This window comes from Paraburkholderia sp. JPY419, assembly GCF_050435705.1.
GTDB lineage: Bacteria > Pseudomonadota > Gammaproteobacteria > Burkholderiales > Burkholderiaceae > Paraburkholderia > Paraburkholderia youngii.
This window is the reverse complement of sequence record NZ_JBNDKV010000004.1, coordinates 1153433-1209280: the sequence shown is the minus strand read 5'-3', so window position 1 is coordinate 1209280 and position 55848 is coordinate 1153433. Positions and strand designations below refer to the sequence as shown.

Below are 55848 nucleotides of genomic sequence, written 5' to 3'. Positions count from 1 at the left end.
CGAGCGCTTCCCGTGCGACGCCGTGTTCGGCCTGCACAATCATCCTGGCGCGGAGCCGGGCACGCTGCTGTTCCGCAAGGGGCCGTTCATGTCGGCGGGGGACAAGGCGACCATCACGATCGAAGGCGTCGGCGGCCATGCGGCGCGTCCGCATCTGACCGTCGATCCGGTCGTGGTCGCCGCGAGCATCGTGATGGCGCTGCAGACGATCGTCGCGCGCAACGTCGATCCGTCGCAGCCGGCCGTGGTGACGGTGGGCTCGATGCACGCGGGCACAGCGAACAACGTGATTTCGAGCAGCGCGCGGCTCGAACTGAGCGTGCGCTCATTCAGCCCCGAGGTGCGTGAGTTGCTGAAGAAGCGCATCACCGAGCTGGCCGAGTCGCAGGCGGCGAGCTATGGCGGCAAGGCGCACGTCGAGTACGTCGAAGGTTATCCGGTCGTCATCAATACGGACGCCGAAACGGAGTTTGCGGCGCAGGTCGCGCGCGAGCTGGTCGGCGACGACAAGGTAGTCGAGCAGACCGACATCCTGATGGGCAGCGAGGACTTCGCGTTCATGCTGCAGAAGCGGCCGGGCACGTTTCTGCGCATCGGCAACGGCGTCGGCGAGGACGGCTGCATGGTGCACAACCCGCACTACGACTTCAACGACCGCAGTCTGCCGATCGGCGCGGCGTTCTGGGCGCGGCTGGTGGAGCGCTATCTCGCGCAGTGAGCGACAGGAGCAAATGCCGGGGTCCGCAGCAAACGCGCGCGTTCCCAGCTAGCTGCGTGCGTCAGCCGCGCCGCGCGACCATCTCCGAGACCGTCTGCGCGGCTTGCTGCAGCGGTTGCAGAAACGCCTTCACCATCTGTTTCGCCGAATTGCGCTGCGCGTTGCCGCTGATGTTCATCGCGGCGATCACACGGCCCTGGCGATTGCGAATCGGCGCGGACAGCGAAATCAAACCGCCTTCGAGTTCCTGATCGACGATCGCCCACCCCTGGCGACGCACCTGCTCGATGACCTTCTTCAGTTCTTCCTTGTCGGTGACGGTGCGCGGCGTGTGCGCGTAGAGCGGCGACGAGTTCAGCGTCGCGTCGAGCGTTTCCTCGTCGAGCGAGGCGAGCAGCACGCGGCCCATCGACGTGCAGTACGCAGGCAGGCGGCTGCCGATCGACAGATTGATCGTCATGATCTTGTGAGTCGGCACGCGCAGCACGTAGACGATCTCGGTGCGATCGAGCACCGCCGCCGAGCAGCTTTCGTGCACCTGCGCCGACAGGCTTTCCATCACCGGTTCGGCGAGGTTCCAGAACGGCATCGAGGTCAGGTACGCGAAGCCGAGGTCGAGAATCTTCGGCGTCAGACGAAACAGGCGTCCCTCGGCTTCCACGTAGCCCAGCGTTTGCAGCGTCAGCAGAATCCGGCGCGCGCCGGCGCGCGTGAGGCCGGTCGCCGCGGCGACGTCGGTGAGCGTCTGTTCGGGGCGCGTCGCGTCGAATGCGCGGATGACCGCGAGGCCGCGCGCGAACGACTGCACGTACGAGTCACCCGGTTTCTCCGGGGCCGGTTCGACGTTGGCGGGTGCGACGGAAGACGGCGGCAGGGCTTTGCTCATGGACCTTGATCGTGGTTGCAAAAGAGTGCGCGCACAAGGCAAGCGACGCGCCTTCGTTTCGGTGCGGCGCCCGCGTTTTGCGTTGCGGCGCAAAGGCGAGACGATAGCTTAAGCCTTCTATTTCGCCAAATAGCGCCGATTTTGCGCAAAAAATCCAGGGTTTGCGTGGATGCGATTCGCGTCTCAAAATTTGTATGATGACCCGATAACCTGTCCAGTTCGCGGCACCCGACCCGACCGACCCCACCCATCCGCATGTTCGACAAGATTCCCTCGCGCGCTTTGAGCGACACCGTCGCGCAGCAACTGCTGAAGCAGATCGACAAGGGCACTTTTGCGCGCGGCGCCAAGCTGCCGACCGAAGCCGTGCTCGCGGAACAGTTCGGCGTGAGCCGCACGGTGATTCGCGAGGCGTTGTCGCGGCTAAAGAACGAGGGGGTGGTCGAACCGCGCCAGGGCAGTGGCGTGTTCGTCGCCGGGCACGGCACGATCCGCCCGCTGCGGATCGACTACGCGGAAGCCGTCGAGCCGGGCTCGGTCGTGCAGATCCTCGCGCTGCGCCGCGCGATCGAGGCGGAGGTCGCGTCCGAAGCCGCGATGCGTCGCAGCGATGCCGACATGGCCGCGATCGACGCCGCGCTCGCTCAGATCGAGCGCGCGGTCGCCAATGGCGAAGACGGCGTCACCGAAGACGTCGCGTTTCATCGCGCGATCGCGGCGGCGACGGGCAATCCGTATTTCCTGAAGACGCTGACGTTCCTCAATCAGTATCTCGAAGCGGGCACGGTCGTCACGCGCCGCAACGAGGCGCTGCGCGAGGACTTCTCGCGGCAGGTGCGCGAGGAGCACGCGGCGATCGCCGCGGCGATTCGCGCCGGCGATCCGATGGCGGCCCGCAATGCCGCGCAGACGCATCTGTACAACGCGGCGCGGCGGCTTGCCGAGGCGGGCATCGCCTGACGCGCGGAAGGCGCGCGGCGATCCCGCTGCGCGCGAACGCACCAATGCAGCACCAATCCATAGAGGTCACGCATGTCGAGAAATGTCGGTGTCATCGGTCTGGGAGCGATGGGGCTTGGCGTCGCGCGTTCGCTATTGCGCGCGGGCTTCAAGGTCCACGCGTGCGACTTGCGGCGCGACGTGTTGCAGGCGTTCGTCGCTGAAGGCGGCGTCGGCTGTGCGACGCCCGCGGAGCTCGGCGCGCAGTGCGAGGTCGTGATTACGCTGGTCGTCAATGCCGCGCAAACCGAGGCCGTGCTGTTCGGTGAGCACGGCGCGCTCACGGCGATGAAGCCGGGCGGCGTCGTGATCGCGAGTGCCACGGTCGCGCCGGAATTTGCCAGCGATCTCGGCAAGCGCGTCGAGGCGGCCGGTCTGCAGATGCTCGACGCGCCGGTGTCGGGCGGCGCGGCGCGCGCCGCGTCGGGCCAGATGACGATGATGACGTCCGGTCCCGCAGCCGCTTACGCCGCATGCGAGGACGTGCTCGCCGCGATCGCCGGCAACGTGTATCGGCTCGGCGCCGCGCATGGCGCGGGTTCGAAGGTGAAGATCATCAACCAGCTGCTGGCCGGCGTGCATATCGCGGTGGCCGCCGAGGCAATGGCGCTCGGCCTGCGCGAAGGCGTCGATCCGGACGCGCTGTACGACGTGATAACGCACAGTGCGGGCAATTCGTGGATGTTCGAGAACCGCGTGCCGCATATTCTCGCGGGCGACTACACGCCGCTGTCGGCGGTCGATATCTTCGTGAAGGACCTGGGCCTCGTGCTCGATACCGCGCGTCGCACGAAGTTTCCGTTGCCGCTGTCGGCGGCCGCGCATCAGATGTTCATGATGGCGTCGACGGCGGGCCACGGCGGAGAGGACGACTCGGCGGTCGTGAAGATTTTTCCCGGCATCGAATTGCCGGCAAAGCGATAAGCGAGGACAGTGCTCATGACGGCTCGAACGAAACCCGCGCTGCTCGGCTGCATCGCCGACGACTTCACCGGCGCCACCGATCTCGCCAACATGCTCGTGCGCGGCGGCATGCGCACGGTGCAGACGATCGGCGTGCCCACCTCCAACGAAGCGCCGGGCGCCGATGCGCCGGGCGCCGATGCGCCGGGCGCCGATGCGCCGGGCGCCGCTGCGCTCGACGCCGATGCGCTCGTCGTCGCGCTGAAGTCGCGCACGATCCCCGCCGCAGACGCGGTCGCGCAATCGCTCGCCGCGCTCGCCTGGCTGCGCGCGCAGGGGTGCCGGCAATTCTTCTTCAAGTACTGCTCGACCTTCGATTCGACCGATGCGGGCAACATCGGCCCGGTGACCGATGCGTTGCTGAACGCGCTGTCCGCCGAGTTCGCCGAGCGCGCATCGTTCACGATCGCGTGTCCCGCGTTTCCCGAGAACGGCCGCACGATTTTCCGCGGCCATCTGTTCGTCGGCGATGCGCTGCTCGATGAGTCGGGCATGGAGAACCATCCGCTGACGCCGATGCGCGACGCGAATCTCGTGCGCGTGCTGCAGCGGCAAACGCGGTCGAAGGTCGGGCTCGTGCGTTACGACCGGGTCGCGCAAGGCGACACGGCCGTGCGCGCCGCATTCGAAGCGCTGCGCGCCGACGGCGTGCGCATCGCGATTGCCGATGCGGTGTCCGACGCCGATCTGCACACGCTCGGCGCGGCCTGCGCGGACCTCGCGCTGATCACCGGCGGCTCCGGCGTCGCGCTCGGCTTGCCGGCCAACTTCCGGCGCGCGGGTCTGCTCGGCGAGCAAACCCATGCCGCGCAATTGCCGCGGGTAGAAGGTTTGTCGGCGGTGCTCGCGGGCAGTGCGTCGAAAGCGACCAACGCGCAGGTCGCCGCCTGGTGCGCGACGCGGCCCGCGTTCCGCATCGATCCGCTCGCGGCGGCGCGCGGCGAGGACGTCGTCGCCGAAGCGCTCGAGTTCGCGCAACAGCGCTTCGTGCACGCCGAGCCGGTGCTGATCTATGCGACTGCCTCGCCCGACGAAGTGCAGGCGGTGCAGCGCGAACTCGGCGTCAACGAGGCCGGGCATCTGGTCGAAAAGACGTTGGCATCGATCGCGCGCGGCCTGCGCGAGCGCGGCGTGCGCAAGTTCGTCGTCGCGGGCGGGGAGACCTCGGGCGCGGTCGTGCAAGCGCTCGACGTGCGCATGCTGCGCATCGGCGCGCAGATCGATCCGGGCGTGCCGGCCACCGCGACGACCGAAGTGGAACCGCTCGCACTCGCGCTGAAGTCCGGCAATTTCGGCGCTACGGACTTCTTCGACAAGGCGCTGCGTCATCTCGACGGAGCCGCGCAATGAGCGGCGCACCGGCACTTCAGGTCTCCGCCGAAGCGCGCGTGCGCGAGGAAATCTGCGCGGTCGGCGCGAGTCTATATCAGCGCGGCTATACGGTCGGCAGCGCTGGCAACATCAGCGCGCGGCTCGACGATGGCTGGCTCATCACACCGACCGACGCCTGTCTCGGCCGCCTCGATCCCGCCGATATCGCGAAGGTCGACGCAAACGGCCACGCGATGTCGGGCGGCAAGCCGTCGAAAACCCTCGCGCTGCATCGCGGTATCTATGCGCGCAACGGCGAGGCGCGCGGCATCATCCATACCCATTCGACGCATCTGGTCGCATTGACGCTTGCGGGCGTATGGAGCGAAGCGGACGTGTTGCCGCCGATCACGCCGTACTACGTGATGAAAGTGGGCCACGTACCGTTGATTCGCAATCAACGCCCGGGTGATCCGCAAGTGGCCGCGCGGATCGCCGCGCTGGCCGACCGCGTACGGGCGGTGCTGCTCGAACGTCTGGGGCCGGTGGTGTGGGAGCGCTCGGTCGCGCACGCGTCGTATGCGCTCGAAGAACTCGAGGAAACCGCGCGCTTGTGGCTGATGACGAATCCGCGGCCCGCGCCGCTCGACGCCGCCGCGATCGAAGAACTCCGTGCCGCGTTCGGCGCGCGCTGGTAGCAGCGCGCATTGCCGATGTACGCCACGCACCGTATCGCACTGTCTTGAAGGAGCTGTCGCCATGCCTCGCTTCGCCGCCAATCTGTCGATGATGTACAACGAGCACGCGTTCCTCGATCGCTTCGCCGCCGCCGCGCGCGACGGTTTCAACGCGGTCGAATACCTGTTTCCCTACGAATTCCGCGCGGCCGAGCTGAAGTCGCGGCTCGACGCGCACGGCCTTACGCAGGCGCTGTTCAATGCGCCCCCGGGCGACTGGAGCGGCGGCGAGCGCGGTCTTGCGTCGCTGCCGGGGCGCGAGGACGAGTTCCGCCGCAGCATCGATACGGCACTCGAGTACGCGCGCGTGCTCGGGAATCGCAAGCTGCATGTGATGGCGGGGCTGATCGCCGGCGATCAGGCGGGCGAAACGCAGCGCAAAACACAACGCGACGTGTATCTGAACAACCTCGCCTATGCGGCGCGGGCCGCGCAAGCGGAACAGATCACGGTCGTCATCGAACCGATCAATACGCGCGACATGCCCGGCTATTTCCTCAATCGACAGGACGACGCGCAAGCGATCTGCGCCGAAGTCGGCGCGCCGAATCTGAAGGTGCAGTTCGATTGCTATCACTGCCAGATCGTCGAGGGCGATCTCGCGATGAAGCTCAAGCGCGATATGGCCGGCATCGGTCACATCCAGGTTGCGGGTGTGCCCGAGCGGCACGAGCCCGACATCGGCGAGCTGAACTACCCGTATCTGTTCGATCTGATCGATGCGCTCGGCTACGACGGCTACATCGGCTGCGAATACCGGCCGCGCGCGGGAACCTCGGCGGGGCTTGGCTGGTTGAAGCCTTATCTCGACGCCCGGCGCTGACTCTCTCCGACAACCACTGACGGACCCGTAACCATGAAAGTACTGATCACCGGCGGCGCCGGTTTTCTCGGCCAGCGTCTCGCGCGCGAACTGCTCGCACGCGGCGAGTTGAAAGATGCGCACGGCACACCGCGAGCGATTACCGGGCTGGTGCTGCTCGACGTCGTGCGCGCTCATGATTTCGGCGATGCGCGCGTGCGTGCCGATGTCGGCGATATCGCGGAGCGCAGCGTGCTCGAACGCGTGATCGACGATCAGACCTCGGCGATCTTTCATCTCGCTGCGATCGTCAGCGGGCAGGCCGAGGCGGACTTCGATCTCGGCATGCGCATCAATCTCGATGCGTCGCGGCTGCTGCTCGAAGTCTGCCGCCAGCGCGGGCACCAGCCGCGCGTCGTGTTCACCAGTTCGGTCGCGGTCTACGGTGGCGATCTGCCCACGGTCGTACAGGACGACACCGCGCTGAATCCCCAATCGTCGTATGGCGCGCAGAAGGCAATCGCCGAGCTGCTGCTCAACGATTATTCGCGGCGCGGCTTCGTCGACGGCCGCGTGCTGCGGCTGCCGACCATCAGCGTGCGGCCGGGGCGGCCGAATGCGGCGGCGTCGTCGTTCGCGAGCGGCATCATTCGCGAGCCGTTGAATGGCGAGGAGGCCGTGTGCCCGGTCGCCGGTTCGACGCGGCTGTGGCTGCTGTCGCCGCGCAAGGCGATCGACAGCCTGATTGCCGGCCTCGAACTCGATGGCGCCGCGCTTGGCAAGCAGCGCGTGCTGAATCTGCCGGGCCTGTCGGTCAGCGTCGACGAAATGATCGCGGCACTGCGCGAGGTCGCGGGCGACGCGGTCGCGAGCCGCATCGTGCGGCAGCCGGACGAGCGCATCGAGAAGATCGTCGGCAGCTGGCCCGGCGCGTGGGATACGTCGCGCGCCGAACGGCTCGGGCTTGTCGCCGAGCACAACTTCGCGGATGTGATTCGCGGCTACATCGCCGATGAAGGAATCGAAGTTCGCTGAAGATCACCCCTCCGCGTATTCCCTGGTGTCGTTTGGCACGGCTGCGGCCGTGCTTGACACGCTTTCGCGCCGGCGCCTATCATCGAGCCTGTTTTGTTCGATATATGACCTTGTGTTCGTATATAGAACACGAGCGCGGGCATGGAAGACGCAGAAACCGTATCGGTCGTCACTCCCAAGCCCATCGTTCACGATCCTGCGCTAAGCTGCTTTGACGTATCGGCCGCCACGCCGCTGCAGTTTGCAGCTTCCCGCGCGGGCCGTTGGCCCCCGGGCCGATGCCTCGGCGCAACGAACCGCCGTCATCGGTGCAAGGCCGGCCGCGGCGCGGCGCAGCGCACGCAGCATCTCAACTGGAGACATCCCATGACCGAAGCATTCCTGTGCGACGCGATTCGCACCCCCATTGGCCGCTATGCGGGTTCGCTGTCATCGGTGCGCGCCGACGACCTGGGCGCGGTGCCGCTCAAGGCGCTGATGGAGCGCAACCAGAACGTCGACTGGACCGTGATCGACGACGTGATCTACGGCTGCGCGAACCAGGCCGGTGAGGACAACCGTAACGTCGCGCGCATGTCGCTGCTGCTCGCGGGTCTGCCGAAGGACGTGCCGGGCTCGACGGTCAACCGTCTGTGCGGCTCGGGCATGGATGCGATCGGCATCGCCGCGCGCGCGATCAAGTCGGGCGAAGCCGCGCTGATGATCGCCGGCGGCGTCGAAAGCATGAGCCGCGCGCCGTTCGTGATGCCCAAGGCAACTAGCGCGTTCTCGCGTCAGAACGAGGTCTACGACACGACGATCGGCTGGCGTTTCGTGAACCCGCTGATGAAGAAGCTGTACGGCGTCGACTCGATGCCGGAGACCGGCGAAAACGTCGCGACCGACTACAACATCAGCCGCGCCGACCAGGACGCGTTCGCGCTGCGCAGCCAGCAGAAGGCCGCGCGCGCGCAACGCGATGGCACGCTCGCGCAGGAAATCGTCGGCGTGACGATCGCGCAGAAGAAGGGCGATCCGATCACGGTCACGCAGGACGAGCATCCGCGCGAAACGAGCCTCGAAACGCTCGCGAAGCTGAAGGGCGTCGTGCGTCCTGATGGCACGGTCACGGCCGGTAACGCATCGGGCGTGAACGACGGCGCGGCTGCGTTGCTGCTCGCCAACGAAGAAACCGCGAAGCGCTTCGGCCTGACGCCGCGCGCCCGCGTGCTCGGCGTGGCGACGGCGGGCGTGGAGCCGCGCGTAATGGGCATCGGCCCGGCGCCGGCCACGCAGAAGCTGCTCGCGCGTCTGGGCATGAAGATCGACCAGTTCGATGTGATCGAGCTGAACGAAGCGTTCGCCTCGCAAGGCATCGCCGTGCTGCGCGCGCTGGGCGTCGCCGACGACGATCCCCGCGTGAACCCGAACGGCGGCGCGATCGCGCTCGGCCACCCGCTCGGCATGAGCGGCGCGCGTCTGGTGACGACCGCGACGTATCAGCTGCAACGCACGCAGGGCCGCTTCGCGCTGTGCACGATGTGTATCGGCGTCGGCCAGGGTATTGCGATCGCGATCGAGCGCGTGTGATGCACGTGTAGCGCGACGAACATCGCAAGCGGTTTGCGACCGTTCATGTAACAGCCCCATCGTTCCTGCGATGGGGCTGTTTGCTTTTGCGCGCGGCCTCGCGCGTACAATCGTTCGCGTCGTATCGTTTGCAGTAGTTGTCCTGAGGATGTGGAGTTCATGGCGGCGGGCACGAACACTGCGTAGCGCGAAGTCATACGCGGCGCTCATCACGACCGTCACGCCGGATCGAAACCCCTGTTGAGGAGAACGCGAATGAAGACAACGACGATAGGCGCAGCGTTGATGCTGGCGGCCGCGGCCACACCCCAGCCGGCGCGCGCGCAGGACGACATGGCGAGCGCGGCCCAGGCGGCGCTCAGCGCGGCGCAGCCGGTGCATATGGCGGCGGAGATCGTCGGCATCGATGCCGGCAACCGCGCGCTGACGCTGAAGGGCTCGGGCGGCAACGTCGCGATCGTGCTCGTCAGTCAGCAGGTCGCTGGTTTCGATCAACTGAAGATCGGCGATCGCGTCGACGTGCTCTACAAGAATGCGCTGCTCACAAAGGCGGAAAAGGTCAGCGGCGCGGGCAAGGGGATTCGCGAGCGAGCCGACAAGCAGAGCTATGCGCCGGCCTCAGGCGGTTACGAGTCGGCGCGCCAGACCGAGGTGCTCGCGACCGTACTGAAGATCGATCACAAACAGCGCCTCGTGACGCTGCGCGGCGCCTATCAGACACAGACGTTCCAGGCCGCGCCCAACGTCGACCTGAGCGACGTGAAGGTCGGCGATACCTTGCATGCGGTGTTCGTGTCGGCCGCCGCCGTGCAGGTGACGCCAGTGGGCCAGTGAGCGGCCGGGATCGCGGCCAATTCCTGCGGCCGGGAATGTTTCGCAAACTATGTCGAAAAATGTCGCGCCGCCCGACGAACGCCCGCAAAGCTTTGCCTGGCGGGCCTAAGTCGCGGTGAAACAGCGCGACATATCTTCCCTGATGATTTCCACGGTGTGTCCTTCTATAGTCCGTTCGTCGCCACGCGGCAATGACGCAAGTGGCCCGAATCCAGCAAGGACATACCGTGAAAAATCGTTTATTCGCAGGTCCCGACAAGGTCTGCGCCAGCATCGCGCGAGGCGTGCTGCGCAAGGCGGTGTTCGGCGCCGCCGCCACCGTGTTCGCGCTTGGCAGCGCATCGGCGTTCGCGTGGTCGGGTCATGGCACCGCGTACACGTCGCGCGGCGTCTATAACGGCGCGCACTACGGCTCGTGCGGCGGCGGTAGCTGCTCGCATGCGGGTACCGTGGCTGGCCCCTATGGCGGCTTCGCGAGCAACACCGGCACGGTCACGCGCACGGCGCCCGGCCAGTTCTCGAACTCGGGTACCGCAACGGGCCGTTATGGCAACACGGTGCAGCACTCGGGCGACACCAACTGCGCAGGCGGTACCTGCTCGCATACCGGCACGATGACTGGCCCCGACGGCAAAACGGCGACGACGTCCGGCGACGTGACGCGCACCGCGCCGGGCCAGTATTCGTCGTCGGGCTCGATCACCGGGTCGAACGGCAATACGGTCAATCATTCGGCGTCGGCCAATTGCGCGGGTTCGACTTGCGCGCGCTCGGGCACGGTGACGGGGCCGGACAACAACAGCGTCTACCACTCCGGCACCGCGACGCGGGTCGCGCCCGGCGTCGTGACGACATCGACGAGCGTGACCGGCACGCAGGGTCACACGGTGACGTCGAGCGGTACGGTGGTCACAGGCGGCGTGGTGGTCGCAGGTGGGACCACGACGACGACCGGCACGACCGTGGTCGTCGCGCCGAAGCCGGTGGTGGTCGCGCCGCCGCCTCCGCCGGTCGTCGTGCCGCCGCCGGTCGTGTACGTACCGCCGAAGCCCGTCGTGGTGACGCCGCCGCCGGCCTATGTTCCGCCGGCCCCGGTGGTGTACGTGCCGCCGCCGGCCGTCTACGTCGCGCCGCGTCCCGTGTACGTCGCGCCGAGGCCTGCGGTGTGGGTGCCGGGCCATTGGGTCGGGCGCGTATGGGTGCCGGCGCATTGGGCTTGACGATGGGCGCGCTCCGCATAACGGCTGCCCTTGCGACGACCGTCGTGGCGACGTTGTTGGCAATCCACGCAGTCATCGACACCAGCGAGGCCAACGACGACCATCGCGCGAATCCCGCCGCCAGCGTGACGAGAGACTGTTCCGCGCGCTACGCCGCGTTGCTCGATCTGGCCGAACTCGCGCGGCGTGACGGCAAATCGTCCGAGGTGGTCGTGCGTGGATTGAGACAGCAGAACGGCGCGATGAGCGAGTGCCTACCCGCAGGCTGGGTCAGACCTGCACCGCGATTACATTGAACGCGGCCGCGTCAGATCGCATTCCAGAAAAATCGCGCCGGGGATCGGATTGAACACGTAAGCGTCGATCGGCTCGAAACCCAGCGATGCATAGAGCCCGAGTGCCGCTTGCATAGTGGGCAGAGTGTCGAGACGCATGCGGCGATAGCCCGCTTCTTTCGCGGCCGCCAGGATACGCGTGGCGAGTTGCCGCCCCACATGCAGACCGCGTCCCGCCGGACGCACATACAGGCGCTTCATTTCGCAGATCGTGTCGTCGATTGGACGCATCGCGACACAGCCGACGATATCGCCAGGATCGTCGCCCGTGCCGTTGCTCGCGAGCAGCACGCGGCCGCGGGGCGCCGCGAATTTGCCCGGCAGGCTGGCGAGTTCGTCGTCGAATTGCTGGAAGCAGAGATCGAAGCCGAGACTCTCCGCGTACTCGCGGAAGACGGTCCGTACAGCCTCGATCTGCTCGGGGAAGCGGGCAGTATACAGATGGATCATGCGATGGGTCGGGTCATTGAACATGGAGCGGAAATCGGATCTCGAACGTGGTCCCCACGCCCTCGCGCGACGCAAACTCGATCTGTCCATCGAGCATGCGGCATAGCTCCTTGACGATCGCGAGCCCAAGACCCGCGCCCGGGATTTCCTCGCCGGCCGCGCGCTCGAACTCGTCGAACACGCGCTCGGCATCGGCGGGCGCAATGCCGACGCCGGTGTCGGACACGCGAATCGTCCAGTGTTCGGTGCCATGCATCGCGAAGCGGAATTCGACTTGCCCCGACTTCGTGTACTTGATCGCGTTGGACAACAGATTGACCGCGATCTGCTTGAGCTTCAGCCGATTCGACGTGACGACCGGCAGCGCCGCGTCGAACTCGCTGCGCAGCGCGAGTCCTTTCGCGTCGATCGACGGCTGCGTGGAAGCGATGAGTTCGTCGAATAGTTCACGCAAATCGACGTCTTCGAACCCGAGCGTCGCCGTGTCGCCGAGTACGACCGAGTACTCGACCATCTGGTCGACCAGTTGCTTCATGTCGGCGGCCTGGCGGTTCGCGAGTGTCAGCGCGGCATCGGCTTGCGACGGCGCTCGCTCGATCAGTTGCAGCGCGACCGAAAACGCGTTGAGGAAATTGCGCAGATCGTGCGCAACGCTGCGCGTGATCTGCATGCGTGAATCATACAGATCGCCGACCAGCCGTTGCTTGAGCGTCAATTCGTCATTCGCGCGTTCAAGCCGGCTTGTGTATTCGTCGATCTTGCGATCGCGCTCGCCGACCACTTCCTTGATCGACGCATACCTGACCACGCTGAACGCTTCGGCGAGCAGATGCCGCGCGCGGCTCTCGTGACGGCGCGTGCACGTCCGGTCGCGTTCGACGAAGTCTTCGAGCGCTTCGACGAGCACCTGCTGAAAGAGGTCCAGTTCGCGCACCAGCTCTTCGATCCGGTAGCCTTGCTGCCAACGGACATAGCCGTGCTTCTTCGCGTCGCGCTCGATCGATGTTTCGGCGCATTCGAGATCTTGCGCATCGAGCGCCATGCACAACTGGTCGAGGATTTCCGGCAAATGGTCGGCCAGCTGTTGATACGTGAGCTTGTCCGCTTCGACGAGATCGGCGTCCATGGCGACGGCATCCATCCATTGCCGCGTCAGACGGCCCCGTTCCGCACGGATGAAGTTGGCGAAGTTGCGCAGCGGGCTCACGCGTCTGTCGGTCATGATGGATACCGGAATGGAGTTTCTACAACATACAAACACGCGAACAGTCCGAACGCCTCCGTTTGGCGCGGGCACCGCAGGCCTGTTTGCGCCGGCAATCGGCCAGGCATCCGATGCGCGCCGGCAACCCGGGTCATTATCCGCGCAATTGCCGCGTGTGGAACACCTCTTGCGAGACTCTCATCAGACAAGAAGCAAGTTTCGTCAGCAAACCATGATGTATTCGATATTGCTGGTGGACGACGAACCGGAAATTCTAGCCGCATGGCGGCTGATTCTGGAAAGCGAAGGGTATGAGGTGAGTTGCGCGAGCAACGGCGCCGAAGCGCTCGCTTGTGTCGTCGCTCACGTTCCCGACCTGATCGTTACGGACTGGATCATGCCGATCATGGACGGCGCGGAGTTGTGCCGCCGTTTGAAATCGATGCCGCTATCCGTCAACGTACCGATTCTGGTCCATACCGCGGTGCCGCCGTCGGACAGCGAAGCGCAGTACTGCAGCGCATGTTTGCTGAAGCCGATCGGCGCGGATCTCTTTCTGACCACGATCGCGCAACTCTGCGCGCCACGGCGTTGATACGGCACGATCACAATCGTGTGATCAAATCAACCGCGTGCTGGGTCGGCCTTCAGGAAATCGACGAACGCGCGCAGCGGCGCGGGCACATGACGATGGCCCGGATAGTACAGGAAGGGCCCTGAAAACCGCTGCCACCACGGTTCGAGAATCGCTTCGAGCGCGCCGCTGTTCAGATGCGGGCGCAGCATGTCTTCGAACAGGTGAATGATGCCGAGACCCGCGACCGCGCCGCTGACCGCGAGGTCGATCGCGGCGCCAGGCCGCACCAGCAGCGGTCCGGTCGGATTCAATTGCAGCAGCTCGCCATCGCGCTCGAAGTACCAGGTCGGCATCGCGCCGCTCGCGAACTGGCCGCGCAGACAGGCATGCGCGAGCAGTTCGCCGGGATGCTCCGGACGGCCGTGCGCGTCGAGATACGCAGGCGACGCGGCGGTCGCGAAGCGCTGCACGCGTGCGCCGATCGGCACCGCGATCATGTCCTGTTCGAGGCGCTCGTCGTAGCGAATGCCCGCATCGCAACCGATCGACAGCACATCGACGAAACCATCCTCCACGACGACCTCGACGCGAATGTCCGGGTACTGCTTCAAAAAGCGCGCGAGCACGTCGGGCAGCACGATGCGCGCGACGCTCGACGGCACGTTGAGCTTCAGCGTGCCGGTCGGCTTGTCGCGAAAGCCGTTCAGCACATCGAGCGCCGCTTCCATTTCGCCGAACAGCGGCGTCAGCTTCTCGATCAGACGCAGCCCGGCTTCGGTCGGCGCGACGCTGCGCGTCGTGCGGTTCAACAGGCGCAGCCCGAGTTTCGTTTCCAGACGCCGCACCGCGACGCTCAGACTCGACGCCGACACGCCGCTCACACGCGCCGCGTCGCGAAAGCCGCCCGCGCGGCAAACCGACACGAAGGCGGCCAGATCATTCAGTTCCATGACGATTGATTGTGCAGAATTTTGAACAACCCGTACAAGTTAGACCCGTTTATTCAACAACGCAATTCCGGCGATACTGCCGCTCATCACTTCACCAGGAGATCGTGATGCGGAATTTCAGTTCCATCGAGACTTTCGTGCTAGCCGGCCGTGCGGTGCGGCGCATGGGCTATGGCGCGATGCAGCTGGCCGGCCCCGGCGTGTTCGGGCCGCCGAAAGACCGCGCCGCGGCGCTCGCGGTGCTGCGCGAGGCGGTCGCGTCGGGCGTCGACCACATCGATACCAGCGATTTTTACGGGCCGCACGTGACCAACCAGGTGATCCGCGAGGCGCTGCACCCGTACCCGCGCGATCTGACGATCGTCACGAAGGTCGGCGCGGTGCGCGATAGCGCCGGTGCCTGGCTGCCGGCGCAGGAGCCCGCCGATCTCGAGCGCGCGGTGCACGACAATCTTCGCAACCTCGGGCTCGATGCGCTCGACGTGGTCAACATGCGCGTGATGGGCAACGTGCACGAGCCGAGCGAGGGCTCGATCGAAAAGCAGGTCACGGCGCTCGCCGAACTGCAGCAGCGCGGGCTCCTGCGTCATATCGGCCTGAGCAACGTGACGGCCGCGCAGATTGCCGAAGCGCAGCGCATCACGAAGGTCGTGTGCGTGCAGAACCATTACAACCTCGTGCATCGCGACGACGATGCATTGATCGATGCGCTCGCGGAGCAGGGCATTGCCTACGTGCCGTTTTTTCCGCTGGGTGGCTTTACGCCGATTCAATCGTCGGAGCTGTCGGAGCTTGCGCGCAAGCTCGAGGCGACACCGATGCAGGTCGCGCTTGCCTGGCTACTGCATCGGGCGCCTAACATTCTGCTGATTCCGGGCACGTCTTCGGTGGCACATCTGCGCGAAAACCTGCAGTCGGCGCAATTGAAGCTCAGCGACGAGGTGCTCGATCAACTGGATGCGATCGGCGCTGAAAAGGGCTGACTACACCGACGCCGCAATAAACTCGCGCAACCATTGATGCGCGGGATCGCGATGCACACGCTCATGCCAGAGCATCGCCATCTCGTAGCCCGGCACCTCGACCGGCGGCTCGACCATCCGCAACGTGTCCGAGCCGCGCACGAGACGCGCGGGCAGCATCCCCACGAGATCGGTGCTCGCGAGCACCGACTGCATGAACAGAAAGTGCGGCACCGACAGCACGACCTTGCGCGTGAGCCCCAGCTTTGCGAGTGTCTCGTCGGTGACGCCGAAAAAGCCGCCGCCATCGGGCGACACGATCACGTGTTCGAGCTTGCAGAACTGCGCCAGAGTGGGCCGGCGCTTCAGCTTCGGATGACCCGCGCGGCCGACCAGCACGTAGCGCTCGGCAAACAGCACGCGACGGCGCAAACCTTCGGGCGCGCCTTCGCTGGTATGAAAGCCGATATCGATGTCGCCCTGTTCGGCCTGGCGAGCGAGCCGCGGCGGCACCGCCTCGACGATCGCGAGACGCGTGCCGGGTGCCGCCGCGCGCAAGCCCGCCAGCATCGGCAGGATGATCGTCGACTCCGCGTAGTCCGTTGCGGCGATGCGCCAGGTTTGCGTCGCCGCGGCCGGATCGAACGGGCTGGTTGGCGCGACCGCGCGCTGCAGTGTTTCGAGCGCTTCGCGTAGCGGCTCGCGCAGTGCCTGCGCTTTCGCGGTGGGCCGCATGCCGCGCGGTCCGGGCAATAGCAGCGGATCGCCGAATACGTCGCGCAGTTTCGCCAGCTGCACGCTGACTGACGGCTGCGAGAAGTTCAGCCGTTCGGCGGCGCGAGTCACGTTGTGCTCTTCGAGCAGCACATCGAGCGTGACCAGCAGGTTCAGGTCGAGTCTTCTGAGATTAACCACGGCAATACCTGACATATTCGGAATTCATTTCCAATATACCTCGGCGATGACTATCGTGACTGTTTTCAGCCACGAAGGTCTCGTCATGAACGTTCTTATCATCTATGCGCATCCCGAACCGAAATCGTTGAACGGTTCGCTGAAGGACTTCGCAGTCCGCCATCTCGAGCGGGCCGGCCATACGGTGCAGGTGTCCGATCTGTACGCGATGAACTGGAAAGCGTCGCTCGATGCACACGACACCATCGAGCGTTATAGCGCCGAACGCTTCTTCGCGTCGCTCGAATCGAAGCATGCGTTCGAAAACGGCTTGCAGAGCGAGGACATCGCGCGCGAGCAGGACAAGCTGAAGTGGGCCGATGCGGTGATCCTGCAGTTTCCGCTGTGGTGGTTCTCGATGCCGGCGATCATGAAGGGCTGGGTGGAGCGCGTCTATGCGTACGGTCTCGCGTACGGCGTCGGCGAACATTCCGATGCGCGCTGGGGCGAGCGTTACGGCGAGGGCCGTTTCGCGGGCAAGCGCGCGATGCTGGTCGTCACGACGGGCGGGTGGGAGTCGCACTACAGCGCGCGCGGCATCAACGGTCCGATCGACGACGTGCTGTTCCCGATCCAGCACGGCGTGCTGTATTACCCGGGCTTCGACGTATTGCCGCCGTTCGTCGTCTATCGCACGAGCCGTGTCGACGACGCGAAGTATGCCGAGGTCAGCGCGGCGCTCGGGCGACGGCTCGACACGCTGTGGACGACCGCGCCGATCGCGTTCCGGCCGCAGAACGGCGGTCCGTATGAGATTCCGGCGCTCACATTGCGGGACGATGTGGCGCCGGGGCAGGTTGGGTTTGCCGCGCACGTCGAAGATGTCGGCGCGGCGAGCGCAACGCAAGCGAACGAAGCGGCTGAAGCCTGACTGGATCGTATGTTTCGCTGAAATTTGGTTGTAAGTCGCCATTGCTAGAGTCGTCGGCGTACACAGGCCGAAGCATGCCAGGACGGCTTTATTCTGGATGCCTGACGAAGGTAAGCAGCCGGAGCGTAGCTGAATCGAGCGGAAGGGCGACCCACCATGAATCCAGTTCGTAGGTTCTGGCTCATTTTGATGCTGATCGCATCGCCGGCGTGGGCGTTCCAGTCGCGCGTCGTCACGATCCCGAGCGCGGCGATGCATCGTACGTTCGACGCCACCGTCGTGCTGCCCGATCAGTACGCGCGCGGCAACCAGGCCGCGCGCTTTCCGGTCGTGTATGTGCTGCACGGCTCAGGCGGCGACTACACGGACTGGACCGCGAATTCGCATATCGGCAAGCTCGCCGATCGCTATCACGTGATCCTCGTGATGCCCGACGGCGGCCGCGATAGCTGGTACATCGATAGTCCCGTCGATCCGCGCAGTCGCTATGAAACCTACGTGGGCACCGAAGTGGTGGGCTATATCGACAGCCATTTCCGCACGATCGCGACGAGGCAGGCGCGCGCGATCACAGGCTTGAGCATGGGTGGATTCGGCGCGCTACGCATCGCGCTCGACATGCCCGATGCGTTCGGCGCGGCGGGCAGCATCAGCGGTGCGGTGGACCCACGCAGCAGCGAGGACGAGCCCGGCATCGCACGGGTGTTCGGCGACCCGTCCCAACATGCGGACTTCTGGGATAGCGAAGCGATCGTCGCCAGTGCGGAGGAATTCGGCCGCGACCATATCGCACTGACGATCGATTGCGGCGCGAACGACTCGCTCGTGCAGTCGAACCGTCTGCTGCACGAGCGGCTCGTCGAACTCGGCGTGCCGCACGATTACGCCGAGCGGCCCGGCGGCCATACATGGAAGTACTGGTCGAACGCGGTCAAATACCAGGTGCTGTTCTTTGCCGGCACGTTCAGGCAGGCGGCGCGCGAAATGCATGACGCACGCGCCGCGGCCGCGGCTTGAGCGGCGCACGCGGCTGTCCGCGTCAATCGATTCCGTGAAATACCGCGTCGTCCGGTCCCAGGTAGACGGGCGGGCGCCACGTGGCATCGCGCATCGAATGCTGGACCTGTTTGTCAACGCCGAGCAGTACCGCGAAAATCGCCATCCGCACCGGAATGCCGTTGTCGGTCTGCCGGAAAATCGCGAGCCGTGAATCGTGATTGAGGTCGGTGCTCAGATCGTTCGCGCCGGGCCGGCTGTCGCGCGGCAGCGGGTGCATGATCAGCGTGTCGGCGCCGCACACGCTATCGACGAGCGCCTGGTTGATCTGGAAGTCGGGCGTGTAGCCTTCGAACGATTCGTCGGCGAAGCGCTCCTTCTGGATGCGCGTCGCATACACGACGTCGGCGCCGCGCAGACCGGTGCGCAGGTCATGCGTCTGTTCGATCACGTGGCCATTGCGCGAAATCTGCTCGACGATATAGCCTGGCATTTCGAGCATCGGCGGCGAAATCAGCGTGAACTTGATGCCGCGATACAGCGCCAGCAGCTTCACGAGCGAATGCACGGTGCGTCCGTACTTGAGGTCGCCGACCAGCGCGATGTGCGCGCCGTCGACGATCTTGCCCAGGCGCGAGAACTCACGCTGGATCGTGTACAGATCGAGCAGCGCCTGGCTCGGATGCTCGCCGGGACCGTCGCCGCCGTTGATCACCGGCACGTTGGTCGCGCGCGCGAATTCGGCGACCGAGCCTTGCTCCGGGTGGCGGATCACCAGCGCGTCGACATAGCCGCTCATCACGCGGCTCGTGTCGTAGATCGATTCGCCCTTCGCCATCGACGAAAACGTGAAGCCGGTCGTGTCGCACACCGAGCCGCCGAGCCGGCAGAACGCCGCGCCGAAGCTCACGCGGGTACGGGTGCTCGCCTCGAAGAACAGATTGCCGAGCACCGCGCCTTCGAGCACGCGCGAGATTTTGCGGCGCCGCGCGATCGGCTGCATGATGTCGGCGACGCGAAAGAGCGCCTCGACCGAGTCGCGCGAAAACTGATCGACCGACAGCAACTGCGGCTTGCCCTCGAACAGCATCTGGCTTGCAAGCGATTGCGAGTCTACGCTTTGCGTATATCCTTCGCCCGGCTCCGTATTGGCGACGATCTCCGACACGAAGCGCTCGACGATTTCCGGCATCGCCCGCGATTCCTGCGAGTCGTCCGGCAGCAGCCACGTATCCAGCGCCCGGCGCGACACGCCGATGCGGTTGGCGAACGTATCGCGCGTCATGTTCAGGCGACGCATCGCATCGCGTAGGAAGGCTTGTTGCGGAACGCTCATGAGGGCACCTGTCGCAAGTGTAGGGGTCGGCGGGAGTCAGACAGCAAAATGCGTTGATGTACGCGGTGCGTATATTAGTTTCCGGCGCGTAGATGTCAAGCGTTTTCGTCCGCGAGCTGCTTCGTTAGGCGCCGAAGGCCCCGCCGCGCGGGTTCCCGGTTACACTGCGGTTCATGCACTCCGGCCCTATCTTCCCGCTCCGTTCGTCGACCTTCGCCTGCGCCGCTCTGGCGAGCGTGGCGGTCGCCCGCGCGAACGGTGTTTCGCGTAACGTCCGCGCCAAAGCCAAAAAACAGCCGCTCATCTGACCGGAGCGCGCAGTTCCGTCGTCAGATGTGCGACGGAACGACCGGTCGGCCGCCCGCCTGCGGCTTTCTCCTGTGTTCTGCCTCGCACCGCTGACCCGGATTCGATACGGTCGTCATCGAGGTAGAAAACATGTCTGATTTCTCGGGTATCTGGATTCCGCTGATTACGCCGTTCGCCGACGGCGCCGTCGATCACGCCGCGTTGCGCGCGCTGGTGCGCCGCTATGCGGACGCCGGCGTGGCTGGGCTCGTCGCGCTCGGCACGACCGGCGAGCCCGCCACGCTCGACGCCGCCGAACAGGACGCCGTGCTCGCGACGATTCTCGACGCCGCGCAGGCCGACGCCAACGCCGCCGACGCCACCGACGCGCAGCGGCGTCCGTTGCCTGTACTGGTCGGCGTCTCGGGCAATCACACGGCGAGCATGCTCGCACGGATCGAGCAGTTGAATTCGTTGCCGATTGCCGGCGTGCTGATCGCCGCGCCGTATTACACGCGGCCCGCGCAGGCCGGCATCGTCGCGCACTTCAGCGCGCTAGCCGACGCGAGCGCGCATCCGGTCGTGCTCTACGACATTCCGCAGCGCACCGGCGTGCGGCTCGAACTCGACACGCTATTGACGCTCGCTGCGCATCCGCGAATTCGGGCGATCAAGGATTGCGCCGGTTCGCTCGACACGACGCTCGCCCTGATTCGCGACGGCCGTCTGCAGGTGCTCGCGGGCAACGACCTCGAGGTCTTCTCGACGGTGTGCGCGGGTGGCAGTGGAGCGATCGCGGCGTCCGCGCATTGGCGGCCCGAGCGTTTCGTCGCGCTGTACCGCGCGTTGACGGAGGGCAAGCTCGACGAAGGACGACGCATTTTTCAAGCGCTCGTGCCGCAGATCCAGCTCGCGTTCGCGGAACCGAATCCCGCGCCGATGAAGGCGCTGCTCGCGGCGACGGGGTGGGTGCGCAATGAATTGCGCTTGCCGATGACGCGCGCGAGCGCGGCGTTGACCGAACGGCTCGCGGCGTTGGGAGAGACGCTGCCTAGATAGCCACTCCGCTCGCGCCCATCGTTCTGCTGCGGAGCATGGCGCCGAAGTCGTCGGCGCTGACTGGCTTGCCGAGCAGGTAGCCCTGCATTTCGTCGCACATCATCGAGCGCAGCTTGTCGAGCTGCGATTGAGTCTCGACGCCCTCGGCGACTACGTCCATTTCGAGTGAGTGCGCGAGCGCGATGATCGCCGACACGATCGCGCTGCCCGCCGCGCCGTTCGCGTCGAGACCGTGGGTGAAGAAGCGGTCGATCTTCAGCTGCTTCACCTGAAAGCGCTGCAGATAGGCGAGGCTCGAATAACCGGTGCCGAAGTCGTCGATCGAGATGTCGAAGCCGCTCGCCTGAAACGCGCGGATCACTTCGACGGTGCGCGCGGCGTCCTGCATCGCGACGCTCTCGGTGATCTCGAACATGATCTGCTCGCACGCGACACCCTCATTCCTGACGATCTCCTGGATCGTCTCGACGAGGTCCGGCTGCAGCAACTGGCGCGGCGACAGATTGATCGCCACCTTCATCGCCGGCAGGCCCTGTTCGATCCAGCCGCGAATGCGCCGGCAGGTCTCGCGCACGACCCAGTAGCCGATCTGCACGATCTGCCCGGAGCGCTCGGCGACCGGGATGAATTCGGCCGGCGTCAACGCGCCCAGCTCCGGATCGTGCAGGCGGATCAGCGCCTCGGCGCCCGCGAGCGCGTCGCCGCCGCGCTGAAACTTCGGCTGGAACAGCAGCGAAAAACGCTCGTTCGCGAAGGCGTCGTGCAGCACTTGCTGGATCTGCAGCGTGCGCGTGGCGGCCTCGTTCATGCTGCGCTCGAAGAAGCGGTAGGTGCCGCGGCCGGCGCGCTTCGCTTCGTACATCGCGGCGTCCGCGTGCTGGAGCAGCGTCTCGACGCTCTCGCCATCGCGCGGATAGAGCGCAATGCCGATGCTCGGCATGACCTGCAGCGGCTGTTCGTCGCTCCACGTGCCCTGGCGCATCCGCTCGAGCACGCCGTCGGCGAGCGCGGCCGCGTCTTCGCCGCAGGTAAGATGTTCCGCGAGCACGACGAACTCGTCGCCGCCGAGCCGCGCGACGGTGTCGCTCGAACGCACGCATTGCTGCAGACGTTGCGCGAAGGCGGACAGCACCGCGTCGCCGGCCGAGTGACCGAGCGAATCGTTGATCGTCTTGAAGCCGTCGAGATCCATGAACAGCACCGCGAACGACGAGCGCTGGCGGCGCGCGACGCTAATCGCGCGCTCGATCCGCTCGGTCAGCGTCGCGCGGTTCGGCAGGCCCGTCAGCACGTCGAGCGTCGCGAGCCGCACGATCTGGCCGTTCAGCTTCGACACCGCGCCGAGCAGGAAGGTGGTGCGCACGTCGAAGCGCGACAGCATCAGCGTGACGATCAGCACCGCGAACGTGAGCAGGATCACCGCGGTGGCGAGCCATTGCGCGTCCATGTCGTTGGCCGCGCCGCAGATCGCACCGGGCGCGAAATCCGCGGCGCCCATCGCCGTATAGTGCATGCCGCTGATCGCGACGCCCATCACCAGCGCCGCGGCCAGACGTTTGCGCGCGATATGACGCTCGTGTTCATTGCTGAGCGCGCGCGCCATCCACAGCGCGGCGCTCGATGCGCCGATCGCGATCGCGATCGAGGCCGCGAACCATACAGGCTGATAGTGGATGGCGGGCGCCATGCGCAGCGCCGCCATTCCGGTGTAGTGCATGCCGGCGATACCGATTCCCATCACCACGCCGCCCGCCAGCAGCCGGGCCGGCGTCAGGCGTTGCTGGGTCGTCAGGAAGAGCGCCAGATACGAAGCGCCGATCGCGAGCGCCAGCGAACAGGCGGTCATCGCGATGTCGTAGCCGAGCGGGATCGGCAGCGAGAACGCGAGCATTGCGACGAAGTGCATCGACCAGATGCCGACGCCGAGCGCGAACGCGCCGCCGAGCCGCCAGGCATGCCGCCGGCGCGCCGAGGCGAGCAGGAAGATGCGGCCCGTCAGATCGAGCGCGGTGTACGACGCGAGCGTCGCGACCGCGAACGAAATCGCCACGAGCCATAAATTGTAAGAACTCTGCATGTTGGGTCCGCCGCGCGAGGAATGCGGCTTGACATCTTATCGGCACTCTTAGCATTTTGTTTAACTTATTTGCGCCTTTCCAACAGGGGCCAAAACGGGCTCGCGGACGAAGGCGGAGCCGCACTGGAAGGCTTGTCCGAGGGCGGGCCGCGCTATGCGGCGGAGCGCGGGTCGGACGACGGATTGGCGTCCTGACGGCTCAGCGCGAAGCCCTCGTCGAGCCAGCCGGTGACGCCGCCCGCCATCAGCTTGACGGGCCGGCCAAGCCGGGCGAGCCGTAGTGCGCCGCGCGCCGCGCCGTTGCAGTGCGGGCCCGCGCAGTAGGTGACGAACAGCGTGTCCGGCGCATAAGCCGCGAGCTTCGACGCGACGATCTTGCCGTGCGGCAGATTCAGCGCGCCTGGCACGTGGCCCTGCGCGAACAGCGCGGGACTGCGCACGTCGAGCAGCACGAAGCCGGGCGCGCCGCTCGCGAGCGCGGCGTGGACGTCGGCGCAATCGGTTTCGAAGCGCAGCGACGCGTGGAAGTGCGCGATCGCGGCGGCGCTGTCGGCGGCGGGAATCGCGGTGACGGCGTTCGGGGCGGTGGTGAGGTTGTCGTGAGTCATGGCAAGGAACGAGGAGTTGATCGGGTGGTCTGGTGGCCGAGTCGATTGTGACGAGCGGCGGGTCACCCGGTAAGTGGCGTGATCGTCAATCTTCGGTAACATCTCGCCATGCACAATCATCTCGTCGTCGCGCTGGCCTACGACCGGCTTTGCACCTTCGAATTCGGCTGCGTGACCGAACTGTTCGCGCTCGAGCGTCCCGAGCTCGGCGTGCCGTGGTATCGCTTCGCGGTCTGCGCAGGCGAGCCCGGTCCGATCCGTGCGGCGGGCGGCATCACGCTGGCCGCGCCGTACACGCTGAAGCTGCTCGCGAGCGCCGACACGATCGTGATTCCGGGTTGGCGCGATGCCGACGAAGTGCCGCCGGCCGCGCTGCTGCGCAGGCTCAGCGCGGCCTACGAGCGCGGAGCGCGGCTCTGCTCGATCTGCTCGGGCGTGTTCGTGCTCGCGGCGGCCGGCGTGCTCGACGGCAAGACCGTGACGACCCACTGGCGCTACGCGGACAAGTTGCAGCAGCGCTATCCGCAACTGCGCGTGCAGGCCGACGCGCTGTATGTCGATGAAGGGCAGGTGATCACGTCGGCGGGATCGGCGGCCGGGCTCGACATGCTGCTGCATCTGGTGCGGCGCGATCATGGCAGCGCGGTCGCGAACCGGGTCGCGCAACGGCTCGTGGTGCCGCCGCACCGCGAGGGTGGCCAGGCGCAGTTCGTGCCGCGTCCGATGCAGCACGACGAAAGCGGACGGATCGCGAAGCTGATGGACTGGCTGCGCGGCCATGCGGCCGAGCCGCATACGCTGAGCTCGCTGGCCATGCGGGCGGCAATGAGCCCGCGCACGCTGCAACGGCAGTTCCGCGACGCGACCGGCATGGCGCCTTATGAATGGCTCGTCAGGGAGCGCGTCGCGCTTGCGCGTGAGTTGCTCGAAGCGGCGATGCCGCTGCCGATGGCGCGCGTCGCCGAGCTGGCGGGGTTCGGCTCCGAGGAGTCGTTGCGGCGGCATTTTCGGCGGATCGCGTTGACGAGTCCCGGGGCATATCGGCGCAGATTTGGTGGAGAGGGGTGAGCGCGCGCAGAGCTCGTCGTGACCGCTATCAACGATGCTCAACGCGCCGGGTCCGCTGCATGCGCACGGAACCCGGCATTGAATTCGCTGCACGCGCCGAGGTCACAGCAGCAGGCACGCAGCTCACGTCGAGCTTGCTCATTCAACGGAACCCGCTATGTCCGACATCGCAAAGATCATCGCCAGTTTCAACGCCGGGCGCGACCCCGAACGGCTCGCGATGAAATACAAGGCCATGCGCGGCTCGCCGTTCGTGTTTCTGCGCGGCACCTGTCATCTGTTCTATCAGCGTCTGCCGCGCGCGAGCGTGCTCGACGACGCGCCGCACGTGTGGATCTGCGGCGACATGCACCTCGAAAATTTCGGCAGCTACAAGGGCGACAATCGCCTCGTCTACTTCGATAACAACGACTTCGATGAAGCCTGTCTCGCACCGGCTCCGTACGAACTGGTGCGTCTGTTGACGAGCGTGCTGGTCGGCGCGGCCGACCTGAAGCTGAGCCGCGCGGAGGCGCTCGCGCTGTGCCACACCGCGCTCGATGCCTACAGCGCCGCGCTCGCATACGGCAAGTCGCGCTGGATCGAAGCGGAGACCGCGGTCGGCATGGTGCGCGATCTGTTCGTCGCGCTCGCGAGCCGCACGCGCGCCGCGCATCTGGACCGGCGCACGGTGCTCAAGGGCAAGACGCGCATGCTGAAGGTCGACGGCAAGAAAGCGCTGCCCGTCAGCGATGAGCGGCGCGCGGCGGTCGTGCAGTTCATGCAGCGGTTCGCGGCGACCGAGCCGAATCCCGACTTCTACCGCACGCTCGATGTCGCGCGACGCATCGCGGGCACGGGCAGCCTCGGTGTCGATCGCTACGTGATTCTGGTCGAGGGCAAGGGCTCGCCCGACGGCAACTACCTGATCGATCTGAAAGAGGCGCTGTCATCGTCGGTCAGTGCTCACGTGAGCGCAACGCAGCCGAAGTGGCAGACCGAGGCGCAGCGTGTCGTCGAGGTGCAGCGGCGCAATCAGGCGGTCTCGCAGGCCTTTTTGCACGCGGTCGAATTCAATCAGCGCTCCTATGTGCTGCGCGGTTTGCAGCCATCGGAAGATCGCGTCGCCCTTGCCGACTGGGACGGCAAGCTGCCGCGGCTCGAGGCGGTGATCAACAGCATGGCCGAGTTGAGCGCGTGGGCGCATCTGCGCAGCGGAGGACGGCAGAAGTCGGCGATCGCCGATGATCTGATCGCGTATGGCAGTCGGCGCGATTGGCAACTGCCGTTGATCGATCTGGCGACGCAGTGCGAGGCGCAGGTCGCGGCGGATTGGAAGGCTTATTGCGAGGCTTTTGATCGGGGGAGTTTCGAGGCGAGCGGCGCGGGCCAGTAGACGATCTTCGTCTCGCCAGCCTGCGAGAGCGTTAGCGCCGCTGACGGCGTCGCGGTGATCGGCGCCGCTCGATGACGAGCTGGGAAGTTGCGCGAGTCAGGCCCGCTCGCGATTGACGAAGCGGGAAGCGCAGCAGAATCACATGTGCGCGGGCCATACGGTCCGCGCGTCGAAAGTCGCGTTGTCTCATATGTGCCCCAGCAACTTCCACCAAAGCGGCCCAACCACCAGCCAGGCGACCATGTAAAACAGGCTCATCAAAAAGCCCGCCTTCCACCATTCACCCTGGGTCACGTAGCCCGCGCCGAACATCACCGGACCGGAGCCGATGCCATATTGCGTCAGGCAACCGTTCACATTGCTGAGAATGCCGAGCGAGACCGCGGCGACGAAGGGCGGGACGCCGGCGGCGACCATCAGCGCCATCGAAAGTGGAAACAGCGCGCTGATATGCGCGGTGGCGCTGGCGAAAAAGTAGTGAATGTAAACATAGATCGCCGCCACCAGCATATAGACGGCCAGCATCGGAAAGCCCGCCAGATGCGCTCCGAATTCCTTGCCGAACCAGGCCACCATGCCATATTCGTTGAGCTTGGAGGCCAGCATGATGAGCAGGCCGATCCAGATCATCGTGTCCCAGGCGGACTTCTCGTTCAGCGCGTCCTGCCAGGTCAGCACGCCGCTGATGAACAGCAACGACACGCCGATCGCCGCCGCGAGCGTCGCGCCGATGCCGATATCGTCGCCAAACACCCACAGCACCAGCAAGCCGACGAAGATGCACGCCATGATGATTTCTTTGACCGAGATGGAGCCCATCGTCGCGAGCTCCCGTTGCGCGAGGTCGGTCGCATCGGGGGTGCGTCTGACGTGCGGCGGGGCGATCCACAGCATCGCGATCGGAATCACGGCGAGGCACAGCAGACCGGGGATGGACGCCGCCAGCGCCCAGTCGAGCCAGCTGATCGACACGCCCTGGTCGGCGGCCAGCTTGACCGCCAGCGGGTTGCCCGCCATCGCCGTGATGAACATACCCGCCGTGATGATGTTCGCGTGAAAGGCGCAGAGAATCAGATAGCGTCCCACCTTCGCGCGTGATTCCGGATCGTCGGCGTGGCTGCCCAGCACTTCGGAAATCGCTCGTGTGATAGGCAACATCACGCCGCCCGCGCGCGCGGTGATGCTCGGCATCGCGGGGGAGATCACGAGTTCGGTCAGCACGAGCCCGTAGCCGAGCCCCGTCGTGCGCTTTCCCAGCAATCGCATGAACAGAAGCGCGATCCGGCGGCCAAGGCCGGTCTTGATCACGCCGCGGGAAATGAAAAACGCGAGCATCACGAGCCAGACGAGGTCGGTGCCGGTGGATCGGGTGACGTCGGCGAACGTCAGGACGCCGACCAGCACGCCGATGGTCGAGCCGATGATGGCCACCACCGACATCGGCAGCGGGGCGGTCATGATCCCCGCAATGGTCGCGACGAACACGGCGAACATATGCCAGGCCTTCGGCTGCAGGCCGGCGGGCGCGGGCAAAAACCACAGCACGAGGCCGACCGCGACCGGCACCAGATATTTCCAGATGCCCGCCGGCAGTCCGACCGAGGGCTTCGGCGTGGCGGGCGGGGAGCTGGTGGGCTGTGAAACCTTGGCAGGTGTGGGAGCCATGATGGACCTCGTGCCGGCGTTGCTGGGTCTTTTCGGAGTGCGCGAGAAAGCGTCACCGCTCGTGAAGCACGCTTTGCGTCGCCTCCTTGACGATGCGCGCGCTGCCCAGCAAGGCCTCGCGCTCGATAGGGTCAAGTTCAGGATAGGCGATCAGGCGCGCGCCCGCGCCATTGACGACCATCGGCAGCGACACGCACACGTCCGGTACGCCTTCCACTTCGGGCTGGACGATGCCGACCGTCAGGATCAGATCCATGTCGTGCACGATGGCCTCGCAGATCCTGCCTATCGCGCTGGCGATGCCGTAATGCGTGGCACCTTTGCCTTCCTTGATGAGCTTCGCCGCCTCGTGGACGGAGCGCAGGATCAGATCCCGGCTGGCGGGGCCCAGTTCCTTGCCGTTCCTCGTCAGGAAAGTTTCGAGGGGCATGCCGCAGACGGTCGCGGCGGACCACTGGATCACCGCCGATTCGCCATGCTCGCCGAGCACATAGGCGTGGATCGCGGAGGCCACCACGCCGAGCCGTTCGGACAACAGGGAGCGCAGCCGCCCGGTGTCGAGCGAGGTGCCGGTGCTGATGACGCGCTCGCGCTCGCCACGCAGCTGGTCGTAAACGGCGCCGGCCAGCACGTCGCAGGGGTTGGTCGCGATCAGGTAGATGGCCTCGGGCGCGAGCGGTGCAATGCGCCCGACGATTTCGGTCGCGATCTCCGCATTGGTTCTGGCAAGGTGCAGGCGCGTCTCGCCGGGTTTGACGCCGGCGCCGGCCGTGATCACGACGATGTCGGCGTCGCGCGCGTCTTCGTAGTCCCCTGCGCGGAACCGGCTGTGCCCCCAGAATGCCGCGGCATGGGCGAGATCCAGAGCCTGCCCTTCAGCGCGCACCCGCGCGACGTCGATGATGACGACTTTCGCGCTCGGAATGGCCAACGCCACGAACAGGGCTGCCGATCCCCCAACCAGCCCCGCGCCGACTATAACGATCTTGGCCTGCCGCATCGCGAACCTCGTCAAGTTCGGGTTTCACCCCGAAGCATAGTCGCACGCGCGCGTTTGTCATCAATCAGACCTTAGTCCTACGCGGCGGCGCGCGTTTTTTCGTCTCTGAAGAGAAGGCGAGCGCTCGGTCAGTTGCGGCGACATCGGTTGCCCGGCACGCCGCGCGTCTGCGAACTGGCGCCTGAATTCAACCGGTGTCATGGCCTTGGCGGCTTTGAATTGCCGGTTGAAATTCGCCGCGTTTGCAAACCCGGAGCGCGTCGCAATGACGGAAATCGGCGCTTGCGTGTCCGTCAACATCCGGCACGCGTGGCCGATTCGCACGCGCGTCACGTAGCGCCCGACGCTCTCGCCAAGATGCTGCGTGAAATGCCGCGTCAAAGAGCGCTCGGACAGCCCCGACGCCCTTGGCAAGCGCGGAAAGCCGCAGCGGATGCGCGAACTTTGTCTCGATCAATGCGAGCGCGCGATTGAGCTGATCGGATTCGTGGCCAGTGGCGGCGCCGGTCCGCGCATCGAATGCGCTTGGGGATGCGAGCGGCGTGGCGGGAAGCGCCGACAGCAGATCCAGCACGTCGAGCGCCGCCTGCAAGCGTTCGCGCGGTTTGTCGGACAGCAGGCGGTCCAGGTGCTCGCGCATGCGCGCGCCGGCACCCTCTTCGAATGCGAGGCCGCAGGCCGCTCTGCGCAACAGGTCGCAGAGGCTGTTGTATTCGGGGCAGACATCGGCGAGTCGCCGCAGCCACGCGCCGTCGAACCAGACGACGATCGCGACCTGCGGGTGCGCCGCGTCGATCGAGCGGTTCGAGGCCCAGGTGTGCGGCAGATTCGGCGGCACCAGCACCAGATCGTCCGCGCCGTAGGTCGCGACCGAGTCGCCGATGTACCGCTTGCCCTGACTGTTCATCGTCAGCGTCAGCTCGTACTCGGGATGGTGGTGCCATTCGAAAGGGATGCGGGGCAGCCGGCGGTGATAAACCCTGACCGAACAGTCCCGGCCAAAATCCACATGTTCGAAAGCGGCTTTCATGTCCGAAATCGTCAAATCATTGACCGGATAGTATCACGCGCGCACTGCTCGTTCGCGTACGCTTCAAGCATCAGAAACCCCATGGAGACGATGCAATGGCCTTGCAAATCGACGACCTGCCGGCAGCCATCCGTCAAGCGAAGCGCGAACTGCGCGCAATGCTGCCGAACTACCGTGAAGTGTTCGCCGACGTCGCAGCGGCGATGACGAAGGAGGCCGAGCGAATCGCAACGCTGCGTGAGCGCGGCGAGCCGGTGATTCCGGAAATCCAGTTCGCCGACATCGTCGCGAACCGCGTCACCGACGAGCAGATCGCGCTCGTCAAAGCTCGCGGCGCCTGCGTGATCCGCAGGGTGTTCGACCGGTCGCTCGTCGAGCAATGGGATCAGGACATCGCGGAATACGTCGAGCGCAACGACCTCGACGCCAAGCTGCTGAATCGCGCGGAAGACAAGTACTTCGGCCAGCTCGCTTCGAGCAAGCCGCAAATCTACGGCGTGTACTGGTCGAAGCCGCAGGTGCTCGCGCGCCAGTCGAGCGCGCTCACCCAGGCCCGCGTGTTCCTGAACCGGTTGTGGCGCACCGAGAGCGAAGGGCGCGTGCATTTCGATCCGAACCATGTGCCGGTGTATGCGGACCGCCTGCGTCGCCGGCCGCCCGGATCGGAATCGCTCGGATTGTCGGCCCATTGCGACGGCGGTTCGGTCGAGCGCTGGATCGAGCCGAATTTCCGCAACGTCTATCGCCATGTGTTCTCTGGCCACTGGCGCGACTACGATCCGTTCGATGCCGCGTGGCGCACCGAAGTCGAGGAGATCGCTTCGCCGGCCGTCTGTTCGATGTTCCGCACGTTCCAGGGCTGGACCGCGCTGACGCCGCAAGGTCCCGGCGACGGCACGCTGCAATTGGTGCCGATGGCGAACTCGATGGTCTACATCCTGTTGCGCGCGCTTCAGGATGATGTCGCCGAAGACGATCTGTGCGGAGCGATTCCGGGTCGCGCGCTGTCGATCAAGTCCGAGTATCACGCGCCGCTGTTTCATGCGCTGTCGTCGATTCCGTTGATGCAGGCGGGCGACACCGTGTTCTGGCATAGCGACGTCATTCACGCGGTCGAGGACGCGCATCGCGGCAACGGTTATAGCAACGTGATGTATATCGCTTCGCTGCCGGCCTGCGCGAAAAACGATGCGTACCTGAAGCGGCAACTGCCGAGCTTTCTCGAAGGCAGCAGCCCGCCGGATTTTCCGGCCGATAACTTCGAAGTCGATTTCGTCGGCCGCGCGACGGCGCACGATCTCACCGAGCTTGGCCGTGCGCAGATGGGCTTCGATTCGTGAGCGGAAAGGACATGGCTGCCTCTGGACCGGGAGCGGAACTTGCTGCCATTTCAGCATGGCAACGACCCAAGGAGGAGCGGCCATGGCCACCACACCGAACAAGGACGAAAACCCGATCCGGCCGGATCAGTCCGACGTCGTGCAGACGGATCTGCCCGACATCGGTCCATCGCAGGACCCGGACGCGCCGCCGCTCGATCCCGACATCGACCCCGATCGCGAAGACGACAAGCCGTAGACGAGCGCATTCGCTCGATGAATAAAATAGATCTGCCGCTGGGCGGTTCAGTGCAGCGTCAATCGTGGCGACGGGCTGATGCCACAGCGCAGCGCGTGCGCGCGGCGTGTCCCTGCGCCGCTACAACTGACTCTCGATCGCGGCTTTGTCGATCACCGACCAGACTTGCTGGATCTTGCCGTCACCGAACTTGTAGAAGACGTTCTCGCAGAACTCGACGCGTTTGCCTTGCACGGGAAGCCCGAGAAACATGCCGATGGGCGTGCAGTCGAAATGCAATCGGCTTGCGATATGCGGCGGCTCGCAAACCAGCATCTGAATCTCGAAGTGCAGGTCCGGAATTTCGCGGAAATCTCTTTCCAGCATCTCGCGATAGCCCGGCAAACCGATTCGTTGTCCGTTGTACTTCACGTCTTCGCCAACGAAGTCCCGCAGCTTTGACCAGTCCTGCGTGTTCAGACAGGCGATATAGCCGCGATAGAGTTTCGACAGATTGAATTCGCTCATCGCAATCGTCTTCCATGCCTAAGTAGATAAGCCGATTGTCGGCGATCTGGGATCTAGCGTTGAATGGCGGCTCCCTCGATGCACCCCGCATCACCCTCGCACGGATGCGAGAAACCCTCTCCAGACAAACCCGGATTGCTGCTCCGATTTCGCCACTGTTATCGTTCACTCGACAGTGTGGAAGCGCTTCCACTTAAGTGTTCACAGTAAGTTCGAACGAGAGCGCATCGAGTTCCACCACACCCGGTTCAACGACCTCATCGCAGGAGAGAATCCGTGGTAAACAACGCATCCGCAGTCGTCGACGCCGAACAACCAAGCGCTCACGGCGACCCGCATTCCGATCCATTCACACCGCCCGCCGATTCGTCGCTATGGCGCCACGATTTCCTGCTCGGCGCGGCCACCGCGTCGTATCAGATCGAAGGCGCGGTCAATGAAGACGGCCGCCTGCCGTCGATCTGGGACACGTTCTCGGCCACGCCGGGCAAGGTGCTGGCGGGCGATACCGGCGCCGTCGCATGCGATCACTATCATCGCTGGGAACAGGACGTCGATCTGCTTGCGGGCCTCGGCCTCGAAGCGTACCGGCTGTCGACCGCATGGCCGCGCGTGATGGACGAAAACGGCGCGCCGAACCACAAGGGGCTCGACTTCTACAAGCGCCTGCTCGGACGGCTCAAAGAGAAGAACATCACGACTTTCGTCACGCTGTATCACTGGGATCTGCCTCAGCATCTCGAAGATCGCGGCGGCTGGCTCAATCGCGAAACCGCGTACCGTTTCGTCGATTACGCGGATCTGATGAGCCGCGAACTGCACGGCTTCGTCGATGCGTGGGCGACGCTCAACGAACCGTGGTGTTCGGCGTATCTCGGCTACGGCAACGGTCATCACGCACCGGGACTCTCGAACCTGCGTTTCGCCGCGCAGGCCATGCATCATCTGCTGTTCGCGCACGGTCTCGCGATTCCGGTGCTGCGCGCGAACGATCCGCGTTCGCACAAGGGCATCGTCGCGAACGTCGGGCGCGGCACGCCGAATAGCGACAGCGCCGCCGACCGTCGCGCGGCCGAACTGTTCGAAGTTCAGCACAACGCGTGGATTCTCGATCCGCTGTTCAAGGGCGAGTATCCGCAAGACCTGTTCGAGCTGTGGCCGGGCAGCGAGCCGCTGGTGCTCGAAGGCGATATGCAGACGATCAATACGCCGCTCGATTTCCTCGGCATCAACTATTATTTCCGCACCAACGTGGCGAGCGACGGCGGTCATGGATTCAAGGACGTGCCGCTTGCAGATGTCGAGCGTACGCAGATGGGATGGGAGGTTTACCCTGACGGTCTTCGCGATCTGCTGACCGGCTTCAAGGACACCTATGCCAATCTGCCGCCGATCTACATCACCGAGAACGGCATGGCATCGGACGACAAGGTCATCGACGGCCGCGTCGAGGACACGCAGCGCATCTCGTTCCTGAAGCGCCATCTCGCCGCGGTCGATCAGGCGATCAAGGCGGGCGTCGACGTGCGCGGCTATTTCCTGTGGTCGCTGATGGACAACTTCGAGTGGGCTTTCGGCTATGAGCGGCGCTTCGGCATCGTGCACGTCGACTACCAGACGCAGAAGCGCACGATTAAACGCAGCGCGGAGCTGGTGTCGAAATTCCTCGAAGATCGCAAGGCGCGGGCGCAATAAACACGATCAAAACGACGCAGCAACGATGTAAAACCGGGTGGAGCTGGTTGGTATTTCGACTTGACACACGGGCGCGGAGCCTGGAGGAGACGGAATGAACAGCAACAGAATGGTCTTGCGAGGTGTAGTTGCGGCACTGGCGCTGTATGGCGTCGTCGCGCACGCGGAGCCGCTCAAGGCTAACGTGATTCACTGGTGGACCTCGGGCGGCGAGTCGGCCGCAATTCGTCAGTTTGCCGTCGCGTACGACAAGGCCGGCGGCCAATGGGTCGACAACGCGGTCGCCGGCGGGGACCAGGCGCGCGCCACCGCGATCAACCGCATCGTCGGCGGCGATCCACCCACAGCCGCACAGTTCAATACGTCGAAGCAGTTCCACGATCTGATCGATCAGGGACTCCTGAACAACGTCGACGACGTCGCCGCGAAGGAAAACTGGAACGGCATTTTTCCGCAATCGATTCTCGACAGCATCCGCGTGAAGGGCCATTTCTACGCGGCGCCGGTCGACATCCATATGCCGGCGTGGTTCTTCTACTCGAAGCCGGTGTTCCAGAAAGCGGGCATCGCGAGTGAGCCCAAAAGCTACGACGAATTCATCGCCGATCTCGGCAAGCTGAAGAGCGCGGGCGTGATTCCGCTCGCGTTCGGCGGTCAGCCGTGGCAGGAGAAGATCACGTTCGACGCGGTGCTCGCCGATGTGGGCGGCCCGGACCTGTATATGAAGGTCTATCGCGATCACGATCAGAGCGCGGTGAACTCCGAGGCGTTCAAGAAGGTGCTCGTGTCGTTCAAGAAGCTGCACGATTACGTCGACCCGGGCTCGCCTGGCCGCAACTGGAACGACGCGACCGCGCTCGTGACTTCGGGCAAGGCCGGCGTTCAGATCATGGGCGACTGGGCGAAGGGCGAGTTCCTCGCGGCGAATCAGACCGCGGGCAAGGACTTCGGCTGCTTCCCGGGCTTCGGTCCGCGTTCGCCGTACCTGGTTGCGGGCGACGTGTTCGTGTTCCCGAAGACCGACAGCGCGTCGGCGATCAAGGCGCAGAATCTGCTCGCCACGGTAATGACCTCGCCGTCCGCGCAGGTTGCGTTCAGTGCGAAAAAGGGCTCGATTCCGATTCGGGGTGACGTCGACGAAAGCAGCCTCGACATCTGCGCGAAGGAGGGCATCGCGATCATGAAGGACAAGTCGCGCCAGTTGCCGAACCCGGAAATGCTGCTGTCGCCCGATACGCAAGGTGCGCTGACTGACGTCGTGACGAACTTCTGGAACAAGAACGAGTCCGTCGACGACGCGCAGAAAGCGTTCGCCAGCGCGCTGAAGGGCTAGGCCTCGCCATGCACGCGCTCAAGCTGCCAGCCGAGGGTTCGAACCCACCGGGCAAGTCGCAACCCAGGCCGCGAAACAAGCCGCTGAACCGGCGGTTTTCGATCGCGGTGTGGCTGGCCTTGCTGCCGATGCTCCTGACCGTCGTGTTCACGTATCTGGGCACGATGGTCTGGACCGCGCGCGTGTCGCTCAGCAATTCGCACACGTTTCCGTCGAACGACTTCGCGGGTCTCACGCAGTACGTACGGCTGTTCCACAACGACCGCTGGCTGATGTCGCTGCAGAACATCGTGATCTATGGCGCGTGCTTCATCGTCGCGTGCATGGTGATCGGTCTGCTGCTGGCGATCTTCATCGATCAACGGGTGGTCGCGGAAGGCGCGTTGCGCACGGTGTTTCTTTATCCGTACGCGATGTCGTTCGTCGCGACCGGGCTCGTGTGGCAGTGGATTCTGAATCCCTCGCTCGGTGCGCAGCAGGTGCTGCGCAACCTCGGCTTCCCGCATGCGCGCTTCGACTGGATCGTCGATCAGGACTGGGTCATCTACACGATCGTGATCGCGACCGTCTGGCAAGCTTCGGGCCTCGTGATGGCGCTGCTGCTCGCGGGCCTGCGCGGCATCGACGAAGAGTTGTGGAAAGCCGCGCGCATCGACGGCATTCCACGCTGGCGCGTGTATGCGAGCATCGTGGTGCCGATGCTCGGACCGTCGATCTCGACCGCGTTCGTTCTGCTGTTCGTGATGGTCGTGAAGCTGTACGACGCTGTCGTCGCGATGACCCAGGGCGGCCCCGGCACCGCGAGCGAAGTGCCGGCCAAATTCATCATGGACTATCTGTTCGGACGCGCGAATATCGGTCTTGCGTCGGCAGCATCGATCGTGCTGCTCGCGACGGTGCTCGCGGTTCTCGCGCCATTCTTCTATGCACGCAGCCGTGCGGCGCTGCGCGGGGAGAGAGGATGAACACGCTCGATTCCACGCTCAAAGGCGGCCTGCCGCAGCGCGCGCGCACGCGGCCTCGCCGCTCGGTGTTCTCGCCGGCGCGCCTCGGCATCTACGCGTTCCTGCTGACCGCCGCGGTGTTCTTTCTGTTGCCGCTCTATGTGATGCTGGTCACGTCGGTCAAACCGATGAGCGAAATCCGCCTCGGCAATCTGCTTGGGTTTCCGATGCATTTCACGCTCGACGCGTGGGTTGCCGCATGGCAGTCGGCCTGTACCGGGCTCGATTGCAACGGCATTCGCGTCGGCTTCTGGAACTCGGTGCGCATCGTCGCGCCGAGCACGGTGCTGTCGATCATGGTCGGCGCGGTGAACGGCTACGCGCTGTCGTTCTGGCGGCCGCGCGGCGCGGGTCTGCTGTTCGGCGTGCTGCTGGTCGGCGCGTTCATTCCGGTGCAGGTGATGATCTATCCGCTCGTGCGGGTGCTCGCGAGCGTGCATCTGTTCAGCTCGCTGCCCGGCATCGTGCTGATTCACACGATGTTCGGCATGCCGGTGATGACGCTGCTGTTCCGCAACTACTACGCGTCGATACCGCTGGAGCTGTTCAAGGCCGCGCGCATCGACGGCGGCAGTTTCTGGCGCATCTTCTTTCAGCTGATGCTGCCGATGTCGACACCGATCATCGTCGTCGCGCTGATCATGCAGGTCACGAACATCTGGAACGACTACATTCTGGGCCTCGTGTTCGCCGGCACGAAGAATCTGCCGATGACGGTGCAACTGAACAACATCATCAACACGACGACCGGTGAGCGGCTCTACAACGTCAATATGGCGGCGACCATTCTGACGTCGATGGTGCCGCTCGCGGTTTATTTCATCTCGGGCCGCTGGTTCGTGCGCGGCATTGCGTCGGGCGCCGTCAAGGGATAAGGCATGACAGACATGGCTAATACGATCGATGCGGCCGCCGTGCCGGGTGCAAGCGCGGGCGCTGCCGCCGACGCCGCGGCGGTCACGCACCCCGCCAATGTGGCGGTCCGCAATCTGACGATTCGGCTCGGCGCGAACACGGTGATCGAGAACCTCGATCTCGACGTGCTCGCCGGCGAGTTCGTCGTGCTGCTGGGGCCGTCGGGCTGCGGCAAGTCCACGCTGCTGCACAGCATCGCCGGATTGATCGACGTCAGCGACGGCAGCATCGAGATCGCCGGCGAGGACATGACGTGGGCCGATCCGAAAGATCGCCGCATCGCGCTGGTGTTCCAGTCGTACGCGCTCTATCCGACCATGAGCGTCGAGCGCAACCTGTCGTTCGCGCTGCGCATCAACGGCACGCCGAAGGCGGAAATCGCAAGGCGTGTCGCACGCGCGTCGGAGATGCTGCAACTGGGGCCGCTGCTCAAGCGCAAGCCGTCGCAGCTGTCGGGCGGACAGCGGCAGCGCGTCGCGATCGGCCGCGCGATCGTGCGCGAAGCCGATGTGTTCCTGTTCGACGAACCGCTGTCGAACCTCGACGCGAAGCTGCGCACCGAGCTGCGCCGTGAGCTGAAGCAACTGCACCACAGCCTCGGCGCGACGATGATCTACGTGACGCACGACCAGGTCGAGGCGATGACGCTCGCGACACGGATGGCCGTGATGCGCGGCGGCGTGATCCAGCAGTTCGGCACGCCGGCCGAGGTCTATGCGCGGCCGAACAACCTGTTCGTCGCGACCTTCCTCGGCTCGCCGGCGATGAATCTGCTGAAGGGCACGCTCGAAACGCGCGACGGCGTGCTCCACTTCTGCTCCGGGAATGCGCAGATCGACGTGTCGGCATACGAGTTCACGCAGGCACCCGCGCACGGTGTGCCGTGCGTACTCGGTGTGCGCGCCGAAGACGTGCATATCACGGCAGGCGGCAGCGAGCGCGGAAAAGTTTCGCTGATGGAGCCGATGGGCACCCACCGCGTGATCTGGCTCGACTATCATGGCGAACAGATCGCGTCGATCGATCAGACAAAAGCGCCGATTGTGGAAGATGACACCGTGGCGTTCTCGTTCGACGCCGCGCATGTCTCGCTATTCGACGAAGCGAGCGGCGCGCGCTTATAACGCCGCGCCGCGTCACGCGCGAAGCGGCTCGTCGAGACAGGTTTGATGGAGAACCGCGTGGCAACACTCAAGGACGTCGCGCAACTCGCCGGCGTGGGCATGTCGACCGCCTCACGAGCGATTTCCGGCAAGGGACCGATTTCCGCAGATGCCGCGGCGCGCGTGAAGGCGGCGATCGAGGCGCTGAACTTCCGCCCGTCGTCGATCGGCCGGGCAATGGCGACGCAGCAGCTAGGCATCATAGGCATCTTCGTGCCGACCTTCTTTGGTCCGTACTACGGCACGATCCTGAAGCAGACCGACACCGAGTTGCGCGCGGTCGGCCGGCATGTCGTGGTCGCGACCGGTTGCGGCGAGGTGTCGCCGCGCGAGCAGGCAATCGAGGCAGTGCGCTTTCTGATCGGCCGCGATTGCGATGGCGTGGTCGTGATCAGCCACGATCTGCACGACGAAGACCTGATCATGCTGCATGGCATGCATCCGAAGATGGTGTTCCTGAATCGCGCGTTCGAGCAGTTGCCGGAAGCGTCGTTCAGCGCGGATCATCGGCGCGGCGGCGAACTCGCGGCGCGCACGCTGCTCGATCACGGGCATCGCGACATCGCGGTGATTTCCGGGCCCGCTACCGCGTCGGACAACGTGATGCGGATCGACGGCTTTTTCGCCGAACTCGCGCGAGCAGGCATTGCGCGCGACGACGTCCTTCTGATCGAATCCGACTTCTCGCCCGAAGGCGGCTACGCGGCCGCGCAGAAGCTGCTTGAGACGCAGCGGCGCGTGACCGGCCTGTTCTGCGCGAACGACACGATGGCTGTCGCCGTGCTCGCGCGTTTTCACCAGGCGGGCATTTCGGTGCCGAACGACATTTCCGTGATCAGCTACGACGACGACTACTCGGCCGCGTACGCGGCGCCCGGGCTCACGTCGGTGCATATTCCGACCGGAGAGCTGACGCAAAATGCGGTGCGCTGGCTGATCAACCAGTGTTACGGCACCAAGTGGGAGATCTTCCGCGAGTTTCCGGTCAGCGTGACGATGCGCGAATCGGTCGGGCCAGCGCCGATACAGAAGAAAAATACGCGTGGCGCAACCCGGTAGAAGGATTTGCCTAATCGTGGCGGTGTGATGTGTGGCGCGCGGACGCGCGCCGCCCCGGCTGTCTTATGCCGGCGCCGTTTCAAACTTGCGAACTGAACGGGTACGCGGCTACCAGCTATACGCAGCGCGGCTTTTCTCATAGTCCAACGGATTTTTTCTTCGAGTTTTTTAACGCGAGCCGTCGCGCGCTTATTCGCGTTTTCACTTACGGATGTGACGGTTTTTTAAAGGTCGTCGTAAATCTTCGCAAGACTGCTTTGCGGTTTTCCCTCATTAAACTTGCGTCAAATTTCTTTAAACTCGGCTGTAACAAGTTGTTACGGGGTGAGTGTGATGCTGGCCATCTTTCTGATCGCCTGTCCGATCGGCATCGCTGCGCTGTTTAGCTTTGCGCGCCATGTGGATCCGCAGACCGGACGTTTCAAACGGTAGATTTTTTTCGCGCGTTTTTTCCGCGGCCGTGCCGTGGAAATTTTCGCATTGCGATTAGCATTCGTTGGTTCGTCGTCAATTTGAAAGGGGCAACCGTTTGCCTCCTTTCGATTTGCTTTCTCGTTTTCGTTTTCGTCAATAGCCCGTTTTACCTTTCAGCAAGTCTTGCCTTGGCGTGCGGGTTCGCGGCACGATGCGCGATTACCTTCGTTTTGGGTCGGCATCGCATATGCGAGATTCTCTGCAGAAAATGGCGGCACGTGCGAGCGTGCTGAAGGGCGTTCTTCCTTTGAGCCGGATCGCGGCGGCGCGTGATGCGCTGGCCGGTGTGCAGCTTGCGTCGATGGATATACCGCAGGTGCTCGGCTATGCGCGCATTGCCGGCATGCCAGCCGTCACCGGGCTTTATACGGTATTCCTGCCGCTGGTCGCGTTCGCGTTTTTCGGCGCGTCGCGGCATCTGGTCGTCGCTGCCGATTCGGCCACGGCGACGATCTTCGCGAGCCGTCTGGAGACGATGGCAGCCGCGTCGAGCGCCGAATACGCGGCGCTCGCGGCGATGGTCGCGCTGCTGACGGCTGCGTTGCTGCTCGTCGCGCGCATCTTCAAGCTCGGTTTTCTCGCCGACTTCCTGTCGCGCACCGTGCTGGTCGGCTTTCTCGCCGGCGTCGGCGTGCAGGTCGGCATCGCGATGCTCGCAGACATGCTCGGCGTGCCTGGACATGCGACGCGCAGTGTGGACCAACTGCTGCTCGTCGTGAGCAAGGCCACGCAGATCAATCGGCCGACGCTGGCGATCTCGCTCTTCGTGGTGGCTGCGATTCTCGTCTGCAAGCGTTTCTGGCCGCGCCTGCCGGTGCCGTTGATCGCGGTCGTCGGAGGCATTGCCGCGAGCGACCTGTTCGGATTCGCCGCGCACGGCATTTCGATTCTCGGTCCGGTGGAGGGCGGCTTGCCGCCGCTGCGGGTTCCGTCGGTGACGTGGCAGCAGACGCTCGATCTCGTGCCGGTCGCGGCGTCGTGCTTCGTGATTATCGTCGCGCAAAGCGCCGCCGCGAGCCGGGTGTTCGCCGAGCGCTATCACGAGGTGGTCGATACCAACGCGGACCTGCTCGGCATCGCGGCCGCCAACGCGGCGGCGGCGTTTTCCGGCGCGTTCGTCGTCAACGGCAGCCCGACGCAGACCGCGATGGCCGATCGAGCCGGCACACGCAGCCAGTTCGCGCAGCTCGTGTTTGCTGCGGTCGTGGTGATCGTGCTGCTGTTTTTCAGCCGCTATCTGCAGTATTTGCCCCACTGCATTCTCGCGAGCATCGTGTTTACGATCGCGGTCGGCCTGATCAACGTGCAGTCGCTCTATTCGATTCGCCGCGAAAGTCCCGGCGAATTCGCGCTAGCGTTGTTCACGGCGGCTGCGGTCGTGCTGATCGGCGTCGAGCACGGCATTCTGGTCGCGGTCGCGTTGTCGTTGCTGCGTCACGTGCGACACAGCTACCGCCCGCACACGATGATGCTCGCGCCCAACGGCGACGGCATGTGGGTGCCGGTGCCGGCGGTGCCCGGCATCGAGACCGCGCCGGGACTGATCGTCTATCGCTTCGGCGCCGACCTGTTCTACGCGAACGATCATTTTTTCGTGGACGATGCGCGCCGCCTGATCGAGCACGCACCGAACGCCGTACGCTGGTTCGTCGTCGATGCGAGCGCGATTACGGATGTCGATTATTCGGCGGCGCGCTCGGTGGGCGAGTTGTGCTCGGCGCTCAAGCGCGATCGGATCGAAGTGATCTTTGCGCGCGTGAATCGTTATTTGCGCGCGGATATGGATCGGCACGGCATCACGCCTATCGTCGAGGAGCGCTGCATTTTCGGCACGCTGCATGAGGCGCTGAGCATGGCGGGGGTGGAGAAGCCGCATGAGCAGGTGAAGGGGGCGCCATAACGGGGAGGGCGCGTGCGGTATCGGAACGAGCAAAAAGTTGGTGGCAAACGTTGTCTGCGCCTCATTTCTTGTCGCCTGGCTGGATCAGGCTGACCTTTCGCTGCGATTAGTAGATATTAATTACAAAAACATGAACAGCTTCGACTCGACCATCGAAACGTATCTGTCCAGCATACACTTCGGTCGTTTCACGACCCAATCGATACAAGCCATCGCCGATCTGTACTCCTTTAAAGGCTTGGTATTGATTCCCGTGCTTTGGTGGATCTGGTTTCAACGAGACGAACGCGCCGAATGGCGGCGCGAAATCGTGCTCGCGACGCTTCTCAGCGGTGTCGTGGCGCTCTTCGTCGGAAGGCTGCTGGCGCACTGGTTGCCATTTAGAGCGCGTCCCATCTATAACCCCGAACTTCATCTGCAGTTCGCAAGCGGCTCGACCAAGGCTGCGCAGTTGTCGGATTGGAGTTCGTTCCCGAGCGATCACGCGATGCTATGGATGGCTATCGCCACCGGCATCTTCCTCGTGTGGCGGGGCATCGGCGTGCTGGCGCTTCTCTATACCGCGCTGTTCATTTGCCTTCCGCGCGCCTATCTCGGCTTTCACTATCCGACCGATTTGCTGGTGGGCGCCGCGCTGGGAATCGGGATCACGTTGATCCTGACGCGCGATGCGATTCGCAAGCGCTACGCGACCCCGGTGCTGCGATGGATCGAACGCTATCGGGGACCTTCGGCAATACTCGCCTTCCTTCTGTGCCTTCAACTCGTCACGCAGTTCGAAGAGTTGCGTGCTCTGGCGAGCGGCGTGTTCAAGCATCTATGACCCGCCCGGCGCCTCACTTTCAGTGAGCTGAGATTAGCGAGCACCCTCTATTGCCATCTCATGCAATATTCTGTCTAATGAAATCAGAATAAAACGTCCGATTCATTCGAATCGCTGACACAGTCGACGGGGGTTCACTTCATGTACTCTCTGCTGCCGCTCAAGGCCCAGGTGTGTCGTCACGCGCGAACGCTCGCCGGGTATTTTCCAGCTCCATTTACACGCGACGAATCAAGCGGTGTCGAGATCCTCGGTGTGATGACGCCGAGGCTGCTGAACGGGACCACGCTGCTGAACCTCAACTATGGCGAAGTTGACCGCTTCACCGACAAAACCCGCGCGACGGGCACCTTGTTCGTCGCGATAGGCGACGACTTCGTGCGCGTCGCCACTTCGGTCAAAAGGCAAACCGGCGAGCGGGCCGTGGGCACGGTACTCGACCGCTCGCACCCCGGCTATCGGATGCTGCGCAGCGGGCAGCCCTACACCGGTTACGCGACGCTATTCGGCAAGCAATACATGACACGATACGAGCCGATCCGGGACAGTTCCGGCGACGTAATCGGCGCGCTATACGTCGGCCTCGATGTCAGCGAGGTGTGGAACCTGTCGATCGGAGCCAGGCTCGCGCTGCTGACCCTCGCCGCGAATACCGTACTCCTGCTGGGCTATGGTCGGCTGCTGCAGGCAGTGATCCTCCCGGACCAGGCGAGCCCCGTCGGGGCGTCGCCGCCTTTCCTGTCAACCGCGGTGATCGGCTTCGGGCTGCTCGGCGCGCTGCTGGTCAGCGCGCTGGTCTACGTGACGACCCGGCGCGGTCTCGGCATGCAACTGCTCGAAGCGAAGGCCGCCGCGGAAAAATTGGCGGCCGGCGACCTGACCGCGCAAGTGCATGTCAGCCGGCGCGACGAACTGGGCCAGTTGATGCAGGCGATGAACGGCATCAGTGTCGGCCTCGCCTCGGTAGTCGGCAACGTGCGACGCGCGTCCGATATGATCGCGCTGGGCGCGCGCGAGATTGCCGCCGGCAACGCGGAGCTGTCGTCCCGCACCGAGGCGCAGGCCGGCTCGCTCGAGCAAACCGCTTCGACGATGGAGCAATTGACTGCGATGGTCCGCGCCAATGCCGAACGCGCTTCGCACGCCAACCAGCACATCGCGGCGGCCTCCGATCTCGCGGTCAAAGGCGGCACCGTGGTGGGCCATGTGGTCACCACCATGTCGCTGATCCGCGGCAGTTCGCACAAGATCGTCGACATCATCAGCATGATCGATTCGATCGCCCTTCAGACCAATATCCTGGCTTTGAACGCGGCCGTCGAGGCGGCGCGCGCCGGCGACCAGGGGCGCGGCTTTGCGGTCGTCGCCGCCGAAGTGCGCAGCCTGGCCCAACGCAGCGCGACGGCCGCCAAGGAAATCAAGGCGCTGATCACCGACTCGGTCGGCAACGTCAACGCAGGCGGAGAACTGGTCGACCAGGCTGGCCGGGACATGACCGAAATCGTTACGGCGGTCGATAGTGTGGTCACCTTGATGGGTGAGATCACCCACGCGAGCAACGAGCAAAGTACCGGCATCGGCGAAATCAATCGCGCGATCGGACACATGGACGAGATGACCCAGCAAAACGTTGCTCTGGTGGAGCAGGTGGCAGCCGCGGCGGCCAGCATGCAGGAACAGGCGTCCACGTTGGAGGATGCCGTGCAGGTTTTTCGGTTGGTAGGTGACGGGCCAAACTGATCATCACGGTCAGTGCCGCAATCAGCGCCCGCACTTTCCTGCACTAGAATGGGTTATTGCCGACGTCGTAAACGCATCTGGTCGGCACGACGTGCAGGATTCTCGTTGGAGGAATGCCATGCCGACTTACCGGTACAGGTGCGAGAAGTGCGGTGAGATGTTCGAACATGCCGAGCATCTTGCTGAACATGAAAACGCTCATCCCGCTTGCCCGAAGTGCGGAAGCGAGAAGGTCCAGCACATACCCACGCCATTTGTGCCGAAAACGTCCCGAAAAAGCTGAAATCTGTCTTCGCGGTTCTCAGGGACGTTCGAACGTCGGTTCTCGCCTAACGACGGATCTCCGCTCGCCGATTCTCGCCGTCTCCTCGTGGAGATTGGGGGACCTGGCTGGGAGCGTGCAAATCTGGCAACAGGCTGCGATGTCAGCGGGCAAGTATCGTGCCGCCGATCGCATGGAAGCCCGTAGCGGCCGCCCGGCAGAACTTGCTATGAATTGATCCCAGACTGTGCAGCCACCAGTATCTGCTTACCGCTCAAGCCGCACGACCGTGGTGGCTGCCCCAGAGCCGCAAAACGGGAGCAGTGCTTCAAATCCGACGAACCGTTGAAATAATCCCTCGAATCGCCGAGGGCAGAAAATAGTCCTGCACGAAAGCCCAACAGACGAAAAGAAATCACTTTCCCACTCCCGACCTTCTGCAGGTGGCTGGGCCGACGTATGCTGGAAATCCAGGTGACTCGACTCTAATACTCGCCATGGATACGCGAGATGCGTTCGATATATCGCTAAGCGAAGTCGATTCGGCGTTCGAGGCCTTGGAACTAGCCCGTGCCACCTCGGGCGAGGATTCACTCGCTTACACCGAGGCGTGCGAGCGGTATCGCATTACGATTCTCAGGTGGAAGTCAATTTACGCGTTGCTGGCTGCCAATGGAGCGCGAACCATGATGCCAAACGTTGGTAAGGGACGGCGCCTGCTCGTCCTCCGCAGAGGACATGAGCCGATTGCCGAATCCATCTTCGTGATCGCCCGGGTGCGAGGCTTCGTTTCCACGCTTGAGACGTGCGCTGATGCGGTACGGGGGCAAATCGTGAGCGACGCGCAACTGACGGTGCTTGACGGCGACTGCCATCTTGCATCGAAGTTAAAAGCGATCGAGTTGATCAACAGGCACTGCCCGCAATGCCGCGTCGCGGTTCTGTCCAGTACGCTGTCTCCTTTCGCAGCGTGGCCGGGTGTCGATGCGGTCATCGACCGTGGCGCATCGCCAATGCAGATGCTCGAGTGTTTCTGCCAACTGATTGATTCCTCCCGGCTCGACGACAGCGCTGTTCTTGCGCCCCCCCCCCCCCGATATTGGCCTATGGTCGGCATGATTCATAGCGCGCTTGGCAAGCACGGATTCAGTCAGGCGTTTCGTGCGGTCCGCTGCGATCGGCGGGTCCAGTTTTAGGCATCGGCTTCGCGATTTCGGCAGCGACGAAGTGAGCACTTCGACTTGACCATGGCAATCGAGAAGCGCTCGCGATAATCTGCAGCGTGCGCGCCGGACAGACCGGGGAATTCCGCCGAACAAGTTCGGGAAGTCATCTTTGTTGCTGTCACGACGGAGTTCATTTCACGATGCCTGACCAAACCGGTACCGAAGCTCTCACGATTTCAAATCAAACCGCTAGTGAATCCGCATTGCGTCAAGTTGCAACGTCGAGGCTGTTTCGCGGCTCGACGCTCGCCATGTTTCTGTCGGGACTCGGCACGTCAGCGGCCGCGCCACAGATCGTTCTTTTCCTGGTGAAGGAATCGAGCTACTCATCATGCCCTTCAGCATCGGACTGCGCCGCCGGCTCGGCACCGTGTGGTTGATGTGCATCGCGGCCGCATTGGGAGTGTTTGCCAACCTTTGCTTTGCGCTGTGGCCGTCCGCAACGGGCATGTTCGCCGGACAGGTTCTGATGACGGCACGCACCGAAACCCGACGGCAGGCGTAACAATGCATCACGCTCAGCAGGTTGAGCGTATTCTATGAAGCCTCGTGACGAATTCGTCGGCAGGTCGTGAGGGTCCCATGGATACGACAGAGCGAATCATCAAGTGGCGCGATCTGCGGCATGTAGACGGCGCCGTCAGCGAACCGCGCAACCCGCTGCCCGCGGTGTGCGACGTATCGGTGACGAACGTTTGCAACGCCGCATGCGACTTCTGCGGGTTCTCTCGCGAGAAGAATCTGGCGGGGCCACGTCGCTATCTCGATCCTGAGGAATTCGCGCGCGCACTGCCGATCCTGCGCAGACGCCGGATTCGTTACATGACGCTGCAAGGCGGCGAGCCGCTGGTTCATCCCCAGATCGCATCGCTGGTGGCTTCGGCCACCAGGGCCGGCATTCAGTGCGGTGTGATCACGAACGGCTGGTTTCTGCCGCGCCACATCAAGCAACTAGCGGAGGCCGGCCTCAAGCGTCTGCTGATTTCCATCGATAGCGCGGACATGCGCGAGCATGAGCGCAATCGCGGCCTGCGCGGTCTCGAGGCCCGCATCCGCGAGGGCATCACTCAGGCCCATCGCTTCGGCATCGAGGTGTGCGCATCGATTACGGTGAGCCGTCTGGTCAATTACGAATTGCTTCCCGAGACGCTCGAGCGGCTTGGCTTCGATGCGGTGGTTTTTTCCTATCCGCGGCGCGAGGCGTTCGGATCGACATCGCTCGTGTACGACGAAGACTCGAAACTCGTCGACCTGAATACCGACGAACTACTCGAAGCGTTGAGCGCGATCGCGCGCCTGAAGAAGCACTTCCGGGTGATGGACCCGAGCGCCGCGCTGGACGAGGTCGCGCGCTTCGTGCGCGGTGAACCGCAACTGGTTCCATGTATTGGTGGCAGCAAGTACTTTTATATCGACTGGAACCTCGATGTCTGGCGTTGCGAGGCGTGGCCTGAGCCGATGGGCTCCGTGTTCGACCTCGACCGTCTGCCCGATCAACGGGAGCCCTGCAATGCCTGCATGATGGGATGCTACCGGCATGCCAGCATTCTGATGCACGGCGCGATCGCCGTGACCGATTCGGTGTACGCGCTGGGCCGGGGTCAGCTTCGCACTGCCGTCAGCTTGTTGTTCCGGCGCAGTGTCGCGTATTCGCTGTGGGCGCTTTCGGTCGAGGAATTACCTCGAGCGTCGCTTATGTCGTTCGCAAGACGGACTGGCGGACGCCGTTTCACGCCGCAAAGTGGATAGGGCTCGCCCATTCGAACGCTGGTCCGCGTTACTCGAGCGGCCGTTGCTGTTCATCTATGGCGGCCGCGACGCTCTCGTCGACACACCCGCGACGCTGACCCGCGCGAGCGCGCTGAATCCACGCATCCAGAGCAAGGTGTACGCCGACGCGGGTCATGCGTCGTTCATCGAGGAACCCGATCGTTTCAATCGCGATCTGGCCGAGTTCGTCAGTTCCGTGTCCGGGAAATGACGCGCGCTTTCATGAGGACGAGTCATGGCACCCGAAATCGAAAGAGTTGCTGTGGAGGACTTCTTTGCTGGCTTTGCGAGGCTCGACATCGAAACTGACGACGTCGCGTTTCGAGGCGTCATCGGCGGAACCGGATCGCCGGTGCTGCTGCTGCACGGCTATCCGCAGACCCACGTTGCATGGCGATTGATTGCTCCGACGCTCGCGAAATCTCACACCCTCGTCGTGCCCGACCTGCCGGGATACGGTGCCAGCCAGAGCCGCAACGATCAGCGGCGCTGGACCAAACGCCGTATGGCCAGTGCGCTCGCCGCGTTGATGGCGCGGCTCGGGCACGAACGATTCGCCGTAGTCGGGCACGATCGAGGCGCTCGCGCCGGATACCGGCTTGCGCTCGACCACCCTCGGCGCGTCACTGCTTATGCATCGCTGTGCGTCGTGCCCACGCTCGATGCTTTCGCGACTGTCGATAAGACCTTTGCGCTCGACGCCTGGCACTGGTTTTTTCTGGCGCAGCCCGCGGACCTTCCAGAGCGAATGCTGGCGGCCGATCCTGATGCTTTCATCGACGCCGCGCTTGCGAAGATGGCCGGAGGACTAGAGCGAATCGATCCTCGGGCGCTCGATGCCTATCGAGCCGCATTCCGGAATCCCGGCGTGCGGCACGCGATTTGCGAAGACTATCGTGCCGCTGCTTCAGAGGATCTGGAACACGACGCGAGCGACGCAGCGGCCGGCCGAAAGCTTGCCTGTCCGGTGCTGGTGCTGTGGAGCGAGAAAGAGCAGAGGGCGAGGAAGGCTTCACCCACAGACACCTGGTTCAGGTGGGCAGAAAACGTGACCGGCAGGGGTCTGCCCGGTGGCCATCTGCTGCCCGAGGACGCGCCGAACGAGGTGTTGAACTCCCTGCAAGATTTCCTGATCGATCGGCTTTAACTGGCTGCTGGCACCGCGCTTTTGCGGCCGGACCCAGCGGCTGTGCCCGTCATCGGAAGCGAGAAAACCGTCAAAGGACCGATTCGATTGCCTAAGATCAAGTTACGCGCTCCGCGAGGAATGCACCGCGGCTCGCGAGCGTCTTAATCGTCGCGCAGCCGTTTCCCGCGCGCGACTTTTCCACATGGAGGTCACGATGAAATCAGACGACAAGGGCGACGTGCGCGCTTTCGTGCAAACGGCGGAGCAGGGTGGCGAGCATGTCTGGGTAATCACGCTGGTCGACTTCGCGGCCCGTGAGGTCAGACGCTCGCTCGTTTCGGACGAGACATATGCGACTGCCGCCGCTGCCAGAGATGCGGGGCAGGCCCATTTGAAGGGCTTGGAGCAAGACCGCTAGGCTCACTCACCGCCGCCTTGTTTTCGCCCACGGAAGTACTAACGTTGGACTATAAGTAAACCGGCGGTAACGGGGGCGCAAGAGGGCAAAGCTCATGGCCAGTACGCAAGGAAGCACCGGATCGCCGTTTGCGGCGTCCGTCGAAGCGGGCAGCTATCGCGTCACGCGACCGCAGAACGCAAGCGATGTGATCGACCTGCTGCAAAAGCGCGATATTCAGATCGTCGATCTGAAATTCACCGATCTGCCCGGCCTCTGGCAGCATTTCTCGATCACGCTCCCCGAAGTTCACGACGACCTGTTCAGCGCCGGCATCGGTTTCGACGGTTCATCGATCCGCGGCTTTCAGGAGATCCACGAATCGGACATGCTGCTGCGGCCCGACCCGGCAACGGCCTTCGTGGATCCGGCTTGCGGCACGCCGACGCTGTCGATCATTTGCGACGTAGTCGATCCAGTGCTGCGACTACCGTATTCGCGCGATCCGCGCTACGTGGCGAAAAAGGCGGAGAACTATCTGCGCCAGACGGGCATCGCGACGACGTGTTATTTCGGGCCGGAGCTCGAATTCTTCATCTTCGACTCGATCCGCTTCGGCCAGGATCAGCACTGCGGCTATTACTACGTCGAGTCGGCCGAGGGCGACTGGACCACCGGCCGCGACGAGGGCGCCTACGGCGGCGGCAACCTCGGCTACAAGCAGCACTATAAGGAGGGCTATTTCCCGGTGCCTCCTCATGACACGCTGCAGGAGATCCGCTCGGAAATCGCGCTGACACTGCAGCAGGCCGGCGTGCAGATCGAAGTTCATCACCATGAAGTCGCGACCGCCGGACAGAACGAGATCGACATGCGCTTTGCAACGCTGACCCGCATGGCCGACAACGTGATGATCTACAAGTACATCTGCAAGAACGTCGCGCGTCGGCACGGCAAGGTTGCAACCTTCATGCCGAAGCCGCTGTTCGCCGACAACGCGAGCGGCATGCATTGTCACCAGAGCCTGTGGAAAGACGCGCAGAACCTCTTCTACGACGCGGGCGGCTGGGCGCTGACTTCCGACATGTGCCGCTGGTACATCGGCGGATTGCTCCAGCACGCGCCCGCGCTGATGGCCTTTTGCGCGCCGACGACGAATTCGTACAAGCGCCTCGTGCCGGGATACGAGGCGCCCGTCAATCTGGCGATGTCGCAGCGTAACCGCTCGGCCGCGGCGCGGATTCCGATGTATTCGGATTCGCCGAACGCGCGGCGCGTCGAGTTCCGTTGTCCGGACCCGTCGGCCAATGCGTACCTGGCTTTCGCGGCGATGCTGATGGCCGGCCTCGACGGCATCGAAAACAAGACCGATCCTGGCGAGCCGCTCGATCGCAACATCTATGATCTCCCGCCCGAAGAAGCGCGCAACATACGGCAGGTGCCGGGTTCCCTCGAAGCGGCGCTGGCGGCGCTCGAAACCGACAACACGTTCCTGCGCAAAGGCGATGTCTTTACCGACGACGTGATTCAGACATGGATCGACTACAAGCGCAGCCGCGAGATCGACACGATCAAATTGCGCCCGCATCCATGGGAGTTTTATCTGTACTTCGATATCTAGAAGACAGGCCTCAAACCTCAAGGCAGGATCGGCGCGCAAATCAGCAGAAATACCGCAGCCTTGCAGACAGTTTTCGTGCCATGCCCCATTCTCATAACCGTCCTTGTGCTAAGGTTTATAAGACCTTTTTTGCGCGTTCGCCAGTGAAGTGCTCACGGCATGCAAGGAGAGTACGAGGCCATGGTTCGCGTGAGTATCGAAGGGCGCGAGATTCAGGCGCCGGGCAATTGCTCGATTCTGCAGGCCATGGGGCATGCGGGGCAGACTCTCGTCGAGGGTGTCGGCTGCATGTCCCAGGGTGTGTGCGGCTCGTGCCGTGTGATGGTGCGGCGTAGCGGCGAGCAGGAAGTCAAAACCGCGCTCGCCTGCGAGACCCTCGTCGAAGAGGGCATGCAGGTCGCCTTCCTCGATTACTTCACCGAGTCGGAACGTCACCTGTATCGAATGGAAGAGATCAGCGACAGCTGGCAGGCGCTCGGCAAGATCGCCGAGATCTTCCCCGAAGCGGCGCATTGCCGTCATTGCAGCGGCTGCGATCGCGCCTGTCCGAAGGGGCTGGACGTGCAGCGCGGCGTGAACCTGGCGGTCGAGGGCAATCTGCCCGCATCGAGCCAGGTGTTCGACGAATGCGTGATGTGCAACCTGTGCACGCTCGCATGCCCCGAGCATATCCGGCCCAACCATCTGGGGGTGTTCGTGCGCCGGATGATCGCGTCGCTTTCGCTGCGTCCGGCCAATCTGATGCGACGCCTGCGGCAGATCGAGAGCGGCGAGCTGAAGATCGACTTCGATGCGCCTGGCGCTCAACCGCCGCGCTGAGCGGAGCGAATCGTCATGTCCGCCGGCATACCCTACGAAACCGCGCGGCAGCGCTACCGCCCCGGGATGGCGGCCACGCTCCGCGGCGACGACCTTCCGGTCGATGAACTGCTGAAGGCTTATCACCCCGATCATGGGCCGCATGCGCGGGTCGCGCTGAGTGTCGGGGTCAATCGCGGCGAGCCGTGTCAGCCCGATCTCGCGCGGCATCTGCAGGCCAACGCGCTGATCGACGATGTCGATATCGCCGGCGCGCAGCTGATGACGACCGACGTGCTGGTAATCGGCGGCGGTGGTGGCGGCTGCGCGGCGGCGCTCACTGCGGCGAAGCAGGGCGCGCGCGTGATCCTCGCCACCAAGCTGCGTCTTGGCGACAGCAACACCGTGATGGCCGAAGGCGGAATCCAGGCGGCCATCGGCGAGGACGACAGTCCCCAGCTGCACTTCGAGGACACGCTTCGCGCCGGACACTTCTGCGGCGAGCCCGAACTCGTGGCCCAGATGGTGATGGACGGCCCCGACGTGATTCGCTGGCTGATCCAGCTCGGCATGATGTTCGATCTGGAAGAGGACCAGCTGATCGGCGGCAATCTGCTGCGCAAGAAACCCGGGGGCGCGTCGGCGGCGCGCATTCTGTCGTATCGGGACTATACGGGCCTCGAAATGATGCGGGTGCTGCGCGAGGCGGTGGACCTCGACCCGGGCATCGAGTTGTGGAACCGCTGCCCTGTGGTAGAGCTGCTGTCCGACGAGCACGGCGGCTGCGCCGGCGCGGTGATCTACAACCTCGAATGGCGTAGCTTCGTGCTGGTGCGTGCGCGCGCGGTGATCCTCGCCACCGGCGGCGCGGGGCGACTGCACCTGAATTCGTTTCCGACCTCGAACCACTACGGCGCCACCGCCGACGGCCTCGTGCTCGCCTATCGGATCGGCGCGCGCCTGCGCGAGCTCGACTCGTTCCAGTACCATCCGACCGGCATCGCCTACCCGCACCATCTGGCGGGCGGCCTGATTTCCGAGGCGGCGCGCTCCGCGGGAGCGAGACTTCTGAACGGCGCAGGCGAACGTTTCGTCGACGAACTCAAGCCGCGCGACGTGGTCGCGTCGGCGATCCTGCGTGAGTGCGCATTAGGCCGCGGGATCGAGCGCGACGGCCAGCTCGGGGTGTTCCTCGATACGCCGACACTCGAAATCGAGCACCCGGGCATTCTGGCCAAACGCCTCGTCACGCTTCGCCATCTTGCAGACAAGTGCGGCATCGATGCGGCGCAGGAGCCCTTCCTCGTTTATCCCACGCTCCACTACCAGAACGGCGGCGTCGCGATCGACAAAAATGGCGCCACCAACGTCCCCGGCCTTTTCTGCGTCGGCGAGTTGACGGGCGGCGTCCACGGCCGCAACCGCTTGATGGGTAACGCGCTGCTCGACATTCTGAGCATCGGCCGCCGTGCCGGCGCGAAGGCCGCGCAATCGAGGGGGTGGGTGATGACGAACCGCGCCGGAATCGGTCATGTGCACGCGTGGCAGAGAGAGCTCACGCTGGCGGGACTGCCGCTTCACGTGAAGGCGCCGCAGCTCTTTCCCGCCTATGCCCATTTCGATCTGCGACTGGATGCGGGATTGCGCGCGAGCGCGCGGGGTCGCGTGATCGGCGGCATCCGGTGACGGGAACCACGGAGCACGCGATGCAAACGCTGAATCAGTGTTTGATGAGGGACGATTTCCGTGTCGGCGCCGACCTCGATGCATGGTTCGCGCGCGGCGGCGGCGAGGGACTCGCCAAAGCGCTCGACGAGCCGGAGGCGATCATCGCCGAGCTCGCCCGGGCCGACTTGCGTGGCATGGGCGGCGCTGGTTTCCCCACGCATCGAAAATGGGCGCCGGTTGCAGCCGCCCCTGACGGCGACAAGTACGTCGTTTGCAATGGCAACGAAGACGAACCGGGCACCTTCAAGGATCGCTTTCTGCTCGAACACACGCCGCATCAGGTGATCGAGGGCGCGCTGATCGCCGCGGTGGCGACGCGGGCCAACCATGTCGTCTTGTACGTGAATCCGCATCAGACGGGCTCGCTCGCCGCGACTCGCGAGGCGGTCAAGCAGTGGTCGGGGCACGCGCAATTCGCCGCTATCGAGCGTTGGATTGGTGCGCCGCTGTCGCTTGCAGTCGTGCCCAGCTCGGGCTTGTACATCGGCGGAGAGGAGACTGCGGTGATCGCCAGCGTCGAAGGCGGCTTTCCGTTTCCTCGGCGCAAACCGCCTTTCCCGGCCGAGCAGGGCGTGCACGGCGCGCCGACCCTCGTCAACAACGTCGAGACGCTGGCGCACGTGCCAGGGATTCTGCGCCACGGCGCGCAGTGGTATCGCGACCTCGGAGCGGGGAGCGCGGCCGGAACCAAGCTCTATTCTCTTTCCGGCGACGTGCTGCGTCCCGGCCTGTACGAACTGCCAATGGGCACGAGCCTCGAGACGCTGGTCTTCCAGCACGGCGGCGGCATGCTGCAGGGCAAGGAGTTCAAGGCGGTCTTCACGGGTGGCCCATCGAACACGCTGCTGACGAAGCGCGATCTCGACGTGGCACTGGACTTCGACTCGGTGCGTCAACGCCGTTCGCGACTGGGGACGGGCGCGATGATCGTAGTGTCGGAAGGCACCAGCATCGTGCGCAAGGTCGCGGACTACGTGAGCTTCTTCGCCCAGGGTTCGTGCGGGCAGTGCCCGCCTTGCAAGGGCGGAACGTTTCAGATGATGCGGCTTCTGAACCGGCTCGACACGGGCCGCGGCGTGCGTGCCGATCTGGATGCACTGGAGAATCTGTGCCGCGTTCTTCCCGGCAGCGGGCGTTGCGGTTTGATCGATGGCGCGGTGACGGTGGTGGAGAGTTCCATCGATCAGTTCCGCGCGGAATACGAAGCGCTGTTGATGGCGTAGGGGCAGGGCGGCGGATGTTACGCTCATCAATACCGGTTTTTGAATCGGAGATAGAGCCGCTTTTGCAGCGGCGAGCGCCGGGCCAACGCTAGCTCTTCGACGTCAGCAACTTGATCCCGGCAATCCCGAACATCACCGCGAGCGAGCCGTCGAGCCAGCGCCGGATCTCCGTATAGACGCGCCGCGCGGACGCCGTCGAAAACAGCATCGCGTAGCTGCTGAACACCGTCGCGCCGATCACCATGCAGCCCAGCACGACCGGCATCACGTGCGCGGCGCCGTGTACCGGCGACATCGCGAGCGACACGATCGACAGCCACACGAGCACCGCCTTGGGATTGGTCAGATGCAGCAAAAGGCCACGCAGATAGAGCCGCCCGAGCGGTTCGTCGACGCGCGCCGCGCTCGCGGCCGGCTTGCCGGCGCTCAACGCCGAGCGCGCGGACTTGAAGCCGAGCCACAGCAGATAGAGCCCGCCCGCGATCCGGATCGCCACGAGGCATTCCGAGTAGCTGGCGAGCACCGCCGACAGCCCGAGCGACGCGAGCAGCGCCCATGAGAACGAGCCCGATACCACCCCGAGCGCGAACGCCAATGCCGCGCGCCGGCCCGCGCCCATCGCGAGCGACATGATCGCGAGATTGCTCGGACCAGGACTCGCGGTGCCGACGAAATAGGCGGTGTAGGCGATCAGGACATCGGCGGTGAGCACAGGGCTGGCGATCATGGCGGGCAAATGTAAGGGCGGGGTGCGTGTTCGGCAATGCGATGCAACGCACCACCCGGCCGGTTGAATGAAGCAACGATTCTGCGCGCCGTCGCGCGCCGCTCACAGATACAGTTGCGCGTACGTATGGCAGCACACTCGATTCGAAGCCGAATCGAACGTGCGTTGAACGCGATGCGCCAAGCGCTCAACCGTGCGCCGCGCTCGCAATACACTCCGCCAACGCATCGGCGACAACCGGCCGGCTATGCCGCGGCCGCAGCACGAGTCCGATCTCACGCTCGAAAGTCGCATCGCCGAGTTCGAGTGCCACGACGCTCGCCGGCCATTTGCCGAGACTGGCCGTGTTCGGAATCAGCGCGACACCCATGCCGCGCGCGACCAGTTGCACGATCGCCTGCAATTCGTCGAGCTCGACCGCATCGCGCACGCCGAGACGCGCGCGCCGCAGAAAACGATCGACGAGCCGGCCGCCGAACGACGCGCGGTCGTAGCGGATGAACGGCTCGCTGCGTAGCAGTTCGCGCCACGAGCGGCCGCCGCGCGCGAGCTTTTTCGGCGCGAGCAGCACGAACGGTTCGGCGACCAGCGTGCGCCATTCGAGCTCCGACGGCAGCGCGAACGGCGGCTTGATGATGACGGCAAGATCGAGCTCGCCCGCGTCGACCTGGCCGAGCAGCCCCAGCGACACGCCCGGCACCACGCGAATCCGCCAGCCGGGACGGTCGACGCGAAAGCGCGCGAGCGCGTCGGCCAGCAGCGCCACCTGCGCGGACGCGATCGCGCCGACCCGCAGCATGCCGCTTTCGGCGGCGGCGCCGCTGCGCTCGGAGAGCCGCGCGTAGAGCGTCATCATTTCCTCGGCGAGCGCGAGCGTTTCGCGGCCCGCCTCGTTGA

The 55848-nt window shown here is 64.5% G+C and carries 53 protein-coding genes and 1 pseudogene (2 of these 54 only partly in view); 40 read left to right on the top strand and 14 right to left on the bottom strand.

What is annotated here, in order from left to right:
* A protein-coding gene (locus QFZ91_RS34015) for a M20 aminoacylase family protein (RefSeq protein WP_429569898.1) crosses the window boundary here: on the top strand, positions 1-718 show its 3' portion. Its footprint begins 473 nt before the window's first position; the window shows 718 of its 1191 coding nt (coding positions 474-1191); its start codon lies beyond the left edge, outside the window; its stop codon occupies positions 716-718.
* A gap of 61 nt (positions 719-779) precedes the next feature.
* On the opposite strand, the gene QFZ91_RS34010 is transcribed toward QFZ91_RS34015, so the two are convergent.
* On the bottom strand, positions 780-1604 hold the full coding sequence (locus QFZ91_RS34010) for an IclR family transcriptional regulator (RefSeq protein WP_429569897.1): 825 nt from the start codon (positions 1602-1604) through the stop codon (positions 780-782).
* A gap of 255 nt (positions 1605-1859) precedes the next feature.
* Here QFZ91_RS34010 and QFZ91_RS34005 point away from each other — a divergent pair, with 255 nt between their 5' ends.
* The 10 genes from QFZ91_RS34005 to QFZ91_RS33960 all read left to right on the top strand — a co-directional run bounded on the left by QFZ91_RS34005 (position 1860) and on the right by QFZ91_RS33960 (position 11370).
* Complete coding sequence (locus tag QFZ91_RS34005; RefSeq protein WP_429569896.1) at positions 1860-2564, top strand: FadR/GntR family transcriptional regulator; 705 nt, start codon at positions 1860-1862, stop codon at positions 2562-2564.
* A 72-nt stretch (positions 2565-2636) separates the two neighbouring features.
* Positions 2637-3527, top strand: coding sequence for an L-threonate dehydrogenase (gene ltnD / locus QFZ91_RS34000; protein ID WP_176124675.1), 891 nt, complete (start codon positions 2637-2639; stop codon positions 3525-3527).
* A 15-nt stretch (positions 3528-3542) separates the two neighbouring features.
* The gene (gene otnK, locus QFZ91_RS33995) at positions 3543-4916 is read left to right on the top strand and encodes a 3-oxo-tetronate kinase (RefSeq protein ID WP_429569895.1); all 1374 of its coding nucleotides are present in this window, start codon (positions 3543-3545) and stop codon (positions 4914-4916) included.
* Positions 4913-5575: an aldolase gene (locus QFZ91_RS33990; RefSeq protein WP_429569894.1), complete on the top strand. Its 663-nt coding sequence runs from the start codon at positions 4913-4915 to the stop codon at positions 5573-5575. Before otnK ends, QFZ91_RS33990 begins: the two co-directional genes overlap by 4 nt.
* A gap of 61 nt (positions 5576-5636) precedes the next feature.
* A complete protein-coding gene (otnI, locus tag QFZ91_RS33985) occupies positions 5637-6437 on the top strand; it encodes a 2-oxo-tetronate isomerase (RefSeq protein ID WP_429569893.1) in 801 nt (266 codons plus the stop codon).
* A 33-nt stretch (positions 6438-6470) separates the two neighbouring features.
* Entirely contained in the window at positions 6471-7451 is a 981-nt protein-coding gene (denD, locus tag QFZ91_RS33980) for a D-erythronate dehydrogenase (RefSeq protein WP_429569892.1), read from the top strand.
* A 366-nt stretch (positions 7452-7817) separates the two neighbouring features.
* Positions 7818-9020 carry a 3-oxoadipyl-CoA thiolase gene (gene pcaF / locus QFZ91_RS33975; RefSeq protein WP_429569891.1) on the top strand — a complete coding sequence of 401 codons (1203 nt, stop codon included), beginning with the start codon at positions 7818-7820 and terminating at the stop codon, positions 9018-9020.
* A 255-nt stretch (positions 9021-9275) separates the two neighbouring features.
* On the top strand, positions 9276-9854 hold the full coding sequence (locus QFZ91_RS33970) for a hypothetical protein (protein ID WP_429569890.1): 579 nt from the start codon (positions 9276-9278) through the stop codon (positions 9852-9854).
* Between the two features lie 227 nt (positions 9855-10081).
* On the top strand, positions 10082-11074 hold the full coding sequence (locus QFZ91_RS33965) for a hypothetical protein (RefSeq protein ID WP_429569889.1): 993 nt from the start codon (positions 10082-10084) through the stop codon (positions 11072-11074).
* A 56-nt stretch (positions 11075-11130) separates the two neighbouring features.
* Complete coding sequence (locus tag QFZ91_RS33960; protein ID WP_429569888.1) at positions 11131-11370, top strand: hypothetical protein; 240 nt, start codon at positions 11131-11133, stop codon at positions 11368-11370.
* On the opposite strand, the gene QFZ91_RS33955 is transcribed toward QFZ91_RS33960, so the two are convergent.
* Positions 11362-11859, bottom strand: coding sequence for a GNAT family N-acetyltransferase (locus tag QFZ91_RS33955; protein WP_429569887.1), 498 nt, complete (start codon positions 11857-11859; stop codon positions 11362-11364). The genes QFZ91_RS33960 and QFZ91_RS33955 overlap by 9 nt on opposite strands.
* Before the next feature lie 13 nt (positions 11860-11872).
* Positions 11873-13081 carry a sensor histidine kinase gene (locus QFZ91_RS33950; RefSeq protein WP_429569886.1) on the bottom strand — a complete coding sequence of 403 codons (1209 nt, stop codon included), beginning with the start codon at positions 13079-13081 and terminating at the stop codon, positions 11873-11875.
* Positions 13082-13295: 214 nt separating this feature from the next.
* On the opposite strand from QFZ91_RS33950, the gene QFZ91_RS33945 reads away from it, so the two are divergent.
* On the top strand, positions 13296-13658 hold the full coding sequence (locus tag QFZ91_RS33945; RefSeq protein WP_429569885.1) for a response regulator: 363 nt from the start codon (positions 13296-13298) through the stop codon (positions 13656-13658).
* Between the two features lie 29 nt (positions 13659-13687).
* Here the strand turns inward: QFZ91_RS33945 and QFZ91_RS33940 are convergent, their stop codons facing one another.
* Entirely contained in the window at positions 13688-14590 is a 903-nt protein-coding gene (locus QFZ91_RS33940; RefSeq protein ID WP_429569884.1) for a LysR family transcriptional regulator, read from the bottom strand.
* A 107-nt stretch (positions 14591-14697) separates the two neighbouring features.
* Here QFZ91_RS33940 and QFZ91_RS33935 point away from each other — a divergent pair, with 107 nt between their 5' ends.
* On the top strand, positions 14698-15573 hold the full coding sequence (locus QFZ91_RS33935; RefSeq protein WP_429569883.1) for an aldo/keto reductase family oxidoreductase: 876 nt from the start codon (positions 14698-14700) through the stop codon (positions 15571-15573).
* Here QFZ91_RS33935 and QFZ91_RS33930 read toward each other — a convergent pair whose 3' ends face one another.
* The gene (locus QFZ91_RS33930; RefSeq protein ID WP_429569882.1) at positions 15574-16482 is read right to left on the bottom strand and encodes a LysR family transcriptional regulator; all 909 of its coding nucleotides are present in this window, start codon (positions 16480-16482) and stop codon (positions 15574-15576) included. It abuts the gene before it with no gap.
* A gap of 70 nt (positions 16483-16552) precedes the next feature.
* Here QFZ91_RS33930 and QFZ91_RS33925 point away from each other — a divergent pair, with 70 nt between their 5' ends.
* Positions 16553-17377 carry an NAD(P)H-dependent oxidoreductase gene (locus QFZ91_RS33925; RefSeq protein ID WP_429569881.1) on the top strand — a complete coding sequence of 275 codons (825 nt, stop codon included), beginning with the start codon at positions 16553-16555 and terminating at the stop codon, positions 17375-17377.
* A 156-nt stretch (positions 17378-17533) separates the two neighbouring features.
* Positions 17534-18394 (top strand): alpha/beta hydrolase, encoded by an 861-nt coding sequence (locus tag QFZ91_RS33920; protein ID WP_429569880.1) that lies wholly within the window; start codon positions 17534-17536, stop codon positions 18392-18394.
* Positions 18395-18416: 22 nt separating this feature from the next.
* Here the strand turns inward: QFZ91_RS33920 and QFZ91_RS33915 are convergent, their stop codons facing one another.
* A complete protein-coding gene (locus QFZ91_RS33915; RefSeq protein WP_176107769.1) occupies positions 18417-19709 on the bottom strand; it encodes an aspartate carbamoyltransferase in 1293 nt (430 codons plus the stop codon).
* 438 nt (positions 19710-20147) lie between these two features.
* On the opposite strand from QFZ91_RS33915, the gene dapA reads away from it, so the two are divergent.
* The gene (dapA, locus tag QFZ91_RS33910; RefSeq protein WP_429569879.1) at positions 20148-21056 is read left to right on the top strand and encodes a 4-hydroxy-tetrahydrodipicolinate synthase; all 909 of its coding nucleotides are present in this window, start codon (positions 20148-20150) and stop codon (positions 21054-21056) included.
* Here the strand turns inward: dapA and QFZ91_RS33905 are convergent.
* Both QFZ91_RS33905 and QFZ91_RS33900 read right to left on the bottom strand, forming a co-directional pair.
* Positions 21049-23133 (bottom strand): putative bifunctional diguanylate cyclase/phosphodiesterase, encoded by a 2085-nt coding sequence (locus QFZ91_RS33905; RefSeq protein WP_429569878.1) that lies wholly within the window; start codon positions 23131-23133, stop codon positions 21049-21051. The genes dapA and QFZ91_RS33905 overlap by 8 nt on opposite strands.
* 152 nt (positions 23134-23285) lie before the next feature.
* On the bottom strand, positions 23286-23741 hold the full coding sequence (locus QFZ91_RS33900) for a rhodanese-like domain-containing protein (RefSeq protein WP_429569877.1): 456 nt from the start codon (positions 23739-23741) through the stop codon (positions 23286-23288).
* A 108-nt stretch (positions 23742-23849) separates the two neighbouring features.
* Between QFZ91_RS33900 and ftrA the strand changes: the two genes are divergently transcribed.
* Both ftrA and QFZ91_RS33890 read left to right on the top strand, forming a co-directional pair.
* Positions 23850-24809: a transcriptional regulator FtrA gene (gene ftrA / locus QFZ91_RS33895; RefSeq protein WP_429569876.1), complete on the top strand. Its 960-nt coding sequence runs from the start codon at positions 23850-23852 to the stop codon at positions 24807-24809.
* Positions 24810-24966: 157 nt separating this feature from the next.
* On the top strand, positions 24967-26184 hold the full coding sequence (locus QFZ91_RS33890) for a DUF2252 domain-containing protein (RefSeq protein ID WP_429569875.1): 1218 nt from the start codon (positions 24967-24969) through the stop codon (positions 26182-26184).
* A gap of 186 nt (positions 26185-26370) precedes the next feature.
* On the opposite strand, the gene QFZ91_RS33885 is transcribed toward QFZ91_RS33890, so the two are convergent.
* The 3 genes and pseudogenes from QFZ91_RS33885 to QFZ91_RS33875 all read right to left on the bottom strand — a co-directional run bounded on the left by QFZ91_RS33885 (position 26371) and on the right by QFZ91_RS33875 (position 29879).
* On the bottom strand, positions 26371-27849 hold the full coding sequence (locus tag QFZ91_RS33885; RefSeq protein WP_429569874.1) for a DASS family sodium-coupled anion symporter: 1479 nt from the start codon (positions 27847-27849) through the stop codon (positions 26371-26373).
* A 52-nt stretch (positions 27850-27901) separates the two neighbouring features.
* Positions 27902-28849: a lactate/malate family dehydrogenase gene (locus QFZ91_RS33880; RefSeq protein WP_368715891.1), complete on the bottom strand. Its 948-nt coding sequence runs from the start codon at positions 28847-28849 to the stop codon at positions 27902-27904.
* 60 nt (positions 28850-28909) lie between these two features.
* Positions 28910-29879: pseudogene (locus QFZ91_RS33875) on the bottom strand (helix-turn-helix domain-containing protein).
* Between the two features lie 95 nt (positions 29880-29974).
* On the opposite strand from QFZ91_RS33875, the gene QFZ91_RS33870 reads away from it, so the two are divergent.
* Together QFZ91_RS33870 and QFZ91_RS33865 are read left to right on the top strand one after the other, a co-directional pair.
* Positions 29975-31219, top strand: coding sequence for a DUF1479 domain-containing protein (locus QFZ91_RS33870; protein WP_429569873.1), 1245 nt, complete (start codon positions 29975-29977; stop codon positions 31217-31219).
* 82 nt (positions 31220-31301) lie between these two features.
* The gene (locus QFZ91_RS33865; protein ID WP_018433572.1) at positions 31302-31457 is read left to right on the top strand and encodes a hypothetical protein; all 156 of its coding nucleotides are present in this window, start codon (positions 31302-31304) and stop codon (positions 31455-31457) included.
* 120 nt (positions 31458-31577) lie between these two features.
* Here the strand turns inward: QFZ91_RS33865 and QFZ91_RS33860 are convergent, their stop codons facing one another.
* The gene (locus QFZ91_RS33860; protein ID WP_429569872.1) at positions 31578-31964 is read right to left on the bottom strand and encodes an ester cyclase; all 387 of its coding nucleotides are present in this window, start codon (positions 31962-31964) and stop codon (positions 31578-31580) included.
* A gap of 276 nt (positions 31965-32240) precedes the next feature.
* On the opposite strand from QFZ91_RS33860, the gene QFZ91_RS33855 reads away from it, so the two are divergent.
* From QFZ91_RS33855 to QFZ91_RS33760, 20 genes are all read left to right on the top strand, one after another.
* Positions 32241-33659 carry a GH1 family beta-glucosidase gene (locus QFZ91_RS33855; RefSeq protein ID WP_429569871.1) on the top strand — a complete coding sequence of 473 codons (1419 nt, stop codon included), beginning with the start codon at positions 32241-32243 and terminating at the stop codon, positions 33657-33659.
* Between the two features lie 94 nt (positions 33660-33753).
* A complete protein-coding gene (locus QFZ91_RS33850; protein ID WP_429569870.1) occupies positions 33754-34992 on the top strand; it encodes an ABC transporter substrate-binding protein in 1239 nt (412 codons plus the stop codon).
* Between the two features lie 8 nt (positions 34993-35000).
* Positions 35001-35957 (top strand): carbohydrate ABC transporter permease, encoded by a 957-nt coding sequence (locus tag QFZ91_RS33845; protein ID WP_176124737.1) that lies wholly within the window; start codon positions 35001-35003, stop codon positions 35955-35957.
* Complete coding sequence (locus QFZ91_RS33840) at positions 35954-36871, top strand: carbohydrate ABC transporter permease (RefSeq protein ID WP_176381022.1); 918 nt, start codon at positions 35954-35956, stop codon at positions 36869-36871. Before QFZ91_RS33845 ends, QFZ91_RS33840 begins: the two co-directional genes overlap by 4 nt.
* A gap of 3 nt (positions 36872-36874) precedes the next feature.
* Entirely contained in the window at positions 36875-38035 is a 1161-nt protein-coding gene (locus QFZ91_RS33835) for an ABC transporter ATP-binding protein (protein WP_429569869.1), read from the top strand.
* Positions 38036-38080: 45 nt separating this feature from the next.
* Positions 38081-39133 (top strand): LacI family DNA-binding transcriptional regulator, encoded by a 1053-nt coding sequence (locus tag QFZ91_RS33830; protein ID WP_429569868.1) that lies wholly within the window; start codon positions 38081-38083, stop codon positions 39131-39133.
* 661 nt (positions 39134-39794) lie between these two features.
* Entirely contained in the window at positions 39795-41507 is a 1713-nt protein-coding gene (locus QFZ91_RS33825; protein ID WP_429569867.1) for a SulP family inorganic anion transporter, read from the top strand.
* A 130-nt stretch (positions 41508-41637) separates the two neighbouring features.
* Positions 41638-42330: a phosphatase PAP2 family protein gene (locus QFZ91_RS33820; protein ID WP_429570943.1), complete on the top strand. Its 693-nt coding sequence runs from the start codon at positions 41638-41640 to the stop codon at positions 42328-42330.
* A gap of 141 nt (positions 42331-42471) precedes the next feature.
* On the top strand, positions 42472-44070 hold the full coding sequence (locus QFZ91_RS33815; RefSeq protein ID WP_429569866.1) for a methyl-accepting chemotaxis protein: 1599 nt from the start codon (positions 42472-42474) through the stop codon (positions 44068-44070).
* Positions 44071-44188: 118 nt separating this feature from the next.
* Complete coding sequence (locus QFZ91_RS33810) at positions 44189-44353, top strand: FmdB family zinc ribbon protein (protein ID WP_018433560.1); 165 nt, start codon at positions 44189-44191, stop codon at positions 44351-44353.
* 476 nt (positions 44354-44829) lie between these two features.
* Positions 44830-45528 carry a hypothetical protein gene (locus QFZ91_RS33805; RefSeq protein ID WP_429569865.1) on the top strand — a complete coding sequence of 233 codons (699 nt, stop codon included), beginning with the start codon at positions 44830-44832 and terminating at the stop codon, positions 45526-45528.
* A gap of 361 nt (positions 45529-45889) precedes the next feature.
* Positions 45890-46063 (top strand): hypothetical protein, encoded by a 174-nt coding sequence (locus QFZ91_RS33800; protein WP_429569864.1) that lies wholly within the window; start codon positions 45890-45892, stop codon positions 46061-46063.
* Positions 46064-46140: 77 nt separating this feature from the next.
* Positions 46141-47307: a radical SAM protein gene (locus tag QFZ91_RS33795; RefSeq protein WP_429569863.1), complete on the top strand. Its 1167-nt coding sequence runs from the start codon at positions 46141-46143 to the stop codon at positions 47305-47307.
* Positions 47198-47539 (top strand): alpha/beta fold hydrolase, encoded by a 342-nt coding sequence (locus QFZ91_RS33790; protein ID WP_429569862.1) that lies wholly within the window; start codon positions 47198-47200, stop codon positions 47537-47539. The genes QFZ91_RS33795 and QFZ91_RS33790 overlap by 110 nt, the downstream gene beginning before the upstream one ends.
* Positions 47540-47563: 24 nt before the next feature.
* Positions 47564-48475, top strand: a complete 912-nt coding sequence (locus QFZ91_RS33785) for an alpha/beta fold hydrolase (RefSeq protein WP_429569861.1) — start codon at positions 47564-47566, stop codon at positions 48473-48475.
* 196 nt (positions 48476-48671) lie between these two features.
* A complete protein-coding gene (locus QFZ91_RS33780; protein ID WP_013091358.1) occupies positions 48672-48875 on the top strand; it encodes a hypothetical protein in 204 nt (67 codons plus the stop codon).
* Between the two features lie 94 nt (positions 48876-48969).
* Positions 48970-50475: a type I glutamate--ammonia ligase gene (glnA, locus tag QFZ91_RS33775; protein WP_429569860.1), complete on the top strand. Its 1506-nt coding sequence runs from the start codon at positions 48970-48972 to the stop codon at positions 50473-50475.
* 180 nt (positions 50476-50655) lie between these two features.
* On the top strand, positions 50656-51294 hold the full coding sequence (locus QFZ91_RS33770; RefSeq protein WP_429569859.1) for a 4Fe-4S dicluster domain-containing protein: 639 nt from the start codon (positions 50656-50658) through the stop codon (positions 51292-51294).
* A gap of 15 nt (positions 51295-51309) precedes the next feature.
* The gene (locus QFZ91_RS33765; protein ID WP_429569858.1) at positions 51310-52959 is read left to right on the top strand and encodes an FAD-dependent oxidoreductase; all 1650 of its coding nucleotides are present in this window, start codon (positions 51310-51312) and stop codon (positions 52957-52959) included.
* A 20-nt stretch (positions 52960-52979) separates the two neighbouring features.
* Positions 52980-54224 (top strand): complex I 51 kDa subunit family protein, encoded by a 1245-nt coding sequence (locus QFZ91_RS33760; RefSeq protein ID WP_429569857.1) that lies wholly within the window; start codon positions 52980-52982, stop codon positions 54222-54224.
* Between the two features lie 88 nt (positions 54225-54312).
* Here QFZ91_RS33760 and QFZ91_RS33755 read toward each other — a convergent pair whose 3' ends face one another.
* Entirely contained in the window at positions 54313-54951 is a 639-nt protein-coding gene (locus tag QFZ91_RS33755; RefSeq protein ID WP_429569856.1) for a LysE family translocator, read from the bottom strand.
* Positions 54952-55138: 187 nt separating this feature from the next.
* Positions 55139-55848: the 3' portion of a LysR family transcriptional regulator gene (locus tag QFZ91_RS33750; RefSeq protein ID WP_429569855.1), read on the bottom strand. The gene runs 166 nt beyond the window's last position; the window shows 710 of its 876 coding nt (coding positions 167-876); its start codon lies off the right edge, out of view; its stop codon occupies positions 55139-55141.

What these genes read in the sequence shown, in the direction of transcription:
- QFZ91_RS34010 (WP_429569897.1), bottom strand. Translation starts at nt 1,604, where the DNA reads ATGAGCAAAGCCCTGCCGCCGTCTTCCGTCGCACCCGCCAACGTCGAA.
- QFZ91_RS34005 (WP_429569896.1), top strand. Translation starts at nt 1,860, where the DNA reads ATGTTCGACAAGATTCCCTCGCGCGCTTTGAGCGACACCGTCGCGCAG.
- ltnD (WP_176124675.1), top strand. Translation starts at nt 2,637, where the DNA reads ATGTCGAGAAATGTCGGTGTCATCGGTCTGGGAGCGATGGGGCTTGGC.
- otnK (WP_429569895.1), top strand. Translation starts at nt 3,543, where the DNA reads ATGACGGCTCGAACGAAACCCGCGCTGCTCGGCTGCATCGCCGACGAC.
- QFZ91_RS33990 (WP_429569894.1), top strand. Translation starts at nt 4,913, where the DNA reads ATGAGCGGCGCACCGGCACTTCAGGTCTCCGCCGAAGCGCGCGTGCGC.
- otnI (WP_429569893.1), top strand. Translation starts at nt 5,637, where the DNA reads ATGCCTCGCTTCGCCGCCAATCTGTCGATGATGTACAACGAGCACGCG.
- denD (WP_429569892.1), top strand. Translation starts at nt 6,471, where the DNA reads ATGAAAGTACTGATCACCGGCGGCGCCGGTTTTCTCGGCCAGCGTCTC.
- pcaF (WP_429569891.1), top strand. Translation starts at nt 7,818, where the DNA reads ATGACCGAAGCATTCCTGTGCGACGCGATTCGCACCCCCATTGGCCGC.
- QFZ91_RS33970 (WP_429569890.1), top strand. Translation starts at nt 9,276, where the DNA reads ATGAAGACAACGACGATAGGCGCAGCGTTGATGCTGGCGGCCGCGGCC.
- QFZ91_RS33955 (WP_429569887.1), bottom strand. Translation starts at nt 11,859, where the DNA reads ATGATCCATCTGTATACTGCCCGCTTCCCCGAGCAGATCGAGGCTGTA.
- QFZ91_RS33950 (WP_429569886.1), bottom strand. Translation starts at nt 13,081, where the DNA reads ATGACCGACAGACGCGTGAGCCCGCTGCGCAACTTCGCCAACTTCATC.
- QFZ91_RS33945 (WP_429569885.1), top strand. Translation starts at nt 13,296, where the DNA reads ATGATGTATTCGATATTGCTGGTGGACGACGAACCGGAAATTCTAGCC.
- QFZ91_RS33940 (WP_429569884.1), bottom strand. Translation starts at nt 14,590, where the DNA reads ATGGAACTGAATGATCTGGCCGCCTTCGTGTCGGTTTGCCGCGCGGGC.
- QFZ91_RS33935 (WP_429569883.1), top strand. Translation starts at nt 14,698, where the DNA reads ATGCGGAATTTCAGTTCCATCGAGACTTTCGTGCTAGCCGGCCGTGCG.
- QFZ91_RS33930 (WP_429569882.1), bottom strand. Translation starts at nt 16,482, where the DNA reads ATGTCAGGTATTGCCGTGGTTAATCTCAGAAGACTCGACCTGAACCTG.
- QFZ91_RS33925 (WP_429569881.1), top strand. Translation starts at nt 16,553, where the DNA reads ATGAACGTTCTTATCATCTATGCGCATCCCGAACCGAAATCGTTGAAC.
- QFZ91_RS33920 (WP_429569880.1), top strand. Translation starts at nt 17,534, where the DNA reads ATGAATCCAGTTCGTAGGTTCTGGCTCATTTTGATGCTGATCGCATCG.
- QFZ91_RS33915 (WP_176107769.1), bottom strand. Translation starts at nt 19,709, where the DNA reads ATGAGCGTTCCGCAACAAGCCTTCCTACGCGATGCGATGCGTCGCCTG.
- dapA (WP_429569879.1), top strand. Translation starts at nt 20,148, where the DNA reads ATGTCTGATTTCTCGGGTATCTGGATTCCGCTGATTACGCCGTTCGCC.
- QFZ91_RS33905 (WP_429569878.1), bottom strand. Translation starts at nt 23,133, where the DNA reads ATGCAGAGTTCTTACAATTTATGGCTCGTGGCGATTTCGTTCGCGGTC.
- QFZ91_RS33900 (WP_429569877.1), bottom strand. Translation starts at nt 23,741, where the DNA reads ATGACTCACGACAACCTCACCACCGCCCCGAACGCCGTCACCGCGATT.
- ftrA (WP_429569876.1), top strand. Translation starts at nt 23,850, where the DNA reads ATGCACAATCATCTCGTCGTCGCGCTGGCCTACGACCGGCTTTGCACC.
- QFZ91_RS33890 (WP_429569875.1), top strand. Translation starts at nt 24,967, where the DNA reads ATGTCCGACATCGCAAAGATCATCGCCAGTTTCAACGCCGGGCGCGAC.
- QFZ91_RS33885 (WP_429569874.1), bottom strand. Translation starts at nt 27,849, where the DNA reads ATGGCTCCCACACCTGCCAAGGTTTCACAGCCCACCAGCTCCCCGCCC.
- QFZ91_RS33880 (WP_368715891.1), bottom strand. Translation starts at nt 28,849, where the DNA reads ATGCGGCAGGCCAAGATCGTTATAGTCGGCGCGGGGCTGGTTGGGGGA.
- QFZ91_RS33870 (WP_429569873.1), top strand. Translation starts at nt 29,975, where the DNA reads ATGGCCTTGCAAATCGACGACCTGCCGGCAGCCATCCGTCAAGCGAAG.
- QFZ91_RS33865 (WP_018433572.1), top strand. Translation starts at nt 31,302, where the DNA reads ATGGCCACCACACCGAACAAGGACGAAAACCCGATCCGGCCGGATCAG.
- QFZ91_RS33860 (WP_429569872.1), bottom strand. Translation starts at nt 31,964, where the DNA reads ATGAGCGAATTCAATCTGTCGAAACTCTATCGCGGCTATATCGCCTGT.
- QFZ91_RS33850 (WP_429569870.1), top strand. Translation starts at nt 33,754, where the DNA reads ATGAACAGCAACAGAATGGTCTTGCGAGGTGTAGTTGCGGCACTGGCG.
- QFZ91_RS33845 (WP_176124737.1), top strand. Translation starts at nt 35,001, where the DNA reads ATGCACGCGCTCAAGCTGCCAGCCGAGGGTTCGAACCCACCGGGCAAG.
- QFZ91_RS33840 (WP_176381022.1), top strand. Translation starts at nt 35,954, where the DNA reads ATGAACACGCTCGATTCCACGCTCAAAGGCGGCCTGCCGCAGCGCGCG.
- QFZ91_RS33835 (WP_429569869.1), top strand. Translation starts at nt 36,875, where the DNA reads ATGACAGACATGGCTAATACGATCGATGCGGCCGCCGTGCCGGGTGCA.
- QFZ91_RS33830 (WP_429569868.1), top strand. Translation starts at nt 38,081, where the DNA reads ATGGAGAACCGCGTGGCAACACTCAAGGACGTCGCGCAACTCGCCGGC.
- QFZ91_RS33825 (WP_429569867.1), top strand. Translation starts at nt 39,795, where the DNA reads ATGCGAGATTCTCTGCAGAAAATGGCGGCACGTGCGAGCGTGCTGAAG.
- QFZ91_RS33820 (WP_429570943.1), top strand. Translation starts at nt 41,638, where the DNA reads ATGAACAGCTTCGACTCGACCATCGAAACGTATCTGTCCAGCATACAC.
- QFZ91_RS33815 (WP_429569866.1), top strand. Translation starts at nt 42,472, where the DNA reads ATGTACTCTCTGCTGCCGCTCAAGGCCCAGGTGTGTCGTCACGCGCGA.
- QFZ91_RS33810 (WP_018433560.1), top strand. Translation starts at nt 44,189, where the DNA reads ATGCCGACTTACCGGTACAGGTGCGAGAAGTGCGGTGAGATGTTCGAA.
- QFZ91_RS33805 (WP_429569865.1), top strand. Translation starts at nt 44,830, where the DNA reads ATGGATACGCGAGATGCGTTCGATATATCGCTAAGCGAAGTCGATTCG.
- QFZ91_RS33800 (WP_429569864.1), top strand. Translation starts at nt 45,890, where the DNA reads ATGCCCTTCAGCATCGGACTGCGCCGCCGGCTCGGCACCGTGTGGTTG.
- QFZ91_RS33795 (WP_429569863.1), top strand. Translation starts at nt 46,141, where the DNA reads ATGGATACGACAGAGCGAATCATCAAGTGGCGCGATCTGCGGCATGTA.
- QFZ91_RS33785 (WP_429569861.1), top strand. Translation starts at nt 47,564, where the DNA reads ATGGCACCCGAAATCGAAAGAGTTGCTGTGGAGGACTTCTTTGCTGGC.
- QFZ91_RS33780 (WP_013091358.1), top strand. Translation starts at nt 48,672, where the DNA reads ATGAAATCAGACGACAAGGGCGACGTGCGCGCTTTCGTGCAAACGGCG.
- glnA (WP_429569860.1), top strand. Translation starts at nt 48,970, where the DNA reads ATGGCCAGTACGCAAGGAAGCACCGGATCGCCGTTTGCGGCGTCCGTC.
- QFZ91_RS33770 (WP_429569859.1), top strand. Translation starts at nt 50,656, where the DNA reads ATGGTTCGCGTGAGTATCGAAGGGCGCGAGATTCAGGCGCCGGGCAAT.
- QFZ91_RS33765 (WP_429569858.1), top strand. Translation starts at nt 51,310, where the DNA reads ATGTCCGCCGGCATACCCTACGAAACCGCGCGGCAGCGCTACCGCCCC.
- QFZ91_RS33760 (WP_429569857.1), top strand. Translation starts at nt 52,980, where the DNA reads ATGCAAACGCTGAATCAGTGTTTGATGAGGGACGATTTCCGTGTCGGC.
- QFZ91_RS33755 (WP_429569856.1), bottom strand. Translation starts at nt 54,951, where the DNA reads ATGATCGCCAGCCCTGTGCTCACCGCCGATGTCCTGATCGCCTACACC.